Annotated in this window: 55 protein-coding genes and 2 tRNA genes (1 of these 57 running past the window's edge); 24 read left to right on the top strand and 33 right to left on the bottom strand. The window is 51.1% G+C overall.

Annotated features, from left to right (window positions below):
• The 13 genes from ACYU8Y_RS16410 to ACYU8Y_RS16350 all read right to left on the bottom strand — a co-directional run.
• Positions 1-277: the 5' portion of a glucosaminidase domain-containing protein gene (locus ACYU8Y_RS16410; RefSeq protein WP_460939134.1), read on the bottom strand. Its footprint begins 71 nt before the window's first position; only the first 277 of its 348 coding nucleotides appear in the window; it begins with the start codon at positions 275-277; the stop codon falls past the left edge of the window.
• Positions 278-339: 62 nt separating this feature from the next.
• Positions 340-828 (bottom strand): hypothetical protein, encoded by a 489-nt coding sequence (locus tag ACYU8Y_RS16405; RefSeq protein WP_460939133.1) that lies wholly within the window; start codon positions 826-828, stop codon positions 340-342.
• An 11-nt stretch (positions 829-839) separates the two neighbouring features.
• Positions 840-1,187: a hypothetical protein gene (locus ACYU8Y_RS16400; RefSeq protein WP_460939132.1), complete on the bottom strand. Its 348-nt coding sequence runs from the start codon at positions 1,185-1,187 to the stop codon at positions 840-842.
• Between the two features lie 122 nt (positions 1,188-1,309).
• Positions 1,310-1,876 (bottom strand): hypothetical protein, encoded by a 567-nt coding sequence (locus tag ACYU8Y_RS16395; protein WP_460939131.1) that lies wholly within the window; start codon positions 1,874-1,876, stop codon positions 1,310-1,312.
• The gene (locus ACYU8Y_RS16390; protein ID WP_460939130.1) at positions 1,876-2,073 is read right to left on the bottom strand and encodes a hypothetical protein; all 198 of its coding nucleotides are present in this window, start codon (positions 2,071-2,073) and stop codon (positions 1,876-1,878) included. The genes ACYU8Y_RS16395 and ACYU8Y_RS16390 overlap by 1 nt, the downstream gene beginning before the upstream one ends.
• Positions 2,074-2,096: 23 nt before the next feature.
• Positions 2,097-3,062: a DUF6712 family protein gene (locus ACYU8Y_RS16385; RefSeq protein WP_460939129.1), complete on the bottom strand. Its 966-nt coding sequence runs from the start codon at positions 3,060-3,062 to the stop codon at positions 2,097-2,099.
• A 2-nt stretch (positions 3,063-3,064) separates the two neighbouring features.
• The gene (locus ACYU8Y_RS16380; RefSeq protein ID WP_460939128.1) at positions 3,065-4,339 is read right to left on the bottom strand and encodes a hypothetical protein; all 1,275 of its coding nucleotides are present in this window, start codon (positions 4,337-4,339) and stop codon (positions 3,065-3,067) included.
• A 2-nt stretch (positions 4,340-4,341) separates the two neighbouring features.
• Positions 4,342-4,638 carry a hypothetical protein gene (locus tag ACYU8Y_RS16375; protein WP_460939127.1) on the bottom strand — a complete coding sequence of 99 codons (297 nt, stop codon included), beginning with the start codon at positions 4,636-4,638 and terminating at the stop codon, positions 4,342-4,344.
• A gap of 19 nt (positions 4,639-4,657) precedes the next feature.
• Positions 4,658-5,011, bottom strand: coding sequence for a hypothetical protein (locus ACYU8Y_RS16370; RefSeq protein ID WP_460939126.1), 354 nt, complete (start codon positions 5,009-5,011; stop codon positions 4,658-4,660).
• On the bottom strand, positions 4,998-5,453 hold the full coding sequence (locus tag ACYU8Y_RS16365) for a hypothetical protein (RefSeq protein ID WP_460939125.1): 456 nt from the start codon (positions 5,451-5,453) through the stop codon (positions 4,998-5,000). Before ACYU8Y_RS16365 ends, ACYU8Y_RS16370 begins: the two co-directional genes overlap by 14 nt.
• A 136-nt stretch (positions 5,454-5,589) precedes the next feature.
• Positions 5,590-6,801, bottom strand: coding sequence for a DUF3825 domain-containing protein (locus ACYU8Y_RS16360; RefSeq protein WP_460939124.1), 1,212 nt, complete (start codon positions 6,799-6,801; stop codon positions 5,590-5,592).
• A 220-nt stretch (positions 6,802-7,021) separates the two neighbouring features.
• The gene (locus ACYU8Y_RS16355; RefSeq protein WP_460939123.1) at positions 7,022-8,245 is read right to left on the bottom strand and encodes a phage integrase SAM-like domain-containing protein; all 1,224 of its coding nucleotides are present in this window, start codon (positions 8,243-8,245) and stop codon (positions 7,022-7,024) included.
• Between the two features lie 260 nt (positions 8,246-8,505).
• Positions 8,506-8,590: transfer RNA gene (locus tag ACYU8Y_RS16350), tRNA-Ser, on the bottom strand.
• 170 nt (positions 8,591-8,760) lie between these two features.
• On the opposite strand from ACYU8Y_RS16350, the gene purL reads away from it, so the two are divergent.
• The 5 genes from purL (at position 8,761) to ACYU8Y_RS16325 (ending at position 14,355) form a co-directional block, all read left to right on the top strand.
• Entirely contained in the window at positions 8,761-11,031 is a 2,271-nt protein-coding gene (purL, locus tag ACYU8Y_RS16345; RefSeq protein ID WP_460939122.1) for a phosphoribosylformylglycinamidine synthase subunit PurL, read from the top strand.
• A 95-nt stretch (positions 11,032-11,126) separates the two neighbouring features.
• On the top strand, positions 11,127-11,927 hold the full coding sequence (locus ACYU8Y_RS16340; protein ID WP_460939121.1) for an inositol monophosphatase family protein: 801 nt from the start codon (positions 11,127-11,129) through the stop codon (positions 11,925-11,927).
• A 211-nt stretch (positions 11,928-12,138) separates the two neighbouring features.
• The gene (locus ACYU8Y_RS16335; RefSeq protein ID WP_460939120.1) at positions 12,139-12,675 is read left to right on the top strand and encodes a YfiT family bacillithiol transferase; all 537 of its coding nucleotides are present in this window, start codon (positions 12,139-12,141) and stop codon (positions 12,673-12,675) included.
• Positions 12,676-12,753: 78 nt separating this feature from the next.
• Positions 12,754-12,909 (top strand): FeoB-associated Cys-rich membrane protein, encoded by a 156-nt coding sequence (locus ACYU8Y_RS16330; RefSeq protein WP_460939119.1) that lies wholly within the window; start codon positions 12,754-12,756, stop codon positions 12,907-12,909.
• Positions 12,910-12,960: 51 nt separating this feature from the next.
• Positions 12,961-14,355: a DUF4403 family protein gene (locus ACYU8Y_RS16325; RefSeq protein WP_460939118.1), complete on the top strand. Its 1,395-nt coding sequence runs from the start codon at positions 12,961-12,963 to the stop codon at positions 14,353-14,355.
• Between the two features lie 5 nt (positions 14,356-14,360).
• Here the strand turns inward: ACYU8Y_RS16325 and ACYU8Y_RS16320 are convergent, their stop codons facing one another.
• On the bottom strand, positions 14,361-14,990 hold the full coding sequence (locus ACYU8Y_RS16320; protein ID WP_460939117.1) for a DNA-3-methyladenine glycosylase family protein: 630 nt from the start codon (positions 14,988-14,990) through the stop codon (positions 14,361-14,363).
• An 83-nt stretch (positions 14,991-15,073) separates the two neighbouring features.
• Entirely contained in the window at positions 15,074-16,213 is a 1,140-nt protein-coding gene (locus ACYU8Y_RS16315; RefSeq protein WP_460939116.1) for a glycoside hydrolase family 18 protein, read from the bottom strand.
• A gap of 294 nt (positions 16,214-16,507) precedes the next feature.
• On the opposite strand from ACYU8Y_RS16315, the gene corA reads away from it, so the two are divergent.
• Complete coding sequence (gene corA, locus ACYU8Y_RS16310; protein WP_460939115.1) at positions 16,508-17,590, top strand: magnesium/cobalt transporter CorA; 1,083 nt, start codon at positions 16,508-16,510, stop codon at positions 17,588-17,590.
• A gap of 81 nt (positions 17,591-17,671) precedes the next feature.
• Entirely contained in the window at positions 17,672-20,215 is a 2,544-nt protein-coding gene (locus tag ACYU8Y_RS16305; RefSeq protein ID WP_460939114.1) for a bifunctional UDP-N-acetylmuramoyl-tripeptide:D-alanyl-D-alanine ligase/alanine racemase, read from the top strand.
• Between the two features lie 38 nt (positions 20,216-20,253).
• Here the strand turns inward: ACYU8Y_RS16305 and ACYU8Y_RS16300 are convergent, their stop codons facing one another.
• The 5 genes from ACYU8Y_RS16300 to ACYU8Y_RS16280 all read right to left on the bottom strand — a co-directional run bounded on the left by ACYU8Y_RS16300 (position 20,254) and on the right by ACYU8Y_RS16280 (position 24,367).
• Positions 20,254-20,553, bottom strand: a complete 300-nt coding sequence (locus ACYU8Y_RS16300; protein WP_460939113.1) for a hypothetical protein — start codon at positions 20,551-20,553, stop codon at positions 20,254-20,256.
• 88 nt (positions 20,554-20,641) lie between these two features.
• Positions 20,642-21,040 (bottom strand): hypothetical protein, encoded by a 399-nt coding sequence (locus ACYU8Y_RS16295; RefSeq protein ID WP_460939112.1) that lies wholly within the window; start codon positions 21,038-21,040, stop codon positions 20,642-20,644.
• 382 nt (positions 21,041-21,422) lie between these two features.
• The gene (locus ACYU8Y_RS16290; RefSeq protein WP_460939111.1) at positions 21,423-21,974 is read right to left on the bottom strand and encodes an RNA polymerase sigma factor; all 552 of its coding nucleotides are present in this window, start codon (positions 21,972-21,974) and stop codon (positions 21,423-21,425) included.
• A gap of 441 nt (positions 21,975-22,415) precedes the next feature.
• Positions 22,416-23,099, bottom strand: a complete 684-nt coding sequence (locus tag ACYU8Y_RS16285) for a hypothetical protein (RefSeq protein WP_460939110.1) — start codon at positions 23,097-23,099, stop codon at positions 22,416-22,418.
• A gap of 59 nt (positions 23,100-23,158) precedes the next feature.
• Entirely contained in the window at positions 23,159-24,367 is a 1,209-nt protein-coding gene (locus ACYU8Y_RS16280) for a THUMP-like domain-containing protein (protein WP_460939109.1), read from the bottom strand.
• A gap of 101 nt (positions 24,368-24,468) precedes the next feature.
• On the opposite strand from ACYU8Y_RS16280, the gene ACYU8Y_RS16275 reads away from it, so the two are divergent.
• The 3 genes from ACYU8Y_RS16275 (at position 24,469) to ACYU8Y_RS16265 (ending at position 28,641) form a co-directional block, all read left to right on the top strand.
• Positions 24,469-26,106 (top strand): SulP family inorganic anion transporter, encoded by a 1,638-nt coding sequence (locus ACYU8Y_RS16275; RefSeq protein WP_460939108.1) that lies wholly within the window; start codon positions 24,469-24,471, stop codon positions 26,104-26,106.
• 87 nt (positions 26,107-26,193) lie between these two features.
• The gene (locus tag ACYU8Y_RS16270; RefSeq protein ID WP_460939107.1) at positions 26,194-27,663 is read left to right on the top strand and encodes a glycoside hydrolase family 30 protein; all 1,470 of its coding nucleotides are present in this window, start codon (positions 26,194-26,196) and stop codon (positions 27,661-27,663) included.
• An 18-nt stretch (positions 27,664-27,681) separates the two neighbouring features.
• Positions 27,682-28,641: a glycoside hydrolase family protein gene (locus ACYU8Y_RS16265; RefSeq protein WP_460939106.1), complete on the top strand. Its 960-nt coding sequence runs from the start codon at positions 27,682-27,684 to the stop codon at positions 28,639-28,641.
• Between the two features lie 19 nt (positions 28,642-28,660).
• Here the strand turns inward: ACYU8Y_RS16265 and ACYU8Y_RS16260 are convergent, their stop codons facing one another.
• The 6 genes from ACYU8Y_RS16260 to ACYU8Y_RS16235 form a co-directional block, all read right to left on the bottom strand.
• Positions 28,661-29,548 carry an oxygenase MpaB family protein gene (locus ACYU8Y_RS16260; protein ID WP_460939105.1) on the bottom strand — a complete coding sequence of 296 codons (888 nt, stop codon included), beginning with the start codon at positions 29,546-29,548 and terminating at the stop codon, positions 28,661-28,663.
• A gap of 49 nt (positions 29,549-29,597) precedes the next feature.
• On the bottom strand, positions 29,598-29,831 hold the full coding sequence (locus tag ACYU8Y_RS16255; protein WP_460939104.1) for a hypothetical protein: 234 nt from the start codon (positions 29,829-29,831) through the stop codon (positions 29,598-29,600).
• A 118-nt stretch (positions 29,832-29,949) separates the two neighbouring features.
• A tRNA-Val gene (locus tag ACYU8Y_RS16250) sits at positions 29,950-30,024 on the bottom strand.
• 73 nt (positions 30,025-30,097) lie between these two features.
• Positions 30,098-31,411: an MFS transporter gene (locus ACYU8Y_RS16245; RefSeq protein WP_460939103.1), complete on the bottom strand. Its 1,314-nt coding sequence runs from the start codon at positions 31,409-31,411 to the stop codon at positions 30,098-30,100.
• Positions 31,412-31,475: 64 nt separating this feature from the next.
• Positions 31,476-32,348 (bottom strand): alpha/beta fold hydrolase, encoded by an 873-nt coding sequence (locus ACYU8Y_RS16240; protein ID WP_460939102.1) that lies wholly within the window; start codon positions 32,346-32,348, stop codon positions 31,476-31,478.
• A 68-nt stretch (positions 32,349-32,416) separates the two neighbouring features.
• Entirely contained in the window at positions 32,417-32,875 is a 459-nt protein-coding gene (locus ACYU8Y_RS16235) for a hypothetical protein (RefSeq protein ID WP_460939101.1), read from the bottom strand.
• A 125-nt stretch (positions 32,876-33,000) separates the two neighbouring features.
• Between ACYU8Y_RS16235 and ACYU8Y_RS16230 the strand changes: the two genes are divergently transcribed.
• The 3 genes from ACYU8Y_RS16230 to ACYU8Y_RS16220 all read left to right on the top strand — a co-directional run bounded on the left by ACYU8Y_RS16230 (position 33,001) and on the right by ACYU8Y_RS16220 (position 37,869).
• Entirely contained in the window at positions 33,001-34,644 is a 1,644-nt protein-coding gene (locus ACYU8Y_RS16230) for a T9SS type A sorting domain-containing protein (RefSeq protein WP_460939100.1), read from the top strand.
• 86 nt (positions 34,645-34,730) lie between these two features.
• Positions 34,731-36,800: a thioredoxin domain-containing protein gene (locus ACYU8Y_RS16225; protein WP_460939099.1), complete on the top strand. Its 2,070-nt coding sequence runs from the start codon at positions 34,731-34,733 to the stop codon at positions 36,798-36,800.
• A 205-nt stretch (positions 36,801-37,005) separates the two neighbouring features.
• Positions 37,006-37,869: a hypothetical protein gene (locus tag ACYU8Y_RS16220; protein WP_460939098.1), complete on the top strand. Its 864-nt coding sequence runs from the start codon at positions 37,006-37,008 to the stop codon at positions 37,867-37,869.
• 165 nt (positions 37,870-38,034) lie between these two features.
• On the opposite strand, the gene ACYU8Y_RS16215 is transcribed toward ACYU8Y_RS16220, so the two are convergent.
• Positions 38,035-38,457 carry a secondary thiamine-phosphate synthase enzyme YjbQ gene (locus tag ACYU8Y_RS16215; RefSeq protein ID WP_460939097.1) on the bottom strand — a complete coding sequence of 141 codons (423 nt, stop codon included), beginning with the start codon at positions 38,455-38,457 and terminating at the stop codon, positions 38,035-38,037.
• Between the two features lie 133 nt (positions 38,458-38,590).
• Between ACYU8Y_RS16215 and ACYU8Y_RS16210 the strand changes: the two genes are divergently transcribed.
• Positions 38,591-39,415, top strand: coding sequence for a toxin-antitoxin system YwqK family antitoxin (locus ACYU8Y_RS16210; RefSeq protein WP_460939096.1), 825 nt, complete (start codon positions 38,591-38,593; stop codon positions 39,413-39,415).
• Positions 39,416-39,434: 19 nt separating this feature from the next.
• On the opposite strand, the gene ACYU8Y_RS16205 is transcribed toward ACYU8Y_RS16210, so the two are convergent.
• The 5 genes from ACYU8Y_RS16205 to ACYU8Y_RS16185 all read right to left on the bottom strand — a co-directional run bounded on the left by ACYU8Y_RS16205 (position 39,435) and on the right by ACYU8Y_RS16185 (position 43,568).
• Positions 39,435-40,166: a pirin family protein gene (locus tag ACYU8Y_RS16205; RefSeq protein WP_460939095.1), complete on the bottom strand. Its 732-nt coding sequence runs from the start codon at positions 40,164-40,166 to the stop codon at positions 39,435-39,437.
• Between the two features lie 33 nt (positions 40,167-40,199).
• Positions 40,200-40,712 (bottom strand): hypothetical protein, encoded by a 513-nt coding sequence (locus ACYU8Y_RS16200; RefSeq protein ID WP_460939094.1) that lies wholly within the window; start codon positions 40,710-40,712, stop codon positions 40,200-40,202.
• 133 nt (positions 40,713-40,845) lie between these two features.
• Positions 40,846-41,598 carry a dioxygenase family protein gene (locus ACYU8Y_RS16195; RefSeq protein WP_460939093.1) on the bottom strand — a complete coding sequence of 251 codons (753 nt, stop codon included), beginning with the start codon at positions 41,596-41,598 and terminating at the stop codon, positions 40,846-40,848.
• 162 nt (positions 41,599-41,760) lie between these two features.
• Positions 41,761-42,480, bottom strand: coding sequence for a LytR/AlgR family response regulator transcription factor (locus ACYU8Y_RS16190; RefSeq protein ID WP_460939092.1), 720 nt, complete (start codon positions 42,478-42,480; stop codon positions 41,761-41,763).
• The gene (locus ACYU8Y_RS16185) at positions 42,477-43,568 is read right to left on the bottom strand and encodes a sensor histidine kinase (RefSeq protein WP_460939091.1); all 1,092 of its coding nucleotides are present in this window, start codon (positions 43,566-43,568) and stop codon (positions 42,477-42,479) included. Before ACYU8Y_RS16185 ends, ACYU8Y_RS16190 begins: the two co-directional genes overlap by 4 nt.
• Positions 43,569-43,991: 423 nt before the next feature.
• On the opposite strand from ACYU8Y_RS16185, the gene ACYU8Y_RS16180 reads away from it, so the two are divergent.
• The 5 genes from ACYU8Y_RS16180 to ACYU8Y_RS16160 all read left to right on the top strand — a co-directional run bounded on the left by ACYU8Y_RS16180 (position 43,992) and on the right by ACYU8Y_RS16160 (position 51,598).
• Complete coding sequence (locus ACYU8Y_RS16180) at positions 43,992-45,146, top strand: imelysin family protein (protein ID WP_460939090.1); 1,155 nt, start codon at positions 43,992-43,994, stop codon at positions 45,144-45,146.
• A gap of 85 nt (positions 45,147-45,231) precedes the next feature.
• On the top strand, positions 45,232-46,644 hold the full coding sequence (locus ACYU8Y_RS16175; protein ID WP_460939089.1) for a di-heme oxidoreductase family protein: 1,413 nt from the start codon (positions 45,232-45,234) through the stop codon (positions 46,642-46,644).
• Positions 46,641-47,771 (top strand): imelysin family protein, encoded by a 1,131-nt coding sequence (locus ACYU8Y_RS16170; RefSeq protein WP_460939088.1) that lies wholly within the window; start codon positions 46,641-46,643, stop codon positions 47,769-47,771. The genes ACYU8Y_RS16175 and ACYU8Y_RS16170 overlap by 4 nt, the downstream gene beginning before the upstream one ends.
• Positions 47,758-49,161: an HTTM domain-containing protein gene (locus ACYU8Y_RS16165; RefSeq protein WP_460939086.1), complete on the top strand. Its 1,404-nt coding sequence runs from the start codon at positions 47,758-47,760 to the stop codon at positions 49,159-49,161. Before ACYU8Y_RS16170 ends, ACYU8Y_RS16165 begins: the two co-directional genes overlap by 14 nt.
• Positions 49,162-49,168: 7 nt before the next feature.
• Positions 49,169-51,598, top strand: a complete 2,430-nt coding sequence (locus ACYU8Y_RS16160; protein ID WP_460939084.1) for a carboxypeptidase-like regulatory domain-containing protein — start codon at positions 49,169-49,171, stop codon at positions 51,596-51,598.
• A gap of 104 nt (positions 51,599-51,702) precedes the next feature.
• On the opposite strand, the gene ruvC is transcribed toward ACYU8Y_RS16160, so the two are convergent.
• Positions 51,703-52,308, bottom strand: a complete 606-nt coding sequence (gene ruvC, locus ACYU8Y_RS16155) for a crossover junction endodeoxyribonuclease RuvC (protein WP_460939082.1) — start codon at positions 52,306-52,308, stop codon at positions 51,703-51,705.
• A gap of 45 nt (positions 52,309-52,353) precedes the next feature.
• Between ruvC and ACYU8Y_RS16150 the strand changes: the two genes are divergently transcribed.
• From ACYU8Y_RS16150 to ACYU8Y_RS16130, 5 genes are all read left to right on the top strand, one after another.
• Complete coding sequence (locus ACYU8Y_RS16150; protein ID WP_460939080.1) at positions 52,354-53,316, top strand: lysylphosphatidylglycerol synthase domain-containing protein; 963 nt, start codon at positions 52,354-52,356, stop codon at positions 53,314-53,316.
• The gene (locus ACYU8Y_RS16145; RefSeq protein WP_460939078.1) at positions 53,313-54,434 is read left to right on the top strand and encodes a glycosyltransferase; all 1,122 of its coding nucleotides are present in this window, start codon (positions 53,313-53,315) and stop codon (positions 54,432-54,434) included. Before ACYU8Y_RS16150 ends, ACYU8Y_RS16145 begins: the two co-directional genes overlap by 4 nt.
• Before the next feature lie 81 nt (positions 54,435-54,515).
• On the top strand, positions 54,516-55,163 hold the full coding sequence (locus ACYU8Y_RS16140; RefSeq protein ID WP_460939076.1) for a polysaccharide deacetylase family protein: 648 nt from the start codon (positions 54,516-54,518) through the stop codon (positions 55,161-55,163).
• Positions 55,150-56,181 (top strand): glycosyltransferase, encoded by a 1,032-nt coding sequence (locus ACYU8Y_RS16135; RefSeq protein ID WP_460939074.1) that lies wholly within the window; start codon positions 55,150-55,152, stop codon positions 56,179-56,181. The genes ACYU8Y_RS16140 and ACYU8Y_RS16135 overlap by 14 nt, the downstream gene beginning before the upstream one ends.
• Before the next feature lie 85 nt (positions 56,182-56,266).
• Positions 56,267-56,669: TatD family hydrolase (locus ACYU8Y_RS16130; RefSeq protein ID WP_460939072.1), on the top strand; the 403-nt coding region annotated here is incomplete at its 3' end.

Here is a 56,669-nt window from a genome sequence, read left to right as displayed (position 1 = left end):
AATGCTTATTGATCCAGTTTCTGAAAGCTGCTTCGGTGGTGAGATTGTATTTTATGCACAGATCGGATTCCCATGCCTGGTAATCCCGCATCATCAGCTGGGGCGTCGCATAAACGCCATAGCCCTTTTTGATCCACATTTGAAACGGCCGACGATTTTTGCGGAAGCCAAACCAGTTATGGGTCTTCATCATGTGGCGGGAACTGAAGTGGCCCGTTTCCAGCACGGCCAGCGCCACGGCCGTCTCTGGATAGAGTAGCTCGGTTTCACAAATCAATCGAACAGGATCGCCCCAACGTCGGACCAATCGCTCGGCCCGCCTGCTCCTCGTTGGGGCCGTCAGGGGCGGTTGTTTCTGACTCCCTGGCTTCGTTTGTTCAATTCGATCTCCAGCTCCGATACAACCAGGTTACTAGCTGTTTGCGGTTTTCCGGATTGCTTGGCCAGTGCCTGCTCGATCTGCTCCATGGATAACAGACTCTGCTGCTTGACTTCCAGCTCCTTTCTCTTCTTTTGGAGCTGGAGATCGAGTTGCTGATTTTGCTTTTGCAGGATCTGCGACTGCTCCTCCAGGTAAGCTTTTTTCTTCTTTCGGGCTGCAACAGAGTACGATAAGCTGTCACTCACCGCATCAGGCAGTGTGATGGCCACCTGGTCGGTGTTGATGATCAAACTGTCCAGCTCAGCATGGGAGAGGGTATCTGCCCGCAGCGAATCGGCCGGTATGGCAAAGCCGATGGTCTGGTTGACTTGCTGCCAGGGGCGTCCGATCGCCAGGACCAGCAGGCCCGCCAGCAGAGCGGCAACTAAATAAGTGGAAAGTTTCATTACGGTAGGAATTAAAAGGTGATCCGGCTCACCACGATCATTTCGCTTTTGAGCCGTTTCTTCAGAAAAACGCCCTCACCCGGGCCGTCTGGGTTGGAGGTATTCCCCCCGATCACCCAGCAATAGTTTTCCACATTGGGCCAGTTGACGATCACCTCGACGTGGTTGATGCGTTTGCCGCCAAACCGAAACAGCGCCAGGTCACCGGCCAGCGGAACCCGGCCGTTTACGGCATGGCCTCCCCGCCAAACGACGACGCTGGCAGGAAGGGACCAATTAGCGGCCAGGGCGGGGCCTTTGACCCCGTGCCGGACGTCGGCCGTCACGAACACGTGGTGGCAGAATAAACCGCAGTACATGGTGCCCGGGCCGTAGCCGTAGGGCTTTACGAACAGGTTGTAAACCGGGCCTCGGTTTTGGCCGACCTCCCGGGTACCCACGTATTTGACGGCCGCTTCCGTGACGGCCTGGCGCTGCAGGGCTATCGACCGACGCTTACTGTCTGCGGCAGGTTGACCGACAGCAGTTGAATGAACAAGAAGCAAAGCCCAAAAAAGGCCAATAGGAAAACGCATAGCCGTTGGAAAGAAGTAAGCTCGTATTTGATAGTGGTCATCATATCGGGGCCATCGGTGCCTGGGCGAAAGAACCGGAATAGTTCCGGCCAGAATAGCCGCAGCAGGCCCAGGCTTGCTGCCAGAATAAAGGCCATCCGGAAGCAGGCCGTCCAGAGCTGAGTCATTGTGTTGGAAATGATCAGCTGGCCCGGGCGCTGCTCGGCAACGGTATAGGCCGTATAGTCGGCCAGGGCGTAAAACACCAGGAAAGCCCCGACCAGACCTCCGTATAGGCTCAGCAGATACCGACTCCTATCAAGCACTTTGCGGCCCAGGCTTGGTTTGTCCTGAGTGGGAACATACTCATCCCGATCAAGCCCTGGTTCAGGGATGGGTCCGGCCTGGATTGGATCCACCGCTCGGCGGTCCGACGGCGTCGAGTCAGCCGGATCGATCACCGGCTGACTCGCTTTTGGGCGCGTGAAATTCATTATAAGCTGTCAATAAGGGTGGATAGTTGTTTCTGGGCGTCTTCGGCTTCCGTGCGCAGCAATCGGCGAAGCGTGCGGCTAACGCCAACTTTTTCGGATAGGGAGTAGCCAGAGCTGGCTAATCCATCAAAAATTTCCTGAGCGGCTTCATCGGCCGTCAGCTTGTCTTCGTGCGCGGGGTTGTTTTGATCTGGCATGATTGGTTTGATTGATTAAAAAATTAGAGGATTGCGTGTGGTGTGTCCGTGAAGTCATCCGGGATGATGGATGCTGTCGATGCCTGCAGCTGCTGGTAATAGGTCGAGAACGTAGTAGGGCTGGCCGTCTGATCCAGAAAGGTGATCACCCGATCGAGCCGAATCTGGGCATCGCGGGATAGTGTTATCCGCAAATTGTTGCGTTTGCCTTCGTCGGCCGCTACGTCATCGCCACCGGTGCCGTCTTTCTGCCGACGCTCCGTAACGCCGATCTCAGAAAAGGTTAGGGGTAGGTATGGCCAGGCCCGATCGACAGCCAGGTAAGCCACGGCCTTGCGCACCAGGCTGATGAGCAGCTCTTCCTCGAAGCTCAGCTGCGTGCGGGGCGTTTGCCACTTTTGCTTCAATGCCTGGTAGACCTGGCGTGTCAGAGCGCCACAGATCAGCTCGTCTTCCACGTCTTCGATGTGGACCAGCATCTTCTGGAAAAAGCGGTAATTGCGGCCCGCCAGCGGCAACAGGCTGCCCAATTCGTCGGCCGAGCGGACGAAGTGTCTCCGGCGGATTTTATAACCGTCCGAATCGAGCCAGGCCGCTGGGCGTACGGCCTCCAGTTCCCGCCAGAAATACTCCAACGCCCAGTCGAGCATCGATAGATTCGCATCCCGGCTGTCGACGTACTCCCACTTGGTGACGGCGATGGTGGCCTGGGGGGAGCCTTTCATGATGCCCAGATCCGAAATGCGAAACTTCATGTGGGGAAAGGCCAGCACGAAGCACTGCCAGGACATGCAGCTTTGAGCCAGCCAGAGCAGCTCCTGCATTTCGGGCTTCTGGGCATCGTCGCTTTTTAGAAAATTATACAAATCGATGCCAACCTCGTCCCGGAACCAACGCTCAGCGTGGTGGGCAAAAGGGGCCACTGTTTCAAAACTGATATCGGTCTGAATCGTACCCAGCTGAGCCTTCAGGATTTCTTCCGTCAACATACTTAATTGTGGTTTGTGACGGCCTGGGTACCCGTCGGATTGACATCGAGCGTGGTGATCTGCACACCCGAAAAGCTGGGCACGATGTCTTTGTAGCCCATCAGCCGGAGGGCGTAGTAAATGGGTTCGCTGAGCAGCACGTGATGCACCGGTGTGCGGAAATGCTGCTGGAAATCGGCCATCACCCGGATCTGGGATCCCGAGTCGTTTCCCTTGCCCGGATTCACCCCACCCAGGGTGGGCAGAATACCGGCCGCATTGGCGATCGACACGTTGGCCATTTCCCAAACCTTCGAGTAAGCGTCGTCGCTCATCTCGTTTTTCAGGGGGACCACGTCGATGGCATCGTTGTTTTTGCCCTGCTCGTCCCGCATGTATTTCAGCACGAGCGTTTTGTTGACGTTCTTGGTACCCGACATCCAGCTCGACAGGTTGTTGCCGAATTCGCGCCATTTGGCCGCTACCTTGCCCGCTTCCACCGGCTTGCCCCCTTCATAATCGAAGTAGTCTTTCGGCATTTTCACTACATACTTGATGTTGTAGCCGTTGGTGATGCCGGAGCGGTGGAAAATGGGGATCAGGTTGGCCAACTCGATCCATTCGCTGGCTCCCCACCAGCTGGGGAAGGCATAGTGTGGATTGCCCGACTGATGCTCTCTGGAGTGGAAATACGAGACGATGTTAGCCTCGGGGTTGCGGGGATCGAAACCGGGTACGCGTTCGGAATCACGCGGCCGGAAATAGGAGAAGTCGCCGAAGAACGGATTGTAAAAGAAGCTGGGCTGCAGGCGGGTGCTGCTTTGAGCAATCCGGGCATTGTAGCTGTCGACCACGCTTAGCAGGGGTAAACCGTCCATCTCCAGCTCGATGCGGGTGAAGTGGTTCCCGTTGGTGACCCGCTCGTTGATCGCGCCGATCGCGTAGTGAGCCAGCCGAGTTTTGATGGCCCACTCGATGAGCTGATTGTCCTCGTAGGGCAGCAGCTGCATCTTCCCATCCACGATCACCCGTCGATTGAAGGTGATGCCGGTGCCGTAGATCATATCCCGGTTCGAATCGAGCAGGGGCTTGATCTGGTTGTTTTTCTGCACCAGCACGCCCATGGTATTGGGCTGGTTGTCGGCATTGCCCCAGGGCACGTGGTCGAGGCCATTGCCCAGCAGGCCATAGGTGGTACCGTAGGCATGGTCCCGACCTACGCGGTCGGTGAGCTGCAGGATAGCAGCCGTGTGGGTGGTCGATGTGACCACGGCCACATCTTCGTTAATCCATTCCATAGTTAGCTCTGGTGATTGATGCGACGGCCGTTGTAATAGAGCAGCCGATCGATGGCGAGTTCGAAGTGCTGACCGTTCTCCTGGTTGCAGAGTAGCAGCACAAAATTGAGCGAGACGTTACCCCGGTAGCCCCGCTCACCCGCCTGACGGCTTTGGCTTTTGGTGACCCGGGCTTTGTAACCCAGCGTCCCATCATCCCGGCAGTAGCCCACCGAAAACTCGTGGGGTTCACCGCCCTGGACATCCTGGTGAATTTCGGCGAAGACCGCCCGGCGATTGATGCGTTTTTCTGAACTCATGGTACGAAGTTGGGCTGGATCAGGGACGGCACGAAGGACAGATTTTCTTGTAGACCAGGTAGCCAGCCCCAACCCGCCACAGCCAGATCTCGACAAGGTTGAACCGTCGTTTACGCTTGATCCGGCTCAGCTCCCCCCGAACCTGAAGGCTCTCCAACTGAAAGCCCACGATCTGCTGCTGGGCCTGGGTGTAGGAACTGGCCAGCCCATCGCGCTGGGTTTCCCGCTGGGTGAGGTCCGTCTTGAGTCGGCCGATCTGGATCCGGGCAAAGTGCAGTGCCGTCAGGCTGTCGAGCAGGGGTTTAGCGTTGTGCACGAAGGCCCGCGCAATGGCCAGGCTATCCTGGGGAATGCCGGGTCTACTGTTTGGCACGTTGCCGACCAATATTGATTGCCCCATTGATCCGGCGCATGGCATCCAAATCAGACAGGCCAGCATTACGGCGTAAAGAGTCTTGTTCATCGCGGTCGAGGAGTACAGATTTTAGGGAATCGATGGTTTTCTGATACCACCATGCCTGCACGAGTGCCAGGGTCGAGTCAGCATTCCGCTGCGCCCTGAGCACGGTGTTGACAGTCGTATTCAGTTCAGCCGCCGGTGATTCATTGGCCGGAGTGAAGAGTTGGGCCAGCACGGCCACAGAAACGGCCGTGAGCACGCTGACGATGATTTCCCGAAACAGGTTACTGCTGGTGCCAAACTTGGCGTAGGTGCCCCGCAGGAAGTGGGCAACGGTAGTCAGGAAGGCGATCATGGCTGTGGTGGTGATTGTCAGACCAAAATTCAGCCGGGACGAGCTTACTGGAAAGGACACAAAAAAAGCCCACCATAGATTGGTGGGCCTTAAACATCGAGTTAGATGAACTTAATTAAAAAGGCTAAAACAAAGAGTTTATTTTACCCCTGATAAATAAGAAGTGATATATTAATGACTTATGAAAAGAGGGTAATTAAGGGTTTAACCACTCTCTATCAGGCTTAGCCAATAGGCGGGCGTTGTTATAGGCCCAATCTAATGGCAATACTGTATTCGCACGATATACCTCGCCTTCTCGTGCGACCACCAAAGCCACATCTGTAGTTTCAGCAGTGCTGATACATAATGGTAGAAGTAGTTGAATGGAGTCGCTATAAAATTGAGGAATAGCTGTTTTATAATTTCTCCTGATTCTTGTGAGAGCTGAGTCAATAGCACTTTTTACTCTTTCTACTTGTTGCGGCTTGCTTAAATCACGAAAAACCGCTGGAAAACGTTTTTCTCTGTCGTCTAAAATATGTTCAAAATCAGGGATGAGCCTTCTTGACGACTCGTAAATCAACTCTGCTGCATTTTGAAAATAATTAGCTAGTTCCGGTTTCTCGGCAAAGTAATTCATGGTCCTATTACTTTCCCTATCGAAGCACTTGAATACCCAAGCAGGCTGTTTTATGTAGCTATCTGTATGGCGATTTCCTGGAAAATTGTCTTTATGCTCAAAATAGGCAAAGATATCTTCTTGTTTTATAGTAGCGAGCCCCGTGTTAAAGCATGCAAACTTTAAATCACGGCCCTTCTCATTAATCAGAGCATACTTTATTTTCTCTTCTTTATGCAAACGAGCAAATGTGTATGTAATATAACTCTCTAGAACAGGATGTCTTCCTGTCTTATTTGAAATGTAATCCCAATCTCCGTCTTCTGGCTGGGCGTGGTTTTTAGCTAAATCTTCTATGTCTTTGTCCCAATCTCTAAAAGCAGCGAATTTTTCTAATCCAGAGCGAGTGTCACGCATGACAACTTGCTTTGCCTGTAAGCCTCTATCAGAAACACTTGCAGTAAACTCAACTTCAAAACCTGGTTCCACATTTTTGAAGCCTTTTCCTATTATATCAGTGTGATGAATAAAATATTTTTCGTCAGTTCCTGCGGCTTTTATATATCCGAACCCACGTTCAAACTGATCGACAGTGCCGACGTATCTGTCAGTTACTCGGGTTAAATTTTTTGCAGAGGGACCTTTTGCACTACTTTCTATCTCGAACTCCACATCTTCATTTTCAAGGAGAACTTTAGCGTCATCTTGTATTTGTGAATAGTGAACAAAAACCTCGTGCCCTTCAGGTGTGGTGATCTTGCCGAATCCCTTTCTAGCATCAAAAAAGAGTACTTTTCCTTGTGTCATAATCATTATATAGCGTGTAGATAAATTTATTGCGGCTCAATGATAACTATAAGTTTTATAAAATCGTAAGGTAATTACTTTAAGGTAACTATAATTTTTTAGACGTGGCTCAAGTGACAGCAAGGCCAAATTCGTACTTGCTAAAAACTTACTTAGGTGCATGCGCAAAGTAGATCAATTAACATGCCCGGTAGAACATCTACCGGGCATGTTAATTGATCTACTTCATCTTACGTTGCTGCAATACTTTGCTCTGCTCCATTTCGCCGATTACACGACGTTCATCGGGTCGGCCGTACACTTCAAGCCCTTTGTCGGTTTTCCGACCCAGCACTACCTTAACCGAGTCGGTGCTTAGATAAAGTTTGTTGAAGCACCAGTCGGTAAAGGTTTTACGGCCCGCCTTGCTGGATAAATCCTCCGGCAGATCGAGTTTGCCCGCGATGACTTTCAGCCAGGTGTTGAATTTGGGTAAGGAGGTAAGGGGTAACCTTTCCCAGCCACCGTATTTATCGACGATTGCCTTCACTTCCTCAAACTGAGGCACCCGAATGGATACTTCAGTTTTTATCCGGTCTTTGATCAGCCAGACCTCGCCATCGAGACCCTTCCGAACCGCCGTTTTACTTTTTTGAACAAAATCTTTCAAATCCCCATAGTGGAACCCACTACGGCACAGGATGACGAAAATATCAGCCGCCTGTTGAAGGTGACTATTTTCGAAGGTGTGCGTCCTAAGTTTCTGAAATTGTTCCTCGCTGAGAAATACCGGGTCGTCATATTCGGCATTTTTGATGCGCATCCCGTCGAGTGGATTGCTGTCGGCCACCTTGTGCAGCTTGGCCCAGGTCAAGACATTTTTGATAGTTTGGGTGTGCTTGACCACGTAAGAATCTGCGTGGCCAATCTGATCACCATCCAGAGGCAGCTGCTTCATCCAGCGCCGGTACTTCTTTACCCAGGTCAAATCAAAATCCTCTACCAGCAGATCCTGGGCATTTTCGCTGATCAGAAAGTCGACCAGTTTTTTACGCACATTATCGTAAACCTCTAAGCTAGACTTTTTCAGCCTTCGTTCAGGATCCTGGGCGCTATCGGTTAAATACAGCTCGAAGGCTGAAAGCAGGGAAACGCATTCACTACCGCTTTCATATATACGCTTGATTTTAGCCGCGGTAATTTTTTCCTTTCGGCGGAACAGGTCATTGAAGATGGCCCTAAGGTGATCCCGCATGATGTCCAGCTGTTCGTTTTTAAACAGCGCTTCCGGATCCCGTTCGCTGATCTGCTTGTCATTCCAGTAATCCCGATAGGTTGTAATGCCGGTGCTTCCGATCTCTGCTCGTTCGCCGGCCACCGTGACCCGGCAATAAAGTTGAACTTTGTCCTTCTGCTTACTTTTACGACGCCAGAAGATAATTTCCATACGCTTGACAATTTTCATTGCTCTGTATTTTGGTACGGAGCGGTGTGGAGCGATTATAGAACCGGAATTAAAAATTTTAGACCATTTATTGTAACTTATTTTTAATTATTGCCTATATAGTTGATTAACTACTAGTTAAGAGGTGTCACCTGATATAAAGGGGTGCTACCTCCTTTGCTTCAAAATGGGCAAAACCGGCTTGAATGGGTCAGAAGGGACAAAAAAAAAGCCCGAAACGGCTAGTTTCGGGCACCATACTCAACGATATAGGGAGTTTGCAGAGAGAGAGGGATTCGAACCCCCGGACCTGTTACAGTCAGTGGTTTTCAAGACCACCGCAATCGACCACTCTGCCATCTCTCTTTCTTGGGTGCAAATATAAGAACGTTTTGAGATATGTCAACCCACAGCGGGCCATTTTCAGGTAAAAAGGCTAATTTTGACAATGATCTGACGAGCAGAAACGTCGATGAGTGCAGGAACGGATGCCGTTCTGGCCACTCAGGCGCTCGTTCACCCTTTCGCTCTATACAATGGATACCCTCGAATCGCTACCCTCGCTCGAGACCGCCCGCAAACTGGGCCTGCTGCCCGAAGAATTTGATCGAATCGCAGAAATTCTGGGGCGTCAGCCAAATTTTACAGAACTGAGTATCTTCTCGGTGATGTGGTCGGAGCACTACTCGTATAAGAACTCCATCGTCTGGCTGAAAACCCTGCCCCGCGATTCGAATCGTACGCTGGCCAAAGCGGGTGAAGAAAACGCCGGTCTGGTCGACATTGGCGATGGACTGGCCTGTTCGTTCAGGATTGAGTCGCATAACTACCCGTCGGCGCTGGAGCCTAACCAGGGAGCGGTCACAGGCGTTGGCGGTATCAACCGCGGTCTATTTACGATGGGTGCCCGGCCCATTGCCCAGTTTAATTCCCTTCGCTTAGGCGATCTGGCACTGCCAAAAACCAGGCAGTTACTGTGCAGTGTCGTAAAAGGTATCGGCGATTATAGCAAGGTCTTGGGAATCCCGACCGTGGGCGATGAGCTTTTTTTCGATGATTGCTACAACACCCATCCGCTGGTGAATACGTTCTCGGCGGGCATTGTAGAAGTCGGCAAATCGGCGAAGGCAATCAGCTTCGGCGTAGGCAACCCGGTGTTTATTGTTGGCTCGGCAACGGGTAAAGATGGTATTCACGGGGACACGTTGGCCCCCGAAGACATCTCAGCCGCATCGACCGATGAGCTTTCAGCGGTACAGGTGGGTGATCCGTCCACGGAGAAGCTGTTGCTGGAAGCCACGCTCGAAATCATGGCTACCGGCTATGTGATTGGTATTCAGGCCATGGGCGCTGCCGGTATTATCTGCTCAACGGCGGAGATGAGCGCAAAAGGCGAGCACGGCATGATCATCGACCTCGACGAAGTACCCACCCGCCAGCCGGACCTGGCTCCTTTCGAGATTCTGTCGTCCGGATCGCAGGAGCGCATGCTGGTCGTAATTGAAAAGGGGAAAGAGCCTATCATTCAGGAGATTTTCGATAAATGGAATCTGAACTGCGCACAAATTGGCGAAGTAACGGCCCGGGGCGAACAGGACCTCGGTCGTCTGCATTTCTACCGCCATGGCAAACTCGTGGCCGATGTGCCTGCGTATGATCTGATGTTGGGTGGGGGAGCGCCCCAGTACAACCGGGAGTATAAAGAACCGGCCTATATAAAAGAATACGCCAAGTTCGATATCGACGACGTCGACGACATTGAGATGGAAGACATTCGGGAAATTGCCGGGCATCTGCTGGCGCACCCGAATATCTGCTCGCGTAAATGGGTATACGAGCAGTATGATTCGATGGGAGGCTCCGCCGACCGCAGCCCTAATGCGCCTTCCAACGCGGCTGTTGTGCGGGTAAACGGGCCCGGTATACCGGCTACCGATACATCCATCGTCATCACCGTTGGTTGCAACAGCCGCTACGTGAACGCTAACCCACGCCAGGGGACCATGATTGCCATTGCCCAAGCCTGCCGCAACATCGTTTGCTCGGGGGGCGAGCCGCTGGCGGTCACCAGCAACCTGAACGTCGGGAATCCCTACGTGCCGGAAGTATACTGGCAATTTGTGGAAGCGGTTCAGGGCATGGGCGAAGCCTGTCGCCGGTTCAGCACACCCGTTACGGGCAGTAACGTTAGCTTTTACAACCAAAGCGCCGACGATGGCCCCGTATTTCCGACGCCCACCATCGGTATGCTCGGCCTGATGGAAGACCCGACTCACCGCATGACGCTGGATTTCAAAAATGAAGGCGACCTGATCTACCTGATCGGCCAGTCAACGAACGACCTTGCTTCGTCGGAGTACCTGTACTCATTCCTGGACATGAAAGCGTCGCCCGCGCCCTATTTCGAATTTGACGACGAGTGGCACGTGCAGGAAGGCATCAAGACCATGATTCGCAAGGGCTGGATTCAGTCGGCACACGATGTGTCGGATGGTGGTCTGTTCGTTACGCTGGCCGAGTCTGCTATGGCGGGTAACAAAGGCTTTGCGATTAGTTCGGACGATCGTCACCGGCTGGATTCGTTCCTCTTCGGAGAAAGCCAGAGCCGCGTAGTCGTCACGATCTCGCCGGAACAACAAACGCACCTGGAAGGCTACCTGCACGATACGGTCATGCCGTTTATGTTGCTGGGTACCGTAACGGATTCGTCAGCCGCGTTCGTGATCGACGGTACGCCAATCATTACACTGGCCGAAGCGAAAGAGCTATATGACAACGCGTTGGGTAAACTTATGGCTCACCCATGAACGTGTTTAGCTAAAAATCATTGAACTGACCGACGATGCGCCCAGCAAGCAGCTTGTTGGCGGATCATCGGCCAGTTTACATCTTAACTACTTCTATGACACTTGACTTAGCCGCGATTACCCGGGAAATCTCCACTATTGCCACGGATGCGGGCGCTTTTTTACTTCAGGAACGGAGTCGCTTCCAGCGCGAAGCAATCGAATACAAAGGATTGAATAATCTGGTATCTTACGTAGACAAAGAAACTGAAAAGCAACTGGTTGAAAAGCTGCGTCAGCTACTGCCCGAAGCCGGTTTTATTACCGAAGAAGGCACTACGGGGCAGGAAGCGGATCAATCGGCGCTCAACTGGATCATCGACCCGCTCGATGGTACGGCCAATTTCATTCATGATCTCCCCGTTTTCTCCGTGAGCATTGGGCTGGCCCAGGGCAAAACACCCATCGCCGGTGTCATCTACGACCCCAACCGAAGCGAATGTTTTTCGGCCTGGCAGGGTGGAGGAGCCTATTGTAATGGCAAACCCATGTCCGTTTCGCCCGCCACGCAGTTGGGCGAGAGTTTAATTGCGACCGGCTTTCCGTATTATGCGTTTGATAAAATGCAGGCCTACCTGCGTATTCTGGAGTCGCTGATGCAGCAAACGCATGGTTTGCGCCGAATGGGATCGGCCGCTATTGACCTGGCTTACGTGGCTGCCGGCCGGTTCGAAGCGTTTTACGAATACAACCTTAATTCGTGGGATATGGCTGCTGGCGTACTGCTCGTTCGGGAAGCGGGTGGCGTCGTTACTGACTTCGCAGGAGGGGATGAATTCCTGTTCCGGGGTGATGTGGTAGCGGCCTGTGGCATACACCCTGAATTGATGAAGGTCATGCGCGAGTTTTGGCGGTAAAGTACCAGACAGCTTCTAGCTGTCTGAGCATTCGCATAGAATCAGCTTCATTCAGACAGCTAGAAGCTGTCTGGTACATACGCAGGCTGGACTAGTCATTTTTTGAAAACCGGACGAACGTGTCAGGCCAGCGAAACGCTATATTTGTTTTGTCAGGCCGGGTCTCCCCGGCCAGTATAGCCAAGACATACCTCAAAATACAACTTGTCTAATGCAGGATCTGGATGCACTCAAATACCCAATTGGCGACTTCGTTTACGGGCAATCTTTTTCGGATGAAGACACCCGGCAGCACATTTCAGCAATCGATGGACTGCCCATTAAACTAACCGAACTGGTTGGTAAATGGGGCGATGACCGGCTGGATACACCCTATCGGCCGGAGGGCTGGACAATTCGACAGCTGGTCCACCACATAGCTGATAGCCACATTAATGCGTATGTCCGCACGAAACTGGCGCTGACGGAATTTAACCCGACCATTTCACCCTACGAAGAAGGGGAATGGCCAAAACTGCCGGACTCTACCCTCGACATCGCCCCTTCGCTGGTTTTGTTGCGAAACCTGCATCTGCGCTGGGTGACGATTCTGGCCGCCCTTACCGATACCGAATTAAGCCGGACGTATTTCCACCCCGGTAGCCAGCGAACCTTTGTGTTGCGGGAAGTTATTGCCATGTATGCCTGGCACGGAGAACACCACTACCAGCATGCGTACCGACTAGCCCAGCGGAACGGTTGGGCGTGAAAAAATGTATACTGTAGTAGGTAGGCTGTATGATCCCGGATGATCGACCTATCTACTACAGTAACATTTTATAGACTCATGCAGGAACTCCTCATTTTTCTGATTTTTGCCGTTGCGCTTGCTTATTTAGGCAGTCGGGCTTACCGGAATTTCTCGGCAAAAAAGGCGGGTTGCGGCAAAGGATGTGGCTGTGCCACAGATACTAAGCTGCCAGCCCGATCTGCCGTAAAATGAATATACGTTAGCGCCCATAACATTTTAGTAAGTCCGTAGTTAGGTGTAGCAATGAATGCTCAGCGAATTACCGGATTAGTTGTTCTACTCGTTTTTATTTTAAGTCTGGACGGGTGCCACCGCGTTCGCCCGGATGCGCCGGTTCAGGAGGAGTTTGAGCCCGCCATTTCCGATCCGGTTTCCTACATGGCCGGAAATCTGACCTTCAATATCAGCGACCTGGAAGCCAAAATCAACCGGTCGCTCTCGACTACCCTGGTTCCTGAAGAAACCTTCGAAGGCCGGAAAGGGGAATCCTGGAAGCTTCGGGTAGAGCGTACCGGCCCGGTGCGTATCCGGTACGCGAATCGGAAAGTATATTTCTCCGCCCCGTTGCAAGTCTGGTACACTAACCCAATCGGTCTTCGCAAAGCAGGTAAACGCAAAAGTCGACCACTCTGCGCCCTCTCCGTGACGTTCAATAGCCCTGTCGGCGTCGGCTCGTCCTGGCGGCTGGCGACAAAATCCAGTTTCGAGAACTACCAGTGGACCCAGGAACCGAAAGTGCAGATGCTGGGCATAAAGTTCAACGTCAAAAAAATTGCCGAAAAAATTCTGGACAAGCGTCGGGCCGATATTGAAGCGGCTATCGACAAAGCGGTTTACAACGGCCTTCGGCTCGATCGCGAGGTAAGGAAAGTCTGGCGGGACATGCAAAACCCATTGCGCATTGCCAAAGTACCCGAAAATTTCTGGCTGCTTCCCAAGCCGTTCAGCATTGCGGTTGCGCCCGTGTATGGCAACAAAAAACAGATTACGGTTCCCATTCAGATTGCTTTTCGGGTAAAAACACACCTGGGACCCAAACCGCTGGTCGATTCGCTGGAGCGGCTGCCCCGGTTGCTGCGCCGAAAAAGCTTGCCCGATTCGGCTCGTATCGAAGTGCTGGCCTTCATTCCCTATACCGATGTGAATACGGTACTGGCGCACAAACTGATCAAGCAAAAGCTCAATCTCGCCGGGGGCAATGTGACGGTAAATAAGGCAAAAGTATATGGCAGTGGCCGTAAACTTATCCTGAAGGCGGATGTAGGCGGGCGCGTAAAAGGAACCTTATTTTTCCACGGCAATCCGCATTACGATACGCTCACGAATACGCTTCAAATGCAGGACGTCGATTTTGACGTAGACACCAAAGAGCGCCTTTTTGCAACGGCTGACTGGCTGCTTCACGATCACCTGCGCGACACCATTCAGGCAGCCATGGTTATTCCGCTTCGTCAGCAAATTGCCACCATACCCGAGAAAATAGAAACCGCCTTTGCCAACGCCAAAGTAGGTCAGAAAACGGCCCTCAATCTGGACACGTTCCGCTTGATCCCGCAACGCATCGTTGTTCGTCCCGATGGCGTTCAGGTGTTGATCAAGGTAAAGTCGAAGGTAGCGGTCAAGGTCAAGAAGTTATAACGGAGTTAGTTCGGCTGCCATCGCCAGAGGTAGCGACTGGCGGTTGTTCGATAAGGACGCCAGGGTTCGGCGAGTTCGAGCAAAACCTTATAAAGTGGTTTGCCCGTCAGGCCGTCCGTTTGTTCAGGATACGCCCGCATCATCCGTTGCCGAATCACCAGATCATCAATCGGGAAAACGTCTGGCCGGTTGAGCACAAACATCAACAACATTTCCACAGTCCAGCGGCCAACGCCTTTGATAGGCAACAGGTACTGCACGATTTCTTCATCGGTCATCGTGTCAATGTAGGCCCGACTCAGTGCCGCGCCCGACTTTTCGAGCGAGAACGTTGCTACACTTTGCAGGTACTTGATCTTCTGGAACGACAAGCCTGCACTTCGCAGTTCGTCCGTGGTTTTGAGCAACAACGCCTTTGCTTCCGGGTAGTTATCGGGAAACAACGCCCGGAAACGATTAAAAATGGCATCCGCTGCTTTGACCGAAATCTGCTGAGAGACAATGCTTTCCAGCAGAGCCAGGTACAGATCGTCGGCGTAGTCGTTGAAAATCTTGGGCGATGGCGTTTCGGCAATGATACGGGCCATGACCGGATCGAGGGCAATGTGCCTGAGGGCGGGGGAGTCGGGAGACATATCGAAAACTTACCGAAAGAAGGGTGATTGAGTTTGGTGTCCGGGCGCTACCGAAGCGCAGCCCAGACACCGTTTGTGGCGGCTTATTTTTCCAGGCCTTCAACCAGTGTATTCAGCAATACGCTTTTCTGTTTGAGGTCGTAGATGTACTCCCAGAACATAACCCCCGCCAGTTTTTTCGACTTAACATAGTCGATCTTATATTTAAATGATTCAGGATCAGCGTAGGAGATAAACGTGTGTGATGTTGGGTTCCAGAGGTAAGGCGCTTTGGCGTCGGCGTCCCAATAGCGCGTAAACCCATTCTTGTTGATGTACTTATCGGCCAGTTCGTCGTAACTGATAAACGAATGTTTGCCCGTTGCGGGTTGAAACAGACCGTTATCCTGGTCGCGGGCGTCGGCCCAGCCGCGTCCGTAGAATGGTAAACCCAGCACTAGTTTACTGGCCGGTACGCCCGCCCGAATGTGACCATCGACGGCATCGGCGCTGCTGTTGCGGGCGTGGTCGCCTTTGGCCGATTGGGTCAGGGGACTATGGTGCCCGGTTACTTTATCATTGCCGTGGTACAGATCATAAGTCATAATGTTGACGTAATCCAGGTAAACCTGCGCTTTGCCCAACTCGGTATGATTGACAAAGGCCGTATCGCCCCCGGTGGCAGCCGTGAGCAGGTAATGATTGGTGCCCGTCCGTTCGTCGAGTTTTCCCTGAGCATCCAGACCATCCCGTAGGGCTTTCAAAAAGAGAGTGAAATTCGGCTTGTCTTCCGGCCGGAAAATATTGCCAGCGCCAATTTGGTCCGGGTATTCCCAGTCAATGTCGATGCCATCGAGCCGGTGTTTTTTGAGAATATCGACCGCACTTTGGGTGAATTTACGGCGAGACGCATCGGTCAGGGCTGCGTCTGAGAAATACTTGCAGCCGCCCCAGCCACCAATGGACAGCAAGACTTTCAGGTCTTTGTTCGTAGCCCTGAGCGACGTCAGCGCGGCCAGGTTTTCGGCGTCTTTCTGGCTCAGTGGGGCTATTTTCCCCTGCTCGTCGGGAACGCCAAAGGCGTAGTTGATGTGGGTTAATTTCTTGGCTTCAATCTGGTCTTTGGTCCAGCCGTTGCCCGTCACATAGCCAATTATGACGTAGGGTTTTGGCGTCGACTGCGCCTGCACAGTTGGTCCAAAGAGAAAAATGAGGGCAATGGCAACGAAGCGAATGGGTTTCATGGTCATGAGTGAGAGGGTAAATCAGGCCGTCGAAACGGTAATGACAGAGCCGCGCTAAAAAGGCCAGTGCAGGACCCTGGGGCACAAATATACGTAGGGAGCGCCGTTCAATAAGGGTTAATTAAACCGGTGAGCGTCATTTTTCATCACCGGGAACGAACAGATAAGGCCGGGAAGTGCGCTGACGGAGGCTGGCTAAAACTCATTTTCTGAACATTCGGTTACGTGCAGAGTAGTTCATTTATCTTTGACCTCAAAACGAACGCCATCCCTGGCGAATTCATTCAGTAACGTATGTCGAAACGCCGACGCAACCGATCCGCTGAGAAATTGCTCGGCACCTCACCGGGTACCCTTACCTATGTGGGAGAGGAAATTGAACACGCCATAAAAATTAAACGCATCGATTATAACGCCACGGATTACCACATTGATAACAGCAGTCGGCTGAGTGCGTGCAAGCTGCCCAACACAGAATCACCCTACGTTAGCTGGGTCGATGTGGATGGTATCCATGAACCCAAAGTAGTGGCTGCCCTTGGGCAACAGTATCACCTGCATCCACTGTTGCTGGAAGATGTGCTGAATACGGAGCAAAAACCAAAAATCGACCTGTACGACGATACGGTGGTCTTTGTGACGCTTAAAATGCTGCACCACAGCCGCCAACTGCAGGAAATCGACATCGAGCACATTAGTCTGGTACTGGGAAAGAACTACCTGATCTCGTTCCAGGAGGAACGATCAAAGGATATTTTTGAGCCAGTCATTGATCGCATCAAGGCCTCGTCGGGCAAAACCCGCCGAAATGGAGCCGATTACCTGCTGTATGCCCTGATGGACGTTATCGTCGACCATTACTTCGTGATAACGGAGCGTATCGGCGAAAAAATGGATGAGCTGGAGGAGCAGATTGTACAGGAGCAGGCCACTCAGCAAACCCTGGCTACACTGTATAAACTCAAGCGTGAACTGGCCTTTATCCGTCGAACAGTCAACCCATTGCGTGACATGATTGGGCTATTGCTGCGTGGCGAATCTGAACTGATTCAGCACAGCACGATGCCGTTCCTGAGTGATCTGTCCGACCACGTAAATCAGGTCATCGAAACGCTCGAATCGTATCGGGAACTCATTGCCGGGTTAATGGATGTGTATTACTCGATTGTGAACAACCGCATGAACTCGGTGATGAAAACGCTGACCATTGTGTCGGCTATTTTTATTCCGCTGACGTTTATTGCGGGTATCTACGGCATGAATTTCAGTAACATGCCCGAGCTTCGCTCGCCAACGGGCTATTTTTGGACCCTGTTTGTTATGGCCTTCATTGCCCTGGGCGAGATCATTTATTTTAAACGACGGGGATGGATGTGATCGTTTCGATGCGTCTCTTCCTGCATCCAGCCGCGTAAACCGACTATCGGCTACATCAACATAGGCAGTTTGACACCTAGTATGCTTTCAAAAGACTTTCAATTAATTAACCAACAGTGGTTTACCGACTCCCGGCAGGTGACTGGGCCGGTTACGGATGCGCGGTCGGCTGAGTCTGTTTTTTTTGCCATTCAGGGCGAACACCACGACGGGCATGCGTTCATCGGGGACTTGTACCGGAAAGGAATACGTCAGTTCGTGGTCGAACGGTCGGCCTTGACCCCCGAACGCCGGAACGAACTGGCCGCTTATGCCGACGCTCAATTTATTGAGGTCGATAGCAGCCTGCACCTCCTGCAAACCCTGGCGGCTGAACACCGAAGGCAGTTTCGCATTCCCGTCATCGGCATAACCGGCAGCAACGGAAAGACCATCGTTAAGGAGTGGCTGGCTCAATTGCTCGACCGGGGTTTCTCGACCGATGGATTTGTTGTGGCCAAAAGCCCCAAAAGTTATAACTCGCAGTTGGGTGTGCCGTTGTCCGTGCATACACTGACGGAGAACGATACACTGGGGATTTTTGAGGCTGGCATATCCAAAGCGCAGGAAATGCAGGCCCTTGAAGCCATCATCAGGCCCACTATGGGCATCTTCACAAACATCGGTACGGCTCATGATGAAGGATTTAGAACGCGGAAGCAAAAAGTGGCGGAGAAACTGCGGCTGTTTATCCACGCCAATACGCTGATCTATTCCGTCGATTACGCCGATATTGACGAAGAAGTCAATATGCTGCTGAAGGCCGTCAATCCCGATATGCAACTCATAACCTGGTCGTTAACAGGACAGTCCGCTACCTATCAGGGATCATTACAGGGCGATCGGTTAACCCTGACGGAAAAAGAAAGCAGGAGCGGGCTGAATCTGACGCTTCCGTTTACCGACCCGGCCTCGCTGGAAAACCTCATGCACTGCATCGTAACGATGCTGACCCTGCGCCCCTGGAATACCGCCGAGCTGCAGAGTCGCCTGAACCGGTTGCGACCCGTTTCCATGCGGCTGGAGCAAAAAGAAGGCATCAACAACTGTGTGCTGATCGACGATTCTTACAACAATGATGTGGTTGGTTTGCAACTCGCCCTGCGCTTTCTGAATCAGCAACGGACCCGAACGCGCCGGGTCGTTATTCTGTCGGATGTGCTTCAGTCCGGGCAGCCCGAAGCCGAGTTGTATCAGCAGGTAGGCGAGTTGATGCGAGCCAGCGAGGTGGAACAATTCATTGGAATTGGCTCTGTTGTCAGCCGAAATGCCCATTTCTTTGCGACAAATAGCCTGTTCTACGCAACGACCGATGAGTTTCTGACCCGTTTTGTGTTCAGCGATTTACGCGATAGTACCGTTCTGGTAAAAGGAGCCAGACCCTTTTCATTCGAACGGATCGTGCATCGGCTGGAGCGGAAAGTGCATGGTACGGTGCTGGAGATAAACCTGGATGCGTTAACTCATAACTTGAACTATTACCGCGAGCGGATCGCCCGGAGCGATGATGCGGCATCCCGACCCGCTGACACGAAACTCATGGTGATGGTTAAGGCATTTGCCTACGGAAGTGGTAGCGCCGAGGTGGCTCAACTGCTTCAGTTTCATCGGGTTGATTACCTGGCAGTGGCGTATGCTGATGAGGGCGTATCGCTTCGGCAAAATGGCGTCGATTTGCCGATAATGGTTATGAATCCCGCCCCCGAAACTTTCGCTACTTTGCTGGAATACAGGCTGGAACCCGAGGTATACAGCCTACGAATGCTGATGGAATGGGGAAGATACATCCGCGAATACGTGGAGCCGGGCGATGGAAAGCCCGTGTCGGGAACGGCCGCTTATCCGCTGCATTTGAAAATTGATACGGGTATGCACCGGCTGGGTTTTCTGGAACATGAGATCCCAACGGTTGCCGATTACCTGATTCACAACCCGGCTTTGCGCGTGGCTACCGTGTTCAGCCATCTGGTCGGGGCCGACGATGCGCAGTTCAACTCATTCACGGACGAGCAATACGCGAGTTTCATTCGGAGTACGACGGTTCTTGAATCGGCACTTGGCTACCGCCCGACCCGGCATTTGCTTAATTCCGCCGGTATTGTGCGCTTTCCCGCGTACAAACTCGATATGGTTCGGTTGGGGATTGGTTTGTATGGCGTGGAAGCGGCCCAGATCAACCAGGCTGCTTTGCAGCCGGTAGGCACATTGCGAACGGTGATTAGCCAGATCAAAGCCGTTCGGTCGGGGGAGTCGGTGGGGTACAGTCGCCGGGGTGTACTCGACCACGACGCCCGAATCGCCACGCTGGCCATTGGGTATGCCGACGGCTACGACCGCCGGTTGGGCAATGGCATTGGCGAAGTTTGGGTCAATGGAACCCGGTGCCCAACTGTTGGAAATGTCTGCATGGACATGACCATGATCGACGTCACGGCTGCATCGGCCAGCGAAGGGGATGAAGTACTTATTTTTGGCCCTGAACTTCCTATCACGGAGCTTGCGCAGCGCATAGGAACCATTCCATACGAAATTCTGACGGGCGTCAGCGAACGCGTCAAACGGGTGTTTTTCAAAGAAGGAAACTGATTTTGCGTCCGGCCGTCATTGACGGCTGGGCGCAATCGTTACGGAGTGTTGGGCGGATAGGGCCAGGTTTTGTCACTAGTCAGGATACGCCCTTTCCAAATATACCGCATGTATGACCGGCCGGGGGTACTGAAATAAACCCGGTCCAGAGGCCGTTGGCGTAGTCCTTCTTCTGCCTGTCGTTTTACAAATTCCCGTTTGTACGTATCGACGCTATTTTTTTGGACAACACCCTGATAATAGTTAACAGGCTTGTTTATAGATCGTTTCGTTTTCCAGGGCCTGTCAAAGAAACACCAAAGTAGGGTTGTACCCAAGGCAATCAAAAAAGCGATCATAGCTGGTCAGGGTATGGGTGAAACGTTTCGATCATTACTTGGCGACGACTTACTACCGGACGGGCATAAGTGTACTTATTGGCGGTTATTACACTTTTCCTTCTGGGAAAACTTTCTTATGGTTGGCCACCAGGATGGCATACTGTTCAGGGGTCAGGAGGGGCTTGTAGGCATGCACTTTGTCGGTTTCGACCACGACGGCCAACGCTCGTAATTTTTTGCTGGTCATACCGCTTGCTTTCAGCTTCTTTACGCCCTCATTGAAACTGACGGTAGCATTGGTGATTATTTCTTTGGCTTTGGGCAATTGCTGATCAGTTAGCTTCAACCGTTGTTTGTCGGCTTTCAGGACCGACTTAACGATCATACCGATTGTAGCACCATTATTGAGAAAAACGAATTTTTCGTTTTCTACCGATTTCGTTTGGGCGAACCCCAGGGACGACAAACCGATCAGAAAGAAAAGGGCTAGACTTGCAAATTTCATATTGACAAATGGTAAGCTAAATAAGATCTGAGCTGCACGACGTAGCGAATATACAGAGAAACGCTATAGAAGTACTGGTTTTTGATAATACCATTTCAGCGAAGAAACCTAACGAAGAATGGCGGCAACAAAAAAGCCTAGCCACAAAGTAGCCAGGCTTTCCGCTTTCTATCCACACCTAGGAGTTAATTAATCGTAATTAAAAAACCCCTACAAAAGCAGTGAACTGCCTTCTAACTTAGCCCAACGTGCCGTTGAGGCATATTGTTATGTGGGAAGAATAAAAGCCGAGCGATATTCTTACCGCTTCCAGTATATTTCTGCTGACTATGAACGACTAAGCTACTTTACTGCTAGACTATTAAAAAGCGATTATTTTTTGCTAACTATTTTCGTGCTGGGTATACAGTCGGTGAATTTTCTCCCGACAGCGCTTGAGTCTCATTTTAACCGCGCTGGTCTTAATATCATACAATTGGGCAATCTGCTCGATGGTCATCCCATCTTCGTATTTTAGTTGCAACAAGTCCTGTTCTTTTGGGGTCAGGCTTTTCATTGCTCGCCGAACGAGTAAAAGCGACTCTTCATGCAGTTGACTGTCTTGCGAGTCCGCTATATCCAGCTTGGAGGTATCGTCGATGGGTACCACATTAGCCCGTTTGGCTATGCGCAATTGGTCGGAGCAATAGTTAAAGGCGATGGAATAAAGCCAGGTGGAAAAACTGGATCGTTCCTGAAACGCGTCGAGTTTACCGAATGCTTTGAGAAATATGTCGTGCGTAAAATCTTCTGCTTTTTCACTGTCCTTGGTCATCGACAGACACCGTCGATAAACTTTATTCACGTATCGATTATACAGTGTTTCAAAACAGTGATTGGGTTGACTCGATAAAAACTGGCGAATCGTTTCTTCGTCTGTTAATGAAGCGTGCATGAGTGGGTAGTAATGAAGTAAAAATGGGTTAGTAAATGGGTATATGAGCTTTTGTCTTATATACGCACAGATAACATTTCCGGGATGTTAATTGGTTGGTTAAAAAAGCCTTAATATATTAAGCGGTGTTAGGATATTATATGTGATGATATGAAAAATGAAGTGGTTTGAATTTGATAAAGCATCATCCATGAGAATTGTAGTTGGTTTTTAATTCTTTGTAATACAGCTAGTTATATGCTTGAACGCCTTTTGTTTATCGTAGCTTGCGATTCTATACATTTGTATGATAATAAATTTTAATAGTACTATATTGAGTTTGGGGATTTTGAAAAAAATTTAATAATAAAGCGAACACCCCTTCTAATCAAGCCACATTAATGCACGTTTCACACTAAGATGGGTTGAATAGAAGGGGTGTTCGCCGGCTGCGAAGAATGCTTAATTACTCTTCTTCGTCTTTACCGCTTCTACATTTTTTTTACGACTTTCCAGTTCCGTAAGGGCTGTTTCCTGGTCGGTTTTGTTTGTTGCCTGATCTTTGATCAGTTGTTCCAGTTCTTTGGCGTTGTCGTCAATCCGCTTTAACAGCTTCTCTTTCTCTTTAGCATTCTGCTCAATATCCCGCTGAAGTTTTTCGCCATTACGAACCATTTTCTGATGGTTTTTCTGGGCCTCGTCGAAGCTATTTTGCGCAATTCGAACTTCCTGATCATATAAGGTCTTGCTGGCAAAGCTCTTTAGAATATCCTCAGCAGCGGAGTAGCCAGTGCCTCCGGGTGTTACGAAGTTTCCGCTACCCAGATCAAACGCTGTAAAAATGGTGGCCGACGTACGCGATGATTTCACTGTACTGATCAAATTGATTGGTTCGGATGATACAGTCGAAATACTCGCATTGGGTACGCGGTAGGTCCCGCGTGAAGAACTGGCCCGCCCATAGGTTTGAAGCTGCGTTTCCCAGTCTTTTTCAATCTGTTTCCCATCGCCCTGAATGGTTAAGTAAAGACCCGATAATTTGGCTTTGTCAACGGTACTTTCGCCCGCATAAACGGTTTGAGCAATGGTTGAGGATACGGGGGCTAACAGGCAACAAATCAGGATAAAGTGTAGGGTGGTTTTCATGGTGATGTTGACATTTTGTGGCTGATTAAGCCGGTATACGTAAGGTGAATTTATGGTGGTTAAACTTGACTGACTTTTTTGGTGATCAACAGCCGTTTGTCGCCGTTGAGAAGCGTAGTTGCCATAATATAGGTATCTCCGCCATCGCGTAGAGATAGTTTTTTTCGCAACTCCGCCACGGTCTGAGGGAAGTTACGAACGGTTAGATTAGCTTTCAGGTCTGGAATATGCATTTTAACCGATTTAGCATCTGGTTTGAGTATTTCTACCAAAGAAAAGATTCTGCCTGGGAAATCCCAGCGCACTTCATCGCTGGTGTATAAATGGCTATGCGGAGCAAGCTTCGTGAGGCCAAAGCGAGCACCCACCAACCGAAACGCGCCTGCCTTTAAAACAGCCGCGTTGGGCTCGTACAGGTACGCGCGTGGATTACCCAGGGACACGTTGGCCGTACGCTCTTCCTGCCAGCGAAAGCACAGGTTTTTTGTTTCATTAGTCAATAGGTTAACGGTGTTAATCAAGACATCATCCCTGGCAATCGATTGAGGACCAATGACAAATAAAATTTCTTTGACCTCTCCCGACACCGCTACAATATGAACCGATTCTACCCGACCCATGAGTTGTTGGACGGTCGAATTCAGGTCTAGTAACGGGGAGGCTTTCAGTAAAATTCGTTTTGCCTTCGTCAACAGGAAAGTCTGTGTAGTGGATTGCGACATATCGGGCTCACAATCTTGCAGTTGGACCACCTTGCCACCGGTTGCGTCGCGTCGGTGTGGATCCAGGTATATCCAGTCTATTTCCTCCGAAGAGGGCTGATACGTTTTCAGAAAGGCCAGTCCATCCCCGGTTTCCACCGAAACATTGGTCGCTCCAAGCAGGGGCAGGTTGTGAGCCGCCAGTTGTGCCAGCTCCTCATTTCTCTCGACATAGATAACCTGCTCCAGATGTTGGGCAAATGCCCAGCTATCGACGCCCATGCCACCCGTCAGGTCGAGCAATCGGTTTCCGTAGACCAATGTAGCTTTGTACTGGGCCGTTCGTTCGGATGATGCCTGTTCGACCGACAGAGCCGGAGGGAAAATAAGGGCATTGTTGGCGTACCAGGCTGGCAGTTTTTCACGCGCTTTTTGGCGAGCGGCCAGTTGGGCCACCAATTTGCGGACATCCAGTCCCTGGGGAGGATTCCGCAGCGCTACCACCCGGACATCGTCGGTCAGGTGAGCCCGTATAAATTCTCGTTCAGCGGTAGAAAGAGTAAGCAATGGATAAGTATTAATCTGTTTTTAATTTCTTTTTAATGCTGTTTACTACTCAGGCAAATGTCGGTGTTGGAACAGGGTACGCATCGTAATCGACATATCGTATGAAACGAGTTAATCCGCTATACACACTCACGCATTATAAATCGAGTTATTTTCGGCAGGATCTGCCCGCCAGCTTATCCGTATTTCTGGTCGCTATGCCGCTCTGTCTGGGTATAGCCCTGGCATCGGGTGCTCCTCTGTTTTCAGGGCTGGTTGCCGGCATGATCGGTGGCATCGTCGTCGGTTTATTTTCTGGTTCTGAAGTTAGCGTAAGCGGACCAGCCGCTGGCCTGGCGGTTATCGTTGCCGATGCCATTGCAAAAGTAGGCTCTTATGAGGCATTTCTGGCGGCCGTTGTGCTCGCAGGGCTCATTCAATTGGCTCTGGGCCTCGTAAAAGCCGGTCGATTCAGCAGTTTCTTTCCCGATAGCGTGATTAAGGGAATGCTCGTTGCGATTGGCATCGTCATTATTCTGAAACAAATTCCGCATGCCCTGGGCCGCGATAGTGATTATGAGGGCGAATTTGAGTTTCAGCAACTGGCCGATGGCGAAAACACAATTTCCGAAATATACCGGGCCATTGAAACGGCCAGTACGGGTGCGGTTGTCATCAGCCTGATGTCAATGGCTTTTTTAATTGCCTGGGAGCGTACGGCGGGGCGGAGTACCCGCGCTTTTTTCAAGAATTTCCCCGCGGCTTTGGCCGTCGTCGTGTTGGGTGTTGGCCTCAATGAATTTTTCCGGGTAGCTGTCCCGGACTGGTATCTGGGCGATACTGCCCATCAGCATATGGTGCAGATTCCGACCATTGCGCCGGGAAAAAGTTTGTTCTCGATTTTCGATTTTCCTGATTTCAGTGCTCTGCAGGACGCCAAAATTTACAAAATTGCGGCTACCATTGCCCTCGTAGCCAGCCTGGAAACGTTATTGAATCTCGAAGCATCGGATCGGCTCGATTCAGCCAAACGAGTGTCGTCGACGAATCAGGAACTGATTGCGCAGGGAATAGGGAATATGTTGTCCGGTCTGATTGGGGGTTTGCCTGTTACATCGGTTGTGGTCCGCACATCGGCCAATGTATACAGCGGGGCAATAACCCGAATTTCGGCCATTCTGCACGGTGTTTTTCTGATGGTGGCGGTATTTCTGGGTGGCCCCCTGTTGAATTACATTCCGCTGTCATGTCTGGCGTCTGTATTGATTCTGGTTGGCTACAAATTAGCCAAGCCAAGTATTTTTAAGAAAACGTACCGGGATGGGTGGAGCCAGTTTGTTCCGTTCGTTGTCACGGTGGCCGGAATTGTGTTCACGGATTTACTGATTGGCATTGCGCTTGGTTCCGTTGTGGGCATTATTTACGTAATGTACACCAATTTTCAGTCGACATTTAGTTTCCTCCGTGATGGGAACCACGTGACGATTGAGTTTGAGAAAGATCTCTATTTTCTGAGCAAACCTCAGTTGAAAGAGGCCCTCAATACGCTGGTGTCTGGGGATGAGGTAATTATCGATGGAACGAAGGCGTCGTTCATCGACCACGACATCTATACGATGCTTCACGATTATCGCGACATTGCCAGGATCCAGGGGATTGGTTACGAGCTCAAAAACGTAGTGTTGACCCAACCAAAATGGAACCGAAAAGGCAATAATTCGTCGTTTATTGAACAGGCAATGACAAATCCGGTTAAGTAAAATCGTTACTTGGTCCAGTCGATGAACCGGCCTGTATGGCAGCGAGATGCAGGCCTGCCGGAACGCGCCCTTTGCTTTGTAAATGAAATGAAGAAACAAGTTCGGCAACTGTGTTTAGGGGTCGCTATGCTGGTAATTGCTTCGGCGGTTCGGGTGTATAGCCAAAAGCAGGCTCCGCAAAAAAACATACATCAGGCTGCCCAAACGGAGGGGCAGCCTGGCCGGGTAGCCGTTTGGCTGACTGATCCGGGTCGGCCGGTTCTATTTGTTCAGCAGCCGTCGATCCCCTTTGCGAATGCCAGTAAGCCTGCCGATACCGACAACCCAACGATCCATCTAAATACGTCGCAAACCTACCAAACCATCGACGGATTCGGCTATACGCTTACGGGCGGCAGTGCCATGCTCATCAGCCGGATGAGCGCAGCCGCGCGGGCATCCCTGCTAAAAGAACTGTTTTCGACAGAAGGAGCGGGGATTGGCGTGAGTTATCTGCGGGTAAGTATCGGGGCATCGGACCTCGACGAGCGGGTGTTCTCCTACGATGACCTTCCGGCTGGTGAAACAGATCCGAAACTAACTAAATTTAGCCTGGCACCCGACAACGAGTACCTGATTCCGGTGCTCAAACAGATACTGTCCATAAACCCGGCCCTGAAAATTTTGGGATCGCCCTGGTCGCCCCCGCCCTGGATGAAGTCAAACGGCAATACGAAGGGTGGAAGCCTGAAACTCGAATTTTACGACGCCTACGCCCGCTACTTCGTCAAATACATTCAGGGGATGCAGGCGGCTGGTATCCGTATCGACGCCATCACGATCCAGAATGAGCCGCTGCATCCCGGTAATAATCCCAGTTTATTGATGCTGCCCGCCGAACAGACCCTGTTTATCAAACAGAATCTGGGGCCGACTGTCAAAAAAGCGGGCCTCAAAACAAAAATTATTCTGTACGACCACAACGCTGATCGTCCTGATTACCCAATTATGGTGCTGAACGATCCGGCTGCCCGCCCCTATATTGATGGGTCGGCGTTTCATTTGTATGCTGGTCCAATCAATGCGTTGTCTGAGGTACATAAGGCTTATCCTGACAAAAACCTGTACTTTACCGAGCAGTGGATTGGTGCCCCCGGTAACCTGAAAGGGGATCTGGTCTGGCACGTTCGGGAACTCATCATTGGCGCTACCCGAAACTGGAGCCGAACCGTTTTGCAGTGGAACCTGGCTGCCGACCCGGCGCAGAAACCGCATACACCGGGTGGCTGCGATCAGTGTCTGGGCGCGATAACCATCGACGGGAACTTAGTAAAGCGGAATCCAGCCTATTACAACATTGCGGTCGCGTCTAAATTCGTTCGGCCCGGTTCCGTCCGTATTGGCTCCGACCTGCCAACATCACTGCCCAATGTTGCGTTTAAAACACCGGAGGGGCGTGTCGTCCTGATCGTGCTGAACGACAGCTCGACAACCCATCGGTTTACCATTGAGAAAGAAGGAAAACGAGCGGTGGCTGTCCTGCCGGGTGGTGCTGTTGGTACCTATTTAGTCGAGTAATCTGTCGTTTGTCAACCCATGCTGATCTTCATTCGAACTGCGTTTGTTGCTAGTCTGCTGCTTGTCGGAATCGGCTCTGCCCAGTGGGCGGGGTTGGATGCACTGCACCCCTCTGTGCAGGATGTGCCGGACTTTCCGGCAGAACTAACGGCGTTCTCACCACATTCAACCAATCCGGTATTTACCGGAACCGGCACAGACACCTGGGATCAGAAAATTCGTGAGCGCGGCTATATCCTTCGCGAAGGCAATACCTATCATCTTTGGTATACCGGCTACCGGGAAGGCGCTACCCAGAGCCGGTCTCTGGGGTATGCTACGTCGGCCGATGGCGTCACCTGGACCCGTTACAAAGGCAACCCTGTCCATAACACGACCTGGGTGGAAGACATGTGTGTAGTTAAATCGGGGAATACCTACTACATGGTTGCCGAAGGGCAAAACGATGTGGCTCATCTGCTTACGTCAACGGATCGGATACACTGGACGGAACAGGGGCCCCTCGACATCCGGTACACAACCAATCAGCCATTGAGCAAAGGGCCTTACGGAACACCAACTCTGTGGAAAGAAAAAGAGAAATGGTATCTTTTTTACGAACGTAAGGACCAGGCTGTCTGGCTGGCGACATCCAACGATCTGAAAGTCTGGACGAATGTGCAGGACGAGCCGGTACTGGAAAGAGGCCCTGCAAACTATGACCGGTATGCCGTAGCCATGAACCAGATTATTCACTACAAAGGAGCCTACTATGCCTATTATCACGCGTCTGCCTTTGCTGACTGGCACGAATGGTCAACCAATATAGCCGTCTCGACCGATTTGGTTCACTGGAAAAAATATAGTGCCAATCCCATCATCGGCGGCAATCGATCAAGCGGTATTGTTGTGATTGATGGTGACCAATATCGACTCTACACCATGCACCCGGCTGTCAATCTGTTTTTGCCGACGAGCGGTGATAGGAAGGCGAAATAAAATAGACGTGGCGTTCAGACTAGGGTTTTAGTAATGCCGTTGGCCCAACAGTTTCTATATCGGGCGGCCCTTCCGGATAGGAGCGATAAGTTGCCTTATCGACTGTCGACGGGTACTTTTCAAACGTGATCCAGCGCAATGGCCATTTCCGCAACCATAACGCTCCCGTTGTCATGGCCGTAAACCAGCCCGGTGGCTGTTGAAAGCCAAATGCATTCCGGAGCTTGTCGTTGATCAGCGCGGCAAATGTTGGCTGCACGAGCGGGTGCAGAAACCGGGGGAACCATCCCTGCACAATTCTGACGGTGGCATCGGCAATCTTCCGGTTGCTTTCCGTGTAGCGAAAATGCCTGTCTTCATAAGCGGCTGTGAATGAACGCATATCCGTCAGGCTCGCCGGTAAATCCTGGAGGTTCATTCGTCGGCCCACTTCCCGGAAAAAATAAAACAGGGCCAGTTCTTCCGAAGTGCTTAACTGTCGCCAGCCGTACTGTCGTATCCAGTCGATGGGATAGAACACGAACGTGGCCAGAACGAACAAGAAGTCAGCGTTGTCGATGCGGTAATGACCATGAATGTGGTTCATGTGCTCGATCGCCCGCTGCCCTTTGGCGCTGTCGTAGCCCGATTCCATAAACTCCGAGATCAGGCGGCTCGTGTCGTCGTACCGTTTCTGACCGTGGTGTTCAAACTCACCCGTCCGGGCCAGCAACCCCGATACCCGTGGACTGGCGTAGGTATGAAACAGGGCCAGTTCCAGCGCACGGGTAATGTCGAACGGAAATTCGTAGGCCGTCAGCAAGTGGACCATACGCTGGTGATCGCGAACAGGGTCCAGCGATTGCAGTTCTTGCCGAACGGCCGGGTCACGCAACAAACCGAAGCGTTTGCGGTAAGTAGTAGGCATCGGGAACGGAAAAGAGTTGTTTACTGGACGAAACGGGTAAGCCAACGAACTACGAATCAACTACCCAATGACGAAAATCCCAACTGGGTGACAAGTCCGCATTGATATGAGCATCACCATCCTTAAAGATACGATAGAAACGGTATCCATGATCACTAAGCGCTTCTGTTTCGGTGACAGACACAATCGTGACGAAGAGAACGTCCCAACTGCCTTCAGAAAAAAGTTTATCACCAACGGAAAGCTTTCTTGGACCTTCAGGCTCAGGATGTGAATCATTCATTTAGGTATGGTGGGGTAGTGTGGCTAATTACTATACCTTTCTACAAAATACACTTTGCTCACACTAAAACCTAAAAACGCCCCAAATTCAGTAAATTTGGGGCGTTTTTAGGTTTTAGTAGGAAGTAGCGGGCTCGAACCGCTGACCTCTGCTCTGTCAAAGCAGCGCTCTGAACCAACTGAGCTAACCTCCTTTGTTCCGGGGAAGACCCTGCGTGGAGCTCTTCCAGAAAAATGGCGTCGTTAACGCCTTCCGGGGCTGCAAACTTACAAAACTTCCTCTGTTTCCAAATGGGTCCGGTAAACTTTTTGTGAAGGAATTCGCCATAGAAGGACAAATCCAATTACAAACAGCCCTAACAGGGCGAGTATCGAATTTCGCATACTCCCCGTTAATTGTTCAATCAGCCCATACACCAGGGTGCCAAATACGATAGATGTTTTTTCGGTTACGTCGTAAAAACTGAAGTAGGAGGCCGTGTCGGTCGTAGCCGGGATGAGCTTGGAATAAGTCGAACGGGACAGTGATTGAATGCCCCCCATGACCAACCCGACAATAGCCGCCAGGACGAAGAACTGATTTTGCGTTTGTACGTAATAAGCGCCGGCGCATACCGCAATCCAGATCAACACGGCTGTCATGAGTCCGTATGTATTGCCTAGCCGCTCCGACAGGCGCGAGAAGCCATAAGCCCCCGGAATAGCCACCAGTTGAATCAGTAGGACCGTGATAATCAGGCTTTGCCCTGGTAGTTTCAATTCATCACTTCCGAAGATCGTAGCCACGTACATGACCGTTTGCACAGCCATATTATACACGAAAAAGGCGACCAGAAACCGCTTGGCTAAAGGTTGATTTTGTAACTCAGCCCAAACGTGCTTTAATTCTCTGAATCCATTGAGCAGGTAGTTTCCTGGTTGTCGGCCCGTTTTTCGGATGCCATCGGGTAGGCGGCTGAACGGGATCTGGGCGAAACCAACCCACCAGATACCCACGGTCAGAAAGGCAATCCGGGAGGCCATCGCTTCCGAGATATTTCCGAACCAATCGCGTTTCAGAATTACCAGCAGGTTAAACACCATGAGCAGAACGCTGCCCAGGTAGCCCATTGAAAACCCACGGGCACTAACCCGGTCATATTGATCTTCGGTGGCAATATCGGGGAGGTACGAATTATAAAAGACGATACTGCCGCTCCACCCGATCAGGCTCAGCCAGAAACAGATCACAGCCAAAGTCGTCGTCTCTTTCGTGAAAAAATACAGCAGGCTGCAACTGATCGCACCGGTATAGCAAAAGGCCTTCATGAAGGTTTTCTTCTGGCCGCTGTAGTCGGCAATGGCGGAGAAAATAGGGGATAGGAGGGCCGTCAGCAGAAAGGCTGCTGAAATCGTGTAGGAAAACAAAACTGAATTCTTGATCGATATGCCCAGAAAATCAATGATTGGACCACCGTTCTCGTTTAACGCCGTTGCGGAGAAATACACCGGGAAAATGCTGGATACAATCACCAGCGAATGAACGGAGTTGGCCCAGTCATAAAATGTCCAGGCGGTCAGGACACGGGGGGAGTTTTTCATTGCTCAACGAGCGAAAGAGTGAATGAGCGAAGATACAAAAGCAGAACTGTTATGTTTCGCTCATTCACTCTTTCATTCTTTCGCCTTTTAAAAAGTCGATGACTGCCTTCGTAAACGCATGATTTGAGTCGCCAGCAACCATATGGCCGGCATTGGCAACGCTGACACTGCGCACATGGGGAACCGCGTCGATGAATTCAGCCATTACGTTTTCACTCACGACATCACTGATTCCCCCGCGCACAATCAGCGTCGGAACGGTGAGCGCATGAGCGGCCCGATATAGCCGTTCTTCATTGCTGGTCTGCTGGTCGGGCCCGGTGTGCTGCCGCCAGAGGGCCAGCATCTGCGGGTCCCAGTGCCAGTAGTAGCGGACTTCTCCTATCGTGTTGGTCCGAAGTCGAAGGTTTTTCTCCAGACGACTGTTGTCCGATGGGCGGGGGCGGTTGGGCAAATAAGCGGCTACGGCTTCGGCCGCTTCGGTGAGGGAAGCGAATCCATCCTGATTGCCACTCATAAAGGCAAAAATTCGTTCGATGCCTTTCTGCTCAGCGCGAGGGGCAATGTCGACCAGAACGATTGCTGAACAAATCGATGGGGAGTCAATCGGGCGCTCACCTTCGGCAATGAGGGCGGTCATACCACCCATGGAAGCGCCCACTAAAGCGGGTTTGTCGGAAAGTTGTGCGCAAACGGCCCGCAAGTCGCTGGCCAGGTAATCAATGCTGTAATGTCCCTCCGCCGACCAGTTGCTGTCGCCATGACCCCGGGCGTCGAGCGCAATGGCATACCAGCCCGCATCGGCCAGCCGTTGGGCTGTGTCGCCCCAGGAATGCCGGGTTTGGCCGCCCCCGTGCAACAAAATGACGGGCGGGTTTGCCGGGTTGCCCCATACGTCGGCCGATAAAAAGAAACCCGGCTCTGTTTCAAACTTCATATAAACTGAATGATAGAATGATTGAATAGGGATGCGCCAGGCATTCTATCAATCACTCATTCTATCACTTACAACGTTGGGTTAAATTCAAGATTGATGTCGGAGGTTTTGCCATCGACGGGCGCGCTTTGACGAAGGATGAGCTTGCTTTTATTGAGCTGAATAATCGGGAAATTACCCTTGAAGCCCTGTACATCGACATCCATTGACTGACTATCGGCCGTCAGTTTCCAACTGCCTCCGTTGACAACGGAGTTAGACCGGTTGTAATCAAGGGCACGAACCGATCCATCTTTCCGAAACTGCATGTCGAGGTCAAAGAGTACCTGAGTCGTTAGACCCAGCCGGTTTCTGTTGATTTCCTGCCCGTCGGGAGTCGTTACCTTCGCCGTCCGCCAGTTATTGGCGACCAGCAATTCCGTGCGGGAGTCAACCGTGGGGTTGGGATCATCGCCATTGTCTTTTTTGCAACTGACTAGTGAGCCGAACAGAACCGAGGTGAGAATAAGCATGCGTAGTGTATTCATAACCGGATTAGGTTGTTTTTTCGTTTTGTCGTGAGGTTAACTAACGAACAGCGCTGGGGTATTCGTTTAGCAACTGGACCAGTATTCGCCCTTAAAATTCCGTAGTTTTGGCGAAACTTCAAGCAATGCGTATCCCTTTTGGTTGTTTCTTATTCTGGATAAGTGGGTTTTGGCTGACAATTCAATCAACTGCGCTGGCGCAACAGCAGTGCGCCGAGCGGCTTACGTTTACGCCAGTGAGCCAGCCGAACCAAATTGAATGGAGCAAATTTCCGGAGTTCTCGCTCCCGTTTCCGGTTATTTACGGCGGCCCCCGGTTTACTGATACGCAGGCCAGCCCCCTCAAACATGGGTTTAGTCAACTGGTTGATATTAAGGATAGTGAGTACGGAACGCTGGTGCAGCCTGCCCAACGGACGGTGGTATATTACGGCATCGCGACAGGCCTGAATCAGCCTTGGGAAACCCTGGAAAGCCCCTGGGCAAACGATCTGACGGCCTATCGCGCCAAATGGGATAACTTTCTGTCGGGAATTGCCGGGGGGCAGAAAAACGCGGCTGGCCTGTATAAGCTACCCATTGGGCGACTGGCGCTGGATTACGAGCGTATTCTGGAAACCGATAGCCGGATTTTAACGATCAAGCGGGACAGTCGCGTGCCCGAAATGTACCGGAACCTCTCCGATGCCGACTTTGTGGCCGCCTACAAAAAAGCCATCCGAAACCTGTATGCCGAAGGCATGCGCTACATTCGTCAGCATGCCGATTTGACGGGGATCAGTGTGACCAGCTATGCCGATACCCCCGTTCTGAACACCTATCTGAACGTACCTACCTTTAGCTGGACCGACTGGACAACGAACCTTGGTCGGACGAATTACCTGGTCCAGGACTCGACGGGGCGGGGAATTGGCGGCCCCTATTACGAACAGTTGGACGCGCTGTCGCCCTCAGCCTATTACTACTATGATTACCCGAACCCACTGGCGAAAGATTACCTGGCTTATCTGTTGTTTCAGGTGGAGGTAAACCGGGCGTGGAGCAACAAGCCCGTGATTCCCTGGGTCTGGTTGCGGTACCACGATAGTTCGAATAGCTTTCCCAATTTTATCCAGCCCTTCATGGCGGAGGCTACGGCAATTTTTCCATTTTTTTCGGGCGCTGCCGGTCTCTGGCTTTGGGAGAATCCAACCCTGGCCCCCGCCCGTACGGACACCTATGCGGCTTATGAATATTTTACCCACGGGCTGTATCGGCTGTCGCGCTTCGCCGATATGTTTCAGGATAAGTATGAGCTCGTCATCGAAACACCCGCCCGCGATCTGATGGATAAACAACTGCCTGTTTGGCGGGGTGTGGTGAAGGAGAATAAAATCCTGATAGCTGCCCAGAATCCCTACGCCACAGAAACGCAAAAAACAAACCTGACGGTTCGTTACAAATCCTGGCAGCAGAGCATCGAACTGACCGGGCGAGAAGTGTACCTGTGTCGGTTTGACATGGGGACAGTGACAGCTACCGAGCCTGCTTTTGCCGATCTGATGGTCTACCCCAATCCAGCGCAGACGACCCTTACGGTTACTTTAGGACGGGTGCCTGCTCCCGGCACAGAACTTGAGCTAATTAATATAACCGGCCAATCCGTCCTCAGGAGGCAGGTTAACACTGTTAAGGAGGTCATAAATGTAGCCAATTTGCCCGCTGGTCAGTATATCCTGCGCATTAAAAACGAAACGGGCGTTCAGACGAAAAAAGTAGTTGTCCCGTAGAACAGTTATCATAGAGAGCGGATCAGCAATACGTCCGAAACCGGGTTTGCCTGATTGCTAGTTATCGTTCTGTCATCCTGAAAATTATGCCGAATCAACTTCAATACGAAACGAGTCCTTATCTGCTTCAGCATGCCGAAAACCCCGTGAACTGGTATCCCTGGGGCGAGGAAGCGCTGAACAAAGCCATTGACGAAGACAAACCCATTCTGGTCAGTATTGGCTACTCGGCCTGCCATTGGTGCCACGTAATGGAATGGGAATCGTTTGAGAAAGAGACGGTAGCCGAGGTGATGAACCAGCATTTTGTGTGCATCAAAGTAGACCGGGAAGAGCGCCCCGATGTCGATGCTATCTATATGGATTCGGTGCAGGCGATGGGCGTGCAGGGCGGGTGGCCCCTCAACGTGTTTCTTATGCCCGATGCTAAACCATTTTATGGCGTTACCTACCTGCCGCAGAAAAACTGGATGCATCTGCTGGACAGCATCAGGACGGCCTTCGACGAGCATCGCACAGACCTGGCGCAGTCGGCGGAAGGGTTTGCCCGTGAACTGAACCTGACCGATGCCGAACGATATGGCCTGTCGGAAAATGACCCGCTTTTTTCGCCCGAAACGCTGGAGGTACTGTATCGGAAAGTAGCCGTCAAATCCGATGATGAAAAAGGTGGATTGCGCCGGGCTCCCAAGTTTCCAATGCCCAGCGTCTGGCGGTTTCTGTTGCGCTATTACGATGTTACGGTGGCGACGGGGACGGATAATGAATCGGCACTCCACCAGGTTAAACTGACACTGGACCGGATGGCCCTCGGGGGCCTTTACGATCAGCTTGGCGGTGGCTTTGCCCGCTACTCGACCGATGCCGACTGGTTTGCTCCTCACTTTGAGAAGATGCTGTATGACAATGGGCAATTGCTGACGCTCTATGCGGAAGCTTATAGTTTAACGCGAAGTCCGCTGTATAAACATGTTATCTATCAGACAGTTGGTTTTCTGCAACGAGAGCTGTTAAGCCCCGAGGGTGGATTTTACTCAGCCCTGGATGCCGACAGCGAAGGGGTAGAAGGGAAATTTTACACATTCACTACGCCGGAACTCAGGGAAACGCTCGGTGCCGATTACGACTGGTTTGCTGAATTGTATAACCTGACCGAAGAAGGGAACTGGGATCCGGGTCACGGCGGACACAGGACAAATATTCTGCACAGAACGGAGTCCGACGATTCGTTTGCCGAGCGAATGGGCTGGTCACTGGCTGACCTTAATGTTCGTTTAGATGCCACACATACACGGTTGCTGCGGATTCGGAATGAACGTATCCGGCCAGGTCTGGACGATAAAATACTGTGTTCCTGGAATGGCCTTATGTTGAAAGGACTGGCCACGGCTTACCGCGTTTTTGGTGAACCGGAATTCCTGACGCTGGCCTTACGGTTAGCCTATTTTCTGCTCAAAAAAATGCGGGATAGTCGAAACGGCCGTCTCTGGCATACCTATAAAAACGGCAGGGCTCGCCAACCGGCCTTCCTGGACGACTATGCTGCCGTAATCGACGGGCTACTGGCCTTGTACCAGGCTACGTTCACGGAGAGCTGGCTAACCGAAGCAGACCAACTGATGCAGTATGTGCTGACAAACTTTGCCGATAGCGAGGTCGATGAGTTAACGGGCCCCGACCCGATGTTCTTCTTCACCGATAAAAATGGAGAGGAGCTTATCGCCCGTCGGAAGGAGCTATTCGATAACGTCATTCCGGCTTCGAATTCCATGATGGCGGAAAATCTGTACGCACTGAGCTTGTTACTCGACAGACCCCACTATGCCGAACGAGCCGACCAGATGTTGGGGCGTATACAGCCCCTGGTGCAGCAAAACGCCGATTACCTCACAAACTGGGCCTCCCAGTTTGCCCTGCGTGCCCGGCCAACGGCCGAAATTGCTATTGTCGGTCCCGAGGCCGATCGGTTTCGGGCGGAGCTGGACGCGGAATTTTACCCCAACAAAGTTCTGTGTGGTACATCTGATACAAGCGAGTTGCCGCTTTTACAGCAACGTGGGTCAATTAACGGACAAACGGCTATCTATGTCTGCTATAATCGTGCCTGTCAACTGCCTGTGACAAGTGTGGCTGAGGTATGGAAGCTGGTTCGGTAAATTACCTACCGATTACTCACTTTCTCGTCGTACATATACGCTTATACCGGGAAAAAATAGGAATATACGTTTGTGGCCAATACATTCATGCCGTATTGAATAACCCCCGTTCAGAGTAGCCTTCCTGTGAAACCTATTGATTTGCAGGGTAGTACTGAATTGGCTATTACATACGAAACTAAACACACTAAAAACATGAATGGCTATGAAGACCGCAGGATTACGTCCGGGGATTGCGTATTTGTTGTTCATTATTGTTCTCGCTGGTTGTGGTGACCACCGCATTCCATCGATAATGCCAGGGTCTGGCACCAGCCGTCTGCGGGTTAAAAAGATAACCCAGGATATGCCCAACAACGCGGCTAAGGTTAGTCTCTTTCGGTATGATGCGCAGGGGCGGCTGGGTTCGATTATTGCCTATCAAACACCCGACAGCACCCTAGCTCCAGTAGAAAACAACGTTTATCAATACGATGCACAGAACCGGCTCACTCAGCTCAACCGTACCGTTGCAGGCGCTGACTATGAAGTCTATAAATTTTCGTACGATGCTGCTGGTCAGGCATGGCTGAGCTTTAGTAACGCCAATCCGATTTACCTGTGGTCCATAACGCCGGTTTATGATGCGGATCACAGGCTAACGGGTTCGTCAAAAAGCTTTTCTGTATCGGGCGTTTCGGCCAGAGATAACAGCACATTCACGTATACGGGAAATAATTTAACCGTTGCCAGCATAACGGGAAGCGCTGTCCAGAAAGGCTATTCATTGCCTTCGCAGACGGTCAATGTTACCTACACCTACGACACCGGTATCAATCCATTCTATGGGGTGTTCGTTATTCCGGCCCCTGGCGAATACGTTTCACCGCCTTCCGGCGTTTTCATTGGGTCGTACACCTACTATGGTGGACTTTCCAATCTGCTCAATTTGAGTCAAAATAACGTCCTTACCGCTGGGGCAAATACGTACACGTATACCTACAATGCGGCCAATTTGCCGACCAGTCGAATCACTTCGAGTAGTGGGAATGTAACCGAAACGCTGCACTACGAATACGAAGCATTTTAAAGAGTATATTTTTTGTCATGCTGACGCAGGAAGCATCTTAAACGTCAAGCATTAACCGGGCTGCCGGAGCAGATGCTTCCTGCGTCAGCATGACAAAAATAAGTTACGCTATTTTTAATGATCTAGTTAGCAGCTATAAATATAGATTTAAAGACACACCATACATCACTCGCCCCAGGCGGTGAGGATCAGGGTTCTCCGACCGCCCTGGTTACGGTGTTCGCCCAGATAGATACCCTGCCAGGTACCCAGATTCAGACGCCCGTTGGTGACTGGAATCGTCACGGAGTTGCCCAGCATGGCAGCTTTCAAATGGGCCGGCATGTCGTCTGATCCTTCGTAATCGTGCTGATAGTAGGATTCATTTTCCCGAACCGTCCTGTTAAAGAAACGCTCGAAATCCCCACGAACGGTCGGGTCCGCATTCTCATTAATGGTCAGGCTGGCGGACGTATGCTGGATGAAGACATGGAGCAGGCCGATCCTGAGTTGACGCAGATCCGTGAATTCCCGCTCAACGATAGGCGTAATCAGATGAAAACCACGCGCAAAGGCGGGGAGATGAAGAGTATGCTGGAAAATGGCCATAGCCGGTAAATCAAGACTGTCTTAAAATTATATTAAGAAATAACTATATTCTTACCCTTTCCGTTGTGGAGAATAGCGGGCCGAATGCCCCTGAACTCAAGTACAGCAAGCGAATTAATAGAACGATACGTTTATGTATGCCTTTTACGCACTACTGCTCGGCATCCTGGTCAGTCAGTCTGTCGTGGCACAAACCGATTCGGCACGGGTGAGCCACATCGTTCGCCATTCGTTTGCCGATCACGACGAAGAGATTCTGTATTTTGGTAAACACAACCAATATTTTACGGTTCGAACGTATCTGAAAAACGGGTCTTTATTTCGGCTCGATTCCTATACGCTTCTGCCCAAAACGCTTCCTAACGGCTTTCAACTGGACAGCGTAAGCCGAATCGCCCGGCACGGCCCTACGAAAATTATGTATCCCAATGGAAAGGTTTACATAAGCTGTGAATACAAGGGAAACATGCTGCATGGGCCGTTTATGGTGTTGTACGAAGATGGCTCTGTTAAACGTCGGGAATTTTACCGGGGTGGCACCCTCGGTAAGAGTGCCTGCTACACGCCGGATGGGACAAAGCAAACCTGCGCACCGTTTTATCAGTTGGCCCAGTTCCAGGGAAAGCTGAATGATTTGTCGGCCTATCTGAAGCAGAAGTTAAGCTCGGTTGTGGATGGGGATCGTATTCGCCGAATCACCGCTACGTTAACCATTAATGAGATCGGGCAGGTGATCGGCGTTAAAGCCATCGTCAATGGAAACCAAGCCGAAAGCGTAAAGATGCCCGACGTGGTGAGCTACACCCAGCAGGTTATACGGAATATGCCCGAATGGACGCCAGACAAACTTAACTGGAAACCTGCACTGAACGACGGTGTAGCTACCCCGTCAACCTGTGAGTTGTCTGTTTATCGGGTCTACGGATCGGTTCAGTGTAATCTTTTTTATCGTATGTAATAGTCTGAAGTCGACGGGATTAGCCAGCTTCAAATAGCAGGAGGAGTGCCTCATGGGAGAGTGCTTCAAATTCAATCAGCTGACCGTCTGTATTCGTCAGGGCCAGGCCATCACCCGTTTGTAAAAGCCTGTCCTGCACCTCAAATACACCGCTCAGAACAAACACAAAAATACCCGGTAATGGTAGTTGACCGTCAACGGTCTTTGCCCGGTAAACCCCGTGCCGTCGGCCATCGTATTTGCCAATAAATCCGGTAAAGGGTTGACGGATAGTGTCCTGTGCTTCCGTATTCAGGTCATAGAGGGGAAGAAGTATATTTTTGGTGGCTAGGTCGAACTCGGATGAATGACAGGCTGGAACAAAATTGGCTGATGGTTTCGTAAACCAAATCTCAATAAAATTTATGTTTTCCGTTTCGTAAGGATTGTGAATCGTTAACTCCATGTTCGTGTCGAGCGAAAAAACATGCGCCTGCCCAGTCTGAACGAAGCCATGCCCAACACTACTATCAAATTCAAGGCCGCCAACGATCGGAATAATGATTAGGTCTGTCTGTTGATCAACCTGTCTGTTCAGGCTACACCCTGCAACCAACAGGTTGTCGTTCAGGGCCATTAACGAGGTAAATGGCTTTCTGTGCGCATCGAAATAGCTGCCGAAGTTAAGCGTGTGCAGACTTCTGGCCCCGGCTGTTTCCGAACAGCCCCGCTGGTCTGCCCGATATAGTTGAGTCTGAATTGGGGTAGTCATGGTGCTAAGAACGCTCGATTTGGGCCCAACGCCTTATGGTTGGAAAGAAGAAATGCTTAGATAGGGTTGCAGGGAAATCAGATCCGTAGTCACGTCCAGGCCTTCCCGCAGGGCCGCTCGCTGGTCTCCGTAAGAAATGAGCAGATGCGTATCAATCGTGTCGATCCAGGTTAGCGGATCGCTGTAAAAGTAAATGGCAATTTTGTGGGTCTCTTTATGCTGAACGTTGGACTGAATAATCTCGAATTTGAAGTTCGTAAACGGAAGACACAATTTACCTGATACATTGACTATGTCAGGAATCGTTTTGGCCAATTGCCTGATATACCCAATGGCAGCCTGACTGGTCAGGTAATGTAGTCGTTCGGCATTCGGTACATGATCGATCAACTCCTGAAAAGTCGCGTACGTGTTGGCCTGATTATAAAACTGGGCCTGCATGAAAAACTCCTGATAGGTATCGTCGAAGACGTATTTATCCCACAACTTCGGGGAATTCACATCAATGATTTTACGATAACTCAGTTGAATTAGTCCCTTGACCATTGGTAGGCAAACAATTGATTCGCCACATTGACTTGACCTGGCTTGTCTGGGTCAAACTCTGGCTTGGTCTGTGTAAAAAGCTGGATAAATTGCGTCTGGGCCAGGCTCTGGCTTGGCCCAGACAAGTCGGTTACTAAGCGCTGACGACAATGGTGTGCGTAAGGGTATAACCGGCTGATACACTGCCCGAAAGCGTAGCAAGCTCCGTCGTAAAACCATCCGAGAAGACATTGTCCCGCTCATTCTTGGTATCCTGTGCCCCCTTCGTATACCCGTACGACTGACCGGTGGTGTACACGCCGTTGGTGATATCATAAGGGAAAGCCACTTGCGTTACCAAGAGTGATTTACCCGCAGCGGTATAAATATGGACGTGAATGTGGGGTGCCCGGCCCGAATACCAACCCGGAAAAATCGATGTAAAGGCCACCAGGCCATTGGCATCGGTTGTTTGGCGCCCCCTTAGAAAATCGACGGACGTATAGTTGACGCTTTGCATGCCACTGCCGCCATACTCCGAATAGTAGCCGTCTTTATCGCAGTGCCAGATGTCGACCAGCGCACCGGCTAAGGCCGCACAACTGCTGTTGCTATTTTTGATGGTAAGATTAATGGCCAGCGCGACCCCCGTTCGGTCCGAGCGAATATCCTTCATAACGAAGTTGGCCGGTACTTTAGTTGGAAAAGGACCTTCCGTTTCGCTGGGTGTCACGCTGCAGTTGCCTGCTGAACTACCGTTTGCCGAACCCGTTGAGGTGCTCGTGCCGCCGGTCGTGGTGGTTACCGGGTCAACCGTGGCCGATGAACAAGACCCCGCCAGCGGAACCATTGCAGCGATACCGAGTAAGCTGCCAAAACCTCGTTTTAAAAATTCTTTGCGTTCCATTCGGGAAACAGATTTAGTGGAAAATAACCGGCTGATATATAGCCTGTGTACTGGGCGTATCAACTTATGCCTTTTCCTTCCAGTAGCGCAGAGTGGGGTGTTTCGTTGCACAGATGGGCCAATTTTAGGTAAACAGGCTGATTCTGTCGGTGAATCGGACACTTATAGACGGAAACGATTCAGGAAGTCAGCTTCGTAGCTGGTACCAATTGGGATTTCTCGATTGCCAACAAACAAGGTCTTGTTACGCAAGGCGTCGATCCGGTTCAGCGGTACAATGTAGGACCGATGCACCCGAATAAAATCCGACGCGGGGAGCCGTTCCAGTATGGCTTTCAGGGTCATACGGGCTACGATGGGTCGGTTGCCTGGTTGCGAATCGGCTTGCAAATGGATCTTTATGTAGTCGTCCAGGCCTTCTATCAGGACAATATCGGCCAGCGTGATCTTGTGGAGGGTATAGTCGGCCCGAATGTACAGGAAAGCATCGATAGGTTTGTCCGATTGCTGCTGCCACCGGTAGAAATCAGCGGCTTTGTTGGCCGCCTGTAAAAAACGCTTGAACGTAAACGGTTTCAGCAAATAATCGACGGCATTGAGCGTAAAGCCTTCAACGGCATATTCTGCATAGGCCGTCGTGAAAATGACCATCACGGGTTGCGTCGAACGTTCGGTAAGGACTCTGTAAAAATCTACCCCCGACATAGAAGGCATGTTGATATCTAAAAACAGCAGGTCGGTCGGACATTGGGCGAGGTGTTGTAGGGCTTCGTCGGTGCGGGTAAACGTCTTTTGCAAGTCAATGAAATCGACCTGCTGACAAAAGTGTGTAAGTACCCGCAGGGCTGGCGGCTCGTCGTCCAGCGCGATCGCTCGGATCATGAGAGAGTAAGGGCTAAGTCAACGGTGAAACTATCGGGTTGATCCTTGATAACGAGCTGGTGCCGATCTGGATACTGAATGGCCAGACGGGCTTTCGTATTGGGCAGACCGATGCCGCTCGCTACCGCTGTTGGCTGAAAAACGCGTACTTTTTTGTTGAAAACATGGCAGCATAACCGGTTGTCTTGTATAGTGATGGCGATCTGAATAGAGGACGGCTCTTCGGGGCTAACCCCATATTTAAAGGCATTCTCAATAAAGGAGATCAGAAGCAGCGGCACAATTTGTTTGCCATTGGGCGTTCCCCGCACCACAAAGTCGACGGCTGCCGTATCGCCTAACCGTAGCTTCTGGAGGGCAATATACTGATCAATGTAGGCGAGTTCATTGTGGAGCGAGACCTGATTTTTCTGCGATTCCTGAATAACATAGCGCAGAAATGACGACAGCTTAACCAGCGCATCCGCCGTTGCGGGCGACTCAACGATAGCCAGCGAGTAAATACTGTTCAGGGTATTAAACAGGAAATGAGGGTTGATCTGCGCTTTCAGATAAGCGAGTTCGGCCAGGGTCTTTTCCTGTTCTGTTTCGCGCCAGCGGCTGTTGATACGCAAGGCCAGTGCCATCAGGAAACCGGCTAGTGTGAGGAAAAATGTTTGACTGAATTCAGAAGGCAATCCTCGTTGTTCCGGATCTCGCCCCGGAAAATACTCACCCGGAGGCATAGGTGGCCGTTGGCTCCGATCCCGAAAAGGCCGTGTTGGCCCGATTCGCCCGATTGGGGGTGGGGCACCGTTCTGCCGGTTGATGGTCACCAAACTACTTTCGATAAGCAAAAAACAGCCCAGCGCGCAGACCCCATAAAGCACATACTTTCTTCGGAAAAACAGCTTTGGGATCAGAACAAAGTAGTTCGTATAAAAGAAGGCAATCGTGAGCAGATAGGAGACAACATTCCGTTGTTCATGCGGGTTATAGGGCAGTTCTGTTAACTTCGACAGGCCATTTGAGGCAAACAGGTAGGGCAGTGCCAGAAAAGTCAGGCAACCCAGCCCGTGAATGGCAAGTTGCGAAAGCCGGTTATTCATGACCGAAATTTACGGCTGAATCAGCTAACGCCGTTTCTTTGATAATCGAATTGTGGTTAGCGGGCCAAATGTGTCGGTAAATAACCGAAACGGGTTTAGCTGACCGAAATTAGTTAAGCGGCTCCAGCGATTGGGCTTCTAATCAATCCCTCACGGTAGATGACGGCGAGTCTGCTGTTCGTCTTTTTTGTCTGTATGTTATCTGCTGACATTCGCATGGCTCTGTGGTCAAGGTCTGTTTAGAGTTCCGTACTCCCTTTCAGCTGTTCTTCAAGGTCCGAATTGCCTGCTTCAGTTTGTAAACGGCCTTTACCGTCAGGTACGCTACCAAGGGGTACCATCTTAAGATACCATTAAAAATAGCATTATTATTTAGAATTGGTCTAATATTGCATTCGATAGATGATATGTAATCCTTAGACGATGAAAAAGTTTACATTTCCCATTCTGATTCTTTTCCTGGGTGTAACCGCCTGTTCCAAAGAGGATACCACGCCCGTCAACACGCAACGTGACGTCGTCCTCAATTATGCCACCATTGTGCAGGCCTCTTATGCCGATGCCATTCTGGGGGTTCAAACTCTGAAAACGACGATTGATTCATTTGTAAAAGCGCCCACCGCAGCGGGGTTAGAAGCGTGTAAAACGGCCTGGATCAATGCGCGCCCCGCTTATCTGCAAACAGAAGCCTATCGATTCTACGGCGGCCCAATTGATGCCAGCCCCGCCGAATTAGAAGCACTGATCAATTCCTGGCCTCTGGATGAAGCCTATATCGATTATGTACAGGGCAATCCGAACAGCGGTATGATCAATGACCTGACAGCCAATCCCACCATTACGAAAGCGAGTATTTTCGACGCCAATGGGTCGGGGGGCGAAACCGATGTACGGGTGGGTTATCACGCCATCGAGTTCTTGCTGTGGGGGCAGGACCTTTACGCCGATTCGCCGGGAAAAAGACCGTTTACTGATTATTCAACAGCCAAAAATGCAACACGTCGGGCCGCTTACCTGCAAATCGTCACCGACGCCCTGATCGAATCCCTGCAACAGGTTGCCACCCAATGGGACAGTAAAACGGGCGCTTACTACGCTGATTTCACCAAAGCGGGTAACGAAACGACTGCATTGACCAACATGATGCTGGGCATGGGAAAGCTGACAAAAGGCGAATTGTCGGGGGAGCGCATGACCGTCGCCTTAGCTTCGGGTGATCAGGAAGATGAACACTCCTGCTTTTCGGACAATACGACCAACGATTTTATTTACGACGAATTGGGTGTTTATAACGTCTACCTGGGCCGCTACAAACAAATTGACGGCACAATTATCGACGGACCGGGTATCGATGACCTGGTAAAAGCCCGGAACACTACCCAGAATACAGCCATGATCGCGAAGCTGGATGCCGCGACAACCGCCATCAATGCCATTCCCAAGCCGTTTGATCAGGCTATTCTGAACGCGAAAACACCCATTCAGACCGCCATTAAAGCTCTCCGTGATCAAAGTGATCAATTGGTGCTGGCCGCTAAAGAACTGGGTATTAATCTGAATGTTCCCGAACAAAACTAGATAACTGATTTTCAGGCGTATCCAGACCAGCGTAACGAACGGCCGTTCGTTACGCTGGTTTAAGTTGGTTGGAACGTAATTCTGCATGAACACAGTAGGTAAATTTTTGGCAGGCCTCTTGCTGCTGGCAGGTAGCTGGGCCTGTAAAGGGCCCGTTGATCCTGACCCAGCCATCAGTGCCGAAACCGATGAGGAGTTTTCGGGCGGGCGCGAAGGGACCGTCTTCGATGCCACTTTCAATGCCTTTGGCAATGCGTTCGTGAGCCTCACCTCCGACGAAACCGACCGATTTGTGATCGGCAATTCCTTTAATCGAAACAATTGGGTCATTGCGCCTTCGTCAACGGCAGCGCGCGACGGACTGGGGCCGCTGCTGAACGCGTCTTCCTGCGCCGGTTGCCATTCGCTCGATGGCAAAGGATCGCCCCTGCTCAACGACAGCGTCAGCATCAATCAGGCCCTGCTTTTTCGATTGTCGATTGCCGGGCAGGGCCCACATAGCGAACCCCTGAACGATCCGAATTACGGCAACCAGTTTAACCCGAAGAGCATCCCGAATGTGGTCGCTGAAGGCCGTGTTGCCGTGGCGTACCAGGCTGTGGCAGGAAACTACCCCGATGGAACAGCCTACACCCTCCGAAAGCCTGTTTATTCGTTCAGTAACCTGAATTACGGCCCCATGACAGGCACCCTGGTCTCGCCCCGACTGGCTCCGCAAATGATGGGCATTGGGCTGTTGGAAGCCGTTTCCGAACAAACGATTCTGGCTAATGTGGATGTCAATGACGCCAATGGCGACGGAATCTCCGGACGGGCCAATTACGTCTGGGATGAAAAAAATCAGAAAAAGGCCCTTGGTAAATTTGGCTGGAAGGCGAATCAGCCCAGTATCGAACAGCAGGTTGCGTCAGCCTTTAACGGCGATATCGGCATTACGTCAACCTTATTTACCCTGGAGAGCTTTACGGATAAGCAAAAAGCGAGTTATGGCAATCTGCCAACCGGCGGCAGTCCGGAAATCGACGAAACAACGCTGCAAAATGTGATATTTTACATTAAAACATTAGCGGTTCCGGCCCGTCGAAACTGGCAGAATACAGATATTCTGACGGGCAAACAGCTTTTTGTCAGCGCAAACTGTTCGGGTTGCCACGTCGCGAAAATGACCACGTCAACGGTGACATCGCCTGGGTACGCATCGAATCAGACGATCCGTCCCTATACGGATTTATTACTGCACGATATGGGTCCTGACTTAGCAGATAACCGCCCGGATTTCGACGCGAGCGGCACGGAATGGCGCACGCCCCCTTTATGGGGAATCGGATTGCAGAAAACGGTCGCGAAACATACGTATATGTTACACGATGGACGAGCGAGAAATGTGGAGGAGGCCATTTTGTGGCATGGCGGAGAGGCCGAAACGTCTAAAAAAGCGTTCATGAAAATGACCAGAGACGAACGGTCAACACTCTTAAAGTTTATCGATTCTTTATGAAAAATATACACTATATACTTGCTTTTCTCTTAGGGATTTTTGTTGTCTGGGCCTGTTCGAAAAGTGAAGAGCCGAGCGCGTTCGATACGTTTGACCGCAAGAGTATGCTGACCAATTTGGGCAACAATGTCATTATTCCTTCTTTCGACGCCTTCTACCAGAAGACGGATGCTTTGGAGGTTGCTCTTACTGCCTACGCGGCTGATGTAAAAAATGAGCAGAAGCTACTAGCCGCTCAGCAGGCCTGGCTCGCAATGGCACTTGTTTGGAAGCAGGCATCTGTATTTAAACAAGGCCCCATTGAGGATAAATTTTTAGCGTCGAATATCGATTTTTCGACTAAAGGGGTGTACCTAAATCCAACGCTACTGGAAAAAGCAATTACCGACGGCACCACTATCGATAATGCCTACATTGAGTCGAAAGGGTCTACAGTTAAAGGAATTCATGCCATTGAGTATTTACTATTCGACAAGTCCCAAAATAATGCAGCCATCATCGGTACATACACAGCCAGTAATGGAGTAAATCGCATGGCGTATGTAAAAGCACTCGCGACGAATCTGAAAAATCAGGCAAAAATTATTCTGGATGATTGGAAGGGCAGTTACGTGACCACCTTTATCAATGCCGACGGTCGGGATATTAATTCGTCGCTGGGCATACTTTCCAATAAACTGATCGATTTGATTTATACCATCCGGGATGAACGGATCGGCGCGCCAAAAGGTAACCGGAACAACGGCGTTCCGCAACCTGATTTGGCCGAATCTGCCGTTAGTAATTCATCTATTGCGCTAGTGATCAATGAATTAAAAGGACTTGAAAACGCTTTCCTGGGACGCACGCCGGCTGGCGTCGACGGTATTGGACTGGATGACCTACTGGATAAATTAGGTGCCACGTCCGGCACGGATCGGCTATCGACAAAAATTAAAACGCAATTTGCTTCGGTCTACACCAAGCTAAATGCCATCCCGGTTCCCCTACAAACGGCCGTTGTCTCAAACAAAACGGAGGTACAGGCCGCTTACGATGAGATCAAAAAACTACAGGTTATGATGGAGGTGGACATGATTAATAATCTGGGTGTGTTGCTGACGTTTAGCGATAATGATGGTGACTAAGGTCGTGGCCCATTCTTCAGCAATTGAGGATGCCCAACGGTATTCACTCGCCTTTTTTCGGATAATTTTCGGCTTACTTATGCTCGTTGCCGAACTTCGGTTTATTAACCAGGGCTGGATAACGTCGTTCTACGTAAAACCTCAATTCTTTTTTACATTTTACGGATTCGATTGGGTACGCCCATTGCCCGAGCCTTACATGCATTGGGTGTTTTATGGACTGGTTGTTCTGAGTATTCTGATTGCGATCGGGCTGGTTTATCGAGTGGCCATTATTGCTTTTTTTTTCGCTTTTACCTACGTCGAATTGCTGGATAAAAGTGTTTATCTAAATCATTATTATCAGGTTAGTCTGCTCGCTTTTCTGATGTGCTGGTTTCCGATGAATAGTACGTATTCTGTTGACAGCTGGCTCCATAAAAAAATTGCTTCCTATCCGTTATCAATTTGGTCACTGGTGCCTTTTTCGGTAGCACCACGAAGCCTTTTTTTATTTATTTATAATCCAGTCTGGGCATTGCGATTGCAAGTGGGTTCGGTCTATTTTTTTGGGGGGCTTGCGAAACTAAAATACGATTGGCTTTTTATGGCGCAGCCGCTTCGAATTTGGCTGGCTGCCAACGAGCACCTGCCCCTTGTCGGACCGTTGCTTACCGAAAAATGGGTGGCGTTTGTACTGAGCTGGCTGGCCATGCTGTTTGATTTATCCGCACCATTCTTCCTGTCGTTTCGTCAGACCCGGCTTCCCATTTACGTCCTTCTGGTTGTTTTTCATCTCCTGACGCATTTCCTTTTCTATATTGGTATGTTTCCGTGGATGATGATTTTTACGGCGCTGATTTACTTTCCACCGACGATTCATCAGAAAATTCTGCTTTTTTTTCAGGCTAGAAAGGTGAACCCTGTCCGGATTTCCGATCGGTTACCAGCGATCCGGTATCCAACGGGCGCGATCCGGTTTATACTGACGGTTTTCTTTCTGATCCAGTTTCTGCTTCCCTTCCGCAGTTATCTGTATGCAGGCAACGTCCTTTGGCACGAACAGGGCTACCGGTTTTCCTGGAATATCATGCTGATGGAAAAAAATGCCAGCATTGAGTATACGATCAACGTTAAAAAGACGGGCCGCGAATTTAAAGTAAAACCAGGCGACTTTCTGACTCGCATCCAGGCCCGGCAAATGAGCTTTCAGCCCGATATGATCTTACAGTTCGCGCACTATTTACACGCTTATTACCTCGAAACCGGTGTCGGTGATACGGAAGTCAGGGCCGAATGTTATGCGTCGGTGAATGGGCGTGGAAGCGCGTTGCTAATCGACCCCACGGTTGATCTGGCGAAAGAGAATGAAGGATTCCAGCCGAAAACCTGGATAACAAAACTGAATTGAATCAACCATGAACTGCGTCCGGTCAAGGCTCCTCATTCCGATCATCTGCTGCTTGTTTTTACGTCTACCCCTTCGGGTTCTAGGCCAGAACAGTACTATTTCGGGAACCGTTACTCAGAAAAATGGAGCGCCCATTCCGTCAGCCAGCGTAAGCGTTAATGAATCCGGCAAAGGGACGATCGTGGATGCGGATGGGAAATACATGATTCAGCAGGCGCCAGGAACCTACTCGATTGTGGCATCGTCTGTGGGCTATATCTCGCAAAAACAGGTAGTTACTATTCGAAGGGGCGAGTCAATTTTCCTCAACTTTAGCCTGGACGTCGATACGCGTGCCCTGGACGAGGTAACAATTGCGGGCAAGTATCAGGACCAGAATGGCATTCGCCGACTGGGCGATGTGGAGAATATGGCTATTTACGCCGGCAAAAAAAACGAAGTAGTTGTTTTGAGCGGTATCGACGCGAATCTGGCGACCAATAATTCCCGGCAGATCTACGCTAAAGTGCCGGGCGTAAACATCATTGAAAATGATGCCGCCGGGATTCAGTTGGGAATTGCGACGCGTGGACTGAACCCCAACCGAACAACCGAGTTCAACTCCCGGCAAAACGGCTACGACATTTCGGCCGACCCGATTGGCTATCCCGAAAGCTATTACACGCCCCCCAGCGAGGCCATCGATCGCATTGAGATCGTGCGGGGGGCGGCATCGCTGCAATACGGGACGCAGTTTGGCGGCTTGTTAAACTTTCAATTCAAGAAGGGAAATCCGACCAAAAAATTTGAGTTTACGACTCGGCAAACCGGCGGTACATATGGTTTTTTTAACTCATTCAACTCAATTGGGGGACAGGTTGGGAAACTCAATTACTACGGTTTTTTCACCCATAAGCAGGGCGATGGCTGGCGACAGAATACGGGCTTCAACGTTAACACGGGCTATGGTGCGTTGAGTTATCAGGTATCGGCTTCGGTACGGATCGGGGCCGAGTTAACGGCCATGTCTTACCTGATGCAGCAGCCGGGCGGCTTAACCGATGCGCTGTTCAACGAGAATCCACGGGCAAGTTACCGCCACCGAAACTGGTTTCAGGCCGAGTGGACCATGCCCGCCTTGACGGTTGATTACCAGCTTGATGAGCGCACAAAAGTCAATATTCGGGCGTATGGCCTGATCGCCCAGCGCGGGTCGGTTGGTAATATCGTTAACCTGCTGAAAGACGAAGCGGATACCACCCAACGGCGCCAACTGACATACGATCATTACCGGAATTTTGGCACCGAAGCCCGGCTTTTGCACCGGTATGCCGTGTTCACCAAAAAAGCGTCGGTGTTAGTGGGAGCCCGGTATTATCAGGGCAACACGCATCGCCAGCAAGGGTCGGGTTTCACGGGTAGCGATGCCAATTTTAGCTTTCCAAACCCGGCGCAGGTCGACGAATTCGATTACCATTTTCCGTCTTACAACGCGGCTTTTTTCGTGGAAAACGTTCTGTGGCTGACGAAGAAAATGAGTGTTACGCCCGGTTTTCGCTACGAGTATATTAATGCCAATTCGCAGGGGTACAGCTACGTCGACGCGACGAATCAGAATCTAACGGCGAAACAACAGAATAGTCGGCAGTTCCCGCTGTTTGGCATTGGGGTCAATTATGCCGTAAACGCACAGGCGGAACTTTATGTCAACGTTTCCCAGAACTATAGCCCCGTCAATTATTCTGATATACTGGTTCGAACGCCCAACTTTCAGGTAGACCCGAATTTAAAAGATGTTACCGGATTTAATGCGGATTTAGGCTTCAGAGGCAATTACAAAAGTTGGCTGACGTATGACCTGAGCGCTTATTATTTAGATTATAATAACCGAATCGGGATCATCCGGGTGGCTTCGGCCGACGGCCTGGAGGTCGTACGATACCGGACCAATGTTGGGCGTTCGCGGAGCGTAGGCATCGAAACGTTTGGCGAAATCAACTTCTCCAAAATCAACCGGGTAAACCCAACTAAAGAGGTGTCCCTGTTCGGTAGCGTTGCCTATACCGATGCCGCCTATACCGCGGCCATCAATCCCTTGCTGACCACGCTCATTGTGGGCAAACAGGTCGAGTATGCGCCCAAAACGATTATTCGCACGGGCGTCACGTTCCAGCAAAAAGGGTTTAGAACCACCATCCAGTATTCACGGACCAGCCGCCAATTTACGGACGCCTATAATTCGCTCCAGACGGCTGACGGCCTGGTGGGCGAAATTCCGACTTACTGGCTACTGGATGTAACGGCTACCTATAAGATCAACCAGTTCGACGTTGGCTTGAGTATCAATAACCTGACCAACAATTATTACTTCACCCGGCGAGCATTGGGTTTCCCTGGACCGGGGATTATTTCGGCCGATGCCCGAAGCCTGAATTTGAGCGTTGCTTATCGGTTGTAGTTGAGCGGCTTAAGGACCTGCTCAGGCTGCCATTTTAGCGACCGCCAGTCTGATGTTCAGTGAAGAGTAGAGGAGTGGGAGCGACCCTTTCGCGGCAGAAAAGTCTAGAGAACCCGGTTGGCATTCTCGCTCACAAAAGCACCCCAGGCTCCTTTTTTGGTTTTCTTGCTGGATACGACGGGTAAGGCATTTTCGTGGAAATGATGGCAGATGGCAATGGCCAGCGCATCCGTTGCATCGAAAAATTTAGGATCCAGACTCTCCTTCAGCAGATGACCCACCATTTGCGAGACCTGGTCTTTCGATGCATTGCCGTTGCCCGTAACGGACTGCTTGATCCGGCGGGGGGCGTATTCCACAATAGGAATGTTGCGCGATAGGCCAGCCGCCATAACCACACCCTGTGCCCGGCCCAATTTCAGCATCGACTGCACATTTTTACCGAAAAACGGATCTTCGATCGCCATCTCGTCGGGGTGGTACTCGTCGATCAGCCGAAGCATGGTTTCATGAAGTTTCTGGAGCTTCAGCTGGTAGGTCGTATATTTGCTCAACTGAACCACGCCGTACTGAATCATGGTCATAACACCCCCCTTCACCGAAATGATGCCGTAACCGGCAACCTGCGTACCAGGGTCTACCCCTAGTATCAGTTTCTCCGATAGTCGGCTATCGGGGGTAGTGGTGGAAGAAGTGGGAGTAATGAGCATACCTGGGCGTTGGGTCTATTGCAAAGTAACGTGTTCTCTTCTGTTTTGTCGCTGAAACCAGGTAAAAAATTCATTTTTTGGGTTAAAATCGTCGTCTTTGCGGGTCTGTTAACCTACATCGTGCAGGTTATCCGGCAACAGTCGTTCGATTGGGCCACCCTGCACACCCAGCTACGGTCGGTCAGTCACCCGGAACGATGGGCTATGTCGCTGCTTTTGCTCACGCCCGCCAACTGGGGGCTGGAGGCTCTGAAATGGCAGATCCTGCTTCGGCGGGTTGAACCGGTTCGTTTCTGGGAGGCCTGTAAGGGGGTGCTGGCGGGTGTCTCGCTGGGCTTTGCTATGCCTGCCCAACTGGGCGACACGGCGGGCCGGGTACTCTCGTTGCGTACCAACAGGGCCGGGGCTGTGGGGGCGTCGCTGGTGTCGGGCGGGATGCAGTTTTACGTGGCTATCGTTTTCGGCACCGTGGCCTGGGCGCATTACCTGACGCTGGTGCCCGAACGCAGCCATACGGCCGGTAACTGGCTTCTGGTGTTGCTGGTCGGTTTGTCGGTAGGGGGCGTTGTTTTCGGATTGCTGCGAAAGCGGCTTGTTGCCTATGTATCAGGCCGCCCCGCCCTCCAGCGGTTTGCCAACTACTGGCAGGTAGCCGGTCTCTATTCAGATCGGGAAATCGGGCTGGCGCTGAGCACGGCTGCCCTGCGGTATCTGGTGTTTTCTTTGCAGTTTTATTTGGCCATGCGGGTCGTTGGTCTGGTCGTGCCAAACAGCGTGGCCACATCGGGTATTGGGCTGGTCTTTCTGGCTAAAACGATCACGCCAGCCTTCAATCTGCTGAGTGATCTTGGTGTTCGGGAGGCTGCTTCTCTCTGGGTTTTTTCACCCTTCGCGGTTAGCGTTCCTGTCTTGCTGACGGCTACCCTGACGCTCTGGGTGGCCAACGTGCTGACGCCCGTACTGGTTGGGTTGATCTGGGTCTGGAAACTAAAAATCACGGCTCAATGACCATTTTTCTGCTCGTCGTAAGCGGTCTGTACGCAGGCTTTACCCTTATTCTTTGGTTCACCTGGCGGGACATGCGGCCTTTTCGATCGCCAAATTCGGTGTCAACGGGTCTGGCCATTACCGTCGTTATACCCGTTCGAAACGAGGCCGGGAATATCGAAAACCTGCTGAATGACCTTAGTCGGCAATCCTATACCCGTTTTGAGGTGATCGTTGCGGATGACTCGTCCACGGATAACACTTTGTCCATTCTTTACCAGTATGCCCAAACGGCCCCTTTTCCGTTGCGGCCCTTGCCATTGGCCAACGAACGGACCGCATCGCCCAAAAAACGGGCCATTACCCAGAGTATCGCCATCGCCACGGGCGACCTGATTGTCACGACCGACGGCGACTGCCGGGTTGGCCCTGACTGGTTAGCCACCATCGCTACCTTCTACGAGCGAACGGGCGCAAAGCTGATTTCGGGACCCGTTACGTTTACTCCGGAGCAATCAGTTTTCGATGCGTTGCAGACGGTCGAATTTGCCAGCCTGATCGGCAGCGGAGCCTGTACAATGGCCCTGGGCGTACCAACCATGTGCAACGGAGCCAACCTTTGTTACGAAAAGCGGGTCTTTGCCGAAGTGAATGGATTTGCCGGGGTGGATCACCTGGCCTCGGGCGACGATGAGTTGCTGATGCACAAGATCGCCGTAAAGTATCCGGCCGGGGTCCATTTTTTGAAAAGTCCGTTGGCCATTGTCCAGACGGGCGCGCATCAGTCCTGGCGGGGTTTTTATAACCAGCGCAAACGTTGGGCGAGTAAGTGGCGGGCCTACGAGAGTTACCTCCCGTCGATGCTGGCGGTGTTTGTCTTTCTGAGTAATGCCGCTCCCGTGATGGCCATGGGGGGCTGGTGGCTCGGTTTTTTAAACGGAAATGTTACGCTGGCCGTTATAGGGCTGAAGCTTCTGCCGGAGTTTTTGTTTTTACGGCAGATTCTTGTTTTTTTACAAAAAAAATCGTCGGTATGGGCAATCCCGCTGACCCAGTTCGTATACCCCCTTTATGTGCTTTTCTTTGGGTTAGCCGCTCAGGGAAGAGGCTACCGTTGGAAAGAACGAAACCTTACCTGATGTGTGGTGCCTGACGTAGTTTATCGCGGACGTACATCAACTACACTATAGTCTAATTACACAGCTAAACCGTTTACTATCTTGTCTTTTTTTCTGCACAAGTCTAACTTTTTACTCCGAACGGTATACCCTGAGTTCTGGTGGAAGATTGAAGAAGCCGCTGAACCGACTATATACCTGACGTTCGACGATGGGCCGATTCCCGACGTGACGGAGTTCGTCCTGGAACAACTGGATAAATTTGCCGCTCAGGCAACCTTCTTTTGCATTGGCGACAATGTCAGGAAACACCAGGATATCTTGTTTAAGGTGCTGGAAGCCGGTCATATGGTCGGTAATCACACCTTCAACCACCTCAATGGCTGGAAGACGGATGATCAGACGTATCTGGAAAATGTCCAAAAATGCCAGGAACAGCTAAACGTTGAAACCTCCCTGTTTCGGCCACCTTATGGCCGCATAAAAAAGACACAGGTGGCCGAGGTGATCGAACAATACTCGATTGTTATGTGGGACGTTTTAACCGGTGATTTCGACCGGAGTTTACCCGCTGATGTGTGCCTGCGAAAGACAATACAGTATACACGGCCCGGCTCCATTGTGGTGTTTCACGATAGCTTGAAAGCCTGGCCGACCATGCGTTATGTGTTGCCCCGGATGCTGGCTTATTTTGCCAATCGGGGCTACTCATTCCGCGCTGTTCCGCAACCCGTTTATGCCGGTTACTGATGAGTCCCGCGCGGATCGCCCCGACCCGAATTTCCCGTTTATCAGTATTCTGATTGCCGCCCGAAACGAAGAACATACCATTCTGGATTGCCTGCGGGCCATAACCCAACTCAACTACCCGCCTGGGTATGTCGAAGTGCTGGTCGGCAACGATCAATCCACCGACCAAACCAGAGCCGTGGTGATGACGTTCATCGCCGACAAACCCGCTTTTCGCCTGGTTGATATTGAGGCATCCAGGATTGGCTTGCCGGGAAAGGCGAACGTGCTGGCGCAACTGGCCAGGCAGGCGCGGGGTTCCCTGTTCTTTTTTACGGATGCCGATACCAACGTTCCGGCAGGCTGGCTTACCGAAATGAGCCGTCAATTTGTGCGGAAAACCGGTGTCGTTACGGGCGTTACACTGCCACAGGGGACGGGTCTGTTTGCCAAGCTCCAAACCATCGACTGGCTTTATAACCTGACACTCACGCATTTGGTTAGTAGTATGGGCGTTCCGGTTACGGCCATGGGAAACAACATGGCCATAAGCCGGGCTGGCTACGAGGCTGTTGGTGGCTACGAAGCCCTGCCGTTTTCGGTCGTGGAAGATTACACCTTATTTCAGGCCGTTGTTTCGAAAGGGTATGGTTTTCAAAACCTGCTACATGAGCAGGTACTGGCCGATACAACGCCGGTTACGACCCTCAGGGCATTTCTTCAGCAACGCAAACGCTGGATGCGGGGCGCTACGGCGTTGCCCGCCTGGATGGTCGGTTCGCTGTATGTCCAGTACCTGATTGGACCACTTCTGTTGCTGGTCGGGTATTTTTCGCCGGTAATGGCTGTTGGTTTGTATGTAATCCGGCTTTTTATTCAAACAACGGTACTCTCGTTTGGATTAAGCCGCCTGAAGCAAACCAACTTATGGCTGTTCGCGTTGCTTTTTGAACCTTATCAACTCATTATCGGGCCGCTGTCGGTTGCTTTTTACCTGCTTCCCACACCCATCGAATGGAAAGGAAGGCGATATACCTAAGGATTTTTTAAGTTGTCATGAACGATTAGCTCCCCATACCCACGGCGCATCTCATGACAAACTACAGATCAAAAATTAAATACGCATGCTACTTATTGACACCCACGCCCATATTTACGACCCTCAGTTTGACGAAGACCGGGACAAAATGCTACATCAGGCCGAGGTTCAGCAGATCAGCCAGATCTGGATGCCCAACTGCGCCAGTGAAACCATACCGGGTATGATGGCACTGGCCGAGCAGTATCCCGAGCGATGCCTGCCCATGATGGGCCTGCACCCGGCCTATGTGACGGCTACAGTCGAAGAGGAACTCACTACGGTGGAAGACCAGCTGAATCGCCATGCGTTCATGGCCGTTGGCGAAATCGGTCTGGATTTTTACTGGGATATGACCTTCGTCGATCAGCAATTTACCGCTTTCGAAACCCAGCTTCGGTGGGCTGCCGAACGGAATTTGCCGGTATCGATGCACACCCGGTCGGGCC

This window comes from Spirosoma humi (assembly GCF_054776575.1).
The sequence above is the reverse complement of the archived record's forward strand: the minus strand, read 5'-3'. Positions and strand labels throughout refer to the sequence as shown.

What these genes read in the sequence shown, in the direction of transcription:
- ACYU8Y_RS16380 (WP_460939128.1), bottom strand. Translation starts at nt 4,339, where the DNA reads ATGGAATGGATTAACGAAGATGTGGCCGTGGTCACATCGACCACCCAC.
- ACYU8Y_RS16260 (WP_460939105.1), bottom strand. Translation starts at nt 29,548, where the DNA reads ATGCCTACTACTTACCGCAAACGCTTCGGTTTGTTGCGTGACCCGGCC.
- ACYU8Y_RS16360 (WP_460939124.1), bottom strand. Translation starts at nt 6,801, where the DNA reads ATGACACAAGGAAAAGTACTCTTTTTTGATGCTAGAAAGGGATTCGGC.
- purL (WP_460939122.1), top strand. Translation starts at nt 8,761, where the DNA reads ATGGATACCCTCGAATCGCTACCCTCGCTCGAGACCGCCCGCAAACTG.
- ACYU8Y_RS16220 (WP_460939098.1), top strand. Translation starts at nt 37,006, where the DNA reads ATGAAGACCGCAGGATTACGTCCGGGGATTGCGTATTTGTTGTTCATT.
- ACYU8Y_RS16165 (WP_460939086.1), top strand. Translation starts at nt 47,758, where the DNA reads ATGATGGTGACTAAGGTCGTGGCCCATTCTTCAGCAATTGAGGATGCC.
- ACYU8Y_RS16305 (WP_460939114.1), top strand. Translation starts at nt 17,672, where the DNA reads ATGCTTTCAAAAGACTTTCAATTAATTAACCAACAGTGGTTTACCGAC.
- ACYU8Y_RS16240 (WP_460939102.1), bottom strand. Translation starts at nt 32,348, where the DNA reads ATGAAGTTTGAAACAGAGCCGGGTTTCTTTTTATCGGCCGACGTATGG.
- ACYU8Y_RS16320 (WP_460939117.1), bottom strand. Translation starts at nt 14,990, where the DNA reads ATGTCTCCCGACTCCCCCGCCCTCAGGCACATTGCCCTCGATCCGGTC.
- ACYU8Y_RS16340 (WP_460939121.1), top strand. Translation starts at nt 11,127, where the DNA reads ATGACACTTGACTTAGCCGCGATTACCCGGGAAATCTCCACTATTGCC.
- ACYU8Y_RS16315 (WP_460939116.1), bottom strand. Translation starts at nt 16,213, where the DNA reads ATGAAACCCATTCGCTTCGTTGCCATTGCCCTCATTTTTCTCTTTGGA.
- ACYU8Y_RS16205 (WP_460939095.1), bottom strand. Translation starts at nt 40,166, where the DNA reads ATGACTACCCCAATTCAGACTCAACTATATCGGGCAGACCAGCGGGGC.
- ACYU8Y_RS16295 (WP_460939112.1), bottom strand. Translation starts at nt 21,040, where the DNA reads ATGAAATTTGCAAGTCTAGCCCTTTTCTTTCTGATCGGTTTGTCGTCC.
- ACYU8Y_RS16195 (WP_460939093.1), bottom strand. Translation starts at nt 41,598, where the DNA reads ATGGAACGCAAAGAATTTTTAAAACGAGGTTTTGGCAGCTTACTCGGT.
- ACYU8Y_RS16290 (WP_460939111.1), bottom strand. Translation starts at nt 21,974, where the DNA reads ATGCACGCTTCATTAACAGACGAAGAAACGATTCGCCAGTTTTTATCG.
- corA (WP_460939115.1), top strand. Translation starts at nt 16,508, where the DNA reads ATGTCGAAACGCCGACGCAACCGATCCGCTGAGAAATTGCTCGGCACC.
- ACYU8Y_RS16285 (WP_460939110.1), bottom strand. Translation starts at nt 23,099, where the DNA reads ATGAAAACCACCCTACACTTTATCCTGATTTGTTGCCTGTTAGCCCCC.
- ACYU8Y_RS16300 (WP_460939113.1), bottom strand. Translation starts at nt 20,553, where the DNA reads ATGATCGCTTTTTTGATTGCCTTGGGTACAACCCTACTTTGGTGTTTC.
- ACYU8Y_RS16400 (WP_460939132.1), bottom strand. Translation starts at nt 1,187, where the DNA reads ATGTACTGCGGTTTATTCTGCCACCACGTGTTCGTGACGGCCGACGTC.
- ACYU8Y_RS16145 (WP_460939078.1), top strand. Translation starts at nt 53,313, where the DNA reads ATGACCATTTTTCTGCTCGTCGTAAGCGGTCTGTACGCAGGCTTTACC.
- ACYU8Y_RS16395 (WP_460939131.1), bottom strand. Translation starts at nt 1,876, where the DNA reads ATGAATTTCACGCGCCCAAAAGCGAGTCAGCCGGTGATCGATCCGGCT.
- ACYU8Y_RS16135 (WP_460939074.1), top strand. Translation starts at nt 55,150, where the DNA reads ATGCCGGTTACTGATGAGTCCCGCGCGGATCGCCCCGACCCGAATTTC.
- ACYU8Y_RS16255 (WP_460939104.1), bottom strand. Translation starts at nt 29,831, where the DNA reads ATGAATGATTCACATCCTGAGCCTGAAGGTCCAAGAAAGCTTTCCGTT.
- ACYU8Y_RS16390 (WP_460939130.1), bottom strand. Translation starts at nt 2,073, where the DNA reads ATGCCAGATCAAAACAACCCCGCGCACGAAGACAAGCTGACGGCCGAT.
- ACYU8Y_RS16265 (WP_460939106.1), top strand. Translation starts at nt 27,682, where the DNA reads ATGCTGATCTTCATTCGAACTGCGTTTGTTGCTAGTCTGCTGCTTGTC.
- ACYU8Y_RS16215 (WP_460939097.1), bottom strand. Translation starts at nt 38,457, where the DNA reads ATGGCCATTTTCCAGCATACTCTTCATCTCCCCGCCTTTGCGCGTGGT.
- ruvC (WP_460939082.1), bottom strand. Translation starts at nt 52,308, where the DNA reads ATGCTCATTACTCCCACTTCTTCCACCACTACCCCCGATAGCCGACTA.
- ACYU8Y_RS16375 (WP_460939127.1), bottom strand. Translation starts at nt 4,638, where the DNA reads ATGAGTTCAGAAAAACGCATCAATCGCCGGGCGGTCTTCGCCGAAATT.
- ACYU8Y_RS16225 (WP_460939099.1), top strand. Translation starts at nt 34,731, where the DNA reads ATGCCGAATCAACTTCAATACGAAACGAGTCCTTATCTGCTTCAGCAT.
- ACYU8Y_RS16200 (WP_460939094.1), bottom strand. Translation starts at nt 40,712, where the DNA reads ATGGTCAAGGGACTAATTCAACTGAGTTATCGTAAAATCATTGATGTG.
- ACYU8Y_RS16210 (WP_460939096.1), top strand. Translation starts at nt 38,591, where the DNA reads ATGTATGCCTTTTACGCACTACTGCTCGGCATCCTGGTCAGTCAGTCT.
- ACYU8Y_RS16385 (WP_460939129.1), bottom strand. Translation starts at nt 3,062, where the DNA reads ATGTTGACGGAAGAAATCCTGAAGGCTCAGCTGGGTACGATTCAGACC.
- ACYU8Y_RS16245 (WP_460939103.1), bottom strand. Translation starts at nt 31,411, where the DNA reads ATGAAAAACTCCCCCCGTGTCCTGACCGCCTGGACATTTTATGACTGG.
- ACYU8Y_RS16275 (WP_460939108.1), top strand. Translation starts at nt 24,469, where the DNA reads ATGAAACGAGTTAATCCGCTATACACACTCACGCATTATAAATCGAGT.
- ACYU8Y_RS16190 (WP_460939092.1), bottom strand. Translation starts at nt 42,480, where the DNA reads ATGATCCGAGCGATCGCGCTGGACGACGAGCCGCCAGCCCTGCGGGTA.
- ACYU8Y_RS16160 (WP_460939084.1), top strand. Translation starts at nt 49,169, where the DNA reads ATGAACTGCGTCCGGTCAAGGCTCCTCATTCCGATCATCTGCTGCTTG.
- ACYU8Y_RS16170 (WP_460939088.1), top strand. Translation starts at nt 46,641, where the DNA reads ATGAAAAATATACACTATATACTTGCTTTTCTCTTAGGGATTTTTGTT.
- ACYU8Y_RS16405 (WP_460939133.1), bottom strand. Translation starts at nt 828, where the DNA reads ATGAAACTTTCCACTTATTTAGTTGCCGCTCTGCTGGCGGGCCTGCTG.
- ACYU8Y_RS16355 (WP_460939123.1), bottom strand. Translation starts at nt 8,245, where the DNA reads ATGAAAATTGTCAAGCGTATGGAAATTATCTTCTGGCGTCGTAAAAGT.
- ACYU8Y_RS16180 (WP_460939090.1), top strand. Translation starts at nt 43,992, where the DNA reads ATGAAAAAGTTTACATTTCCCATTCTGATTCTTTTCCTGGGTGTAACC.
- ACYU8Y_RS16230 (WP_460939100.1), top strand. Translation starts at nt 33,001, where the DNA reads ATGCGTATCCCTTTTGGTTGTTTCTTATTCTGGATAAGTGGGTTTTGG.
- ACYU8Y_RS16330 (WP_460939119.1), top strand. Translation starts at nt 12,754, where the DNA reads ATGCAGGAACTCCTCATTTTTCTGATTTTTGCCGTTGCGCTTGCTTAT.
- ACYU8Y_RS16270 (WP_460939107.1), top strand. Translation starts at nt 26,194, where the DNA reads ATGAAGAAACAAGTTCGGCAACTGTGTTTAGGGGTCGCTATGCTGGTA.
- ACYU8Y_RS16335 (WP_460939120.1), top strand. Translation starts at nt 12,139, where the DNA reads ATGCAGGATCTGGATGCACTCAAATACCCAATTGGCGACTTCGTTTAC.
- ACYU8Y_RS16175 (WP_460939089.1), top strand. Translation starts at nt 45,232, where the DNA reads ATGAACACAGTAGGTAAATTTTTGGCAGGCCTCTTGCTGCTGGCAGGT.
- ACYU8Y_RS16325 (WP_460939118.1), top strand. Translation starts at nt 12,961, where the DNA reads ATGAATGCTCAGCGAATTACCGGATTAGTTGTTCTACTCGTTTTTATT.
- ACYU8Y_RS16185 (WP_460939091.1), bottom strand. Translation starts at nt 43,568, where the DNA reads ATGAATAACCGGCTTTCGCAACTTGCCATTCACGGGCTGGGTTGCCTG.
- ACYU8Y_RS16235 (WP_460939101.1), bottom strand. Translation starts at nt 32,875, where the DNA reads ATGAATACACTACGCATGCTTATTCTCACCTCGGTTCTGTTCGGCTCA.